The 56,788-nt window shown below is 47.9% G+C and carries 60 protein-coding genes, 1 other RNA gene and 3 other annotated features (2 of these 64 cut by a window edge); of the genes, 10 read left to right on the top strand and 51 right to left on the bottom strand.

The features are described from left to right. Together alaS and K3G25_RS05160 are read right to left on the bottom strand one after the other, a co-directional pair. Positions 1-2,470, bottom strand: partial view of an alanine--tRNA ligase gene (gene alaS, locus K3G25_RS05165; RefSeq protein ID WP_232489614.1) — the 5' portion only. It extends 167 nt beyond the left edge of the window; only the first 2,470 of its 2,637 coding nucleotides appear in the window; its start codon is at positions 2,468-2,470; its stop codon lies beyond the left edge, outside the window. Positions 2,471-2,550: 80 nt separating this feature from the next. Continuing rightward, positions 2,551-2,758: a binding site (T-box leader), on the bottom strand. Positions 2,759-2,801: 43 nt separating this feature from the next. Then, positions 2,802-3,863 carry an AI-2E family transporter gene (locus K3G25_RS05160; protein WP_021494373.1) on the bottom strand — a complete coding sequence of 354 codons (1,062 nt, stop codon included), beginning with the start codon at positions 3,861-3,863 and terminating at the stop codon, positions 2,802-2,804. 220 nt (positions 3,864-4,083) lie between these two features. Between K3G25_RS05160 and K3G25_RS05155 the strand changes: the two genes are divergently transcribed. From K3G25_RS05155 to K3G25_RS05140, 4 genes are read left to right on the top strand one after another with little or no spacing between them, the layout of a single operon-like run. Further along, positions 4,084-4,812, top strand: coding sequence for an amino acid ABC transporter ATP-binding protein (locus K3G25_RS05155; protein ID WP_061862425.1), 729 nt, complete (start codon positions 4,084-4,086; stop codon positions 4,810-4,812). Positions 4,813-4,832: 20 nt separating this feature from the next. Then, positions 4,833-5,660 (top strand): transporter substrate-binding domain-containing protein, encoded by an 828-nt coding sequence (locus K3G25_RS05150; RefSeq protein WP_021494374.1) that lies wholly within the window; start codon positions 4,833-4,835, stop codon positions 5,658-5,660. 56 nt (positions 5,661-5,716) lie between these two features. Further along, a complete protein-coding gene (locus K3G25_RS05145; protein WP_007408207.1) occupies positions 5,717-6,367 on the top strand; it encodes an amino acid ABC transporter permease in 651 nt (216 codons plus the stop codon). Between the two features lie 18 nt (positions 6,368-6,385). Further along, positions 6,386-7,042, top strand: a complete 657-nt coding sequence (locus K3G25_RS05140) for an amino acid ABC transporter permease (protein ID WP_021494375.1) — start codon at positions 6,386-6,388, stop codon at positions 7,040-7,042. A gap of 35 nt (positions 7,043-7,077) precedes the next feature. On the opposite strand, the gene K3G25_RS05135 is transcribed toward K3G25_RS05140, so the two are convergent. From K3G25_RS05135 to cymR, 8 genes are all read right to left on the bottom strand, one after another. Further along, positions 7,078-7,209 carry a YrzQ family protein gene (locus K3G25_RS05135; protein WP_003152741.1) on the bottom strand — a complete coding sequence of 44 codons (132 nt, stop codon included), beginning with the start codon at positions 7,207-7,209 and terminating at the stop codon, positions 7,078-7,080. Positions 7,210-7,230: 21 nt separating this feature from the next. Then, positions 7,231-7,422, bottom strand: coding sequence for a hypothetical protein (locus K3G25_RS05130; protein WP_003152738.1), 192 nt, complete (start codon positions 7,420-7,422; stop codon positions 7,231-7,233). Between the two features lie 12 nt (positions 7,423-7,434). Further along, complete coding sequence (locus K3G25_RS05125; protein WP_021494376.1) at positions 7,435-7,893, bottom strand: PRC-barrel domain-containing protein; 459 nt, start codon at positions 7,891-7,893, stop codon at positions 7,435-7,437. Positions 7,894-8,011: 118 nt separating this feature from the next. After that, the gene (locus K3G25_RS05120; RefSeq protein WP_014418522.1) at positions 8,012-10,390 is read right to left on the bottom strand and encodes an SF1B family DNA helicase RecD2; all 2,379 of its coding nucleotides are present in this window, start codon (positions 10,388-10,390) and stop codon (positions 8,012-8,014) included. Between the two features lie 18 nt (positions 10,391-10,408). Continuing rightward, entirely contained in the window at positions 10,409-11,029 is a 621-nt protein-coding gene (locus K3G25_RS05115; RefSeq protein ID WP_088461189.1) for a tetratricopeptide repeat protein, read from the bottom strand. A gap of 87 nt (positions 11,030-11,116) precedes the next feature. Beyond that, positions 11,117-12,232, bottom strand: a complete 1,116-nt coding sequence (mnmA, locus tag K3G25_RS05110; RefSeq protein ID WP_012118077.1) for a tRNA 2-thiouridine(34) synthase MnmA — start codon at positions 12,230-12,232, stop codon at positions 11,117-11,119. Positions 12,233-12,268: 36 nt separating this feature from the next. Continuing rightward, a complete protein-coding gene (locus tag K3G25_RS05105; RefSeq protein WP_061862428.1) occupies positions 12,269-13,408 on the bottom strand; it encodes a cysteine desulfurase family protein in 1,140 nt (379 codons plus the stop codon). Between the two features lie 18 nt (positions 13,409-13,426). Next, entirely contained in the window at positions 13,427-13,843 is a 417-nt protein-coding gene (gene cymR / locus K3G25_RS05100; RefSeq protein WP_003152730.1) for a cysteine metabolism transcriptional regulator CymR, read from the bottom strand. Between the two features lie 194 nt (positions 13,844-14,037). Between cymR and K3G25_RS05095 the strand changes: the two genes are divergently transcribed. Then, the gene (locus tag K3G25_RS05095; RefSeq protein WP_154817581.1) at positions 14,038-15,306 is read left to right on the top strand and encodes a replication-associated recombination protein A; all 1,269 of its coding nucleotides are present in this window, start codon (positions 14,038-14,040) and stop codon (positions 15,304-15,306) included. Between the two features lie 115 nt (positions 15,307-15,421). Here K3G25_RS05095 and K3G25_RS05090 read toward each other — a convergent pair whose 3' ends face one another. The 5 genes from K3G25_RS05090 to K3G25_RS05070 all read right to left on the bottom strand — a co-directional run bounded on the left by K3G25_RS05090 (position 15,422) and on the right by K3G25_RS05070 (position 20,106). Next, positions 15,422-16,186 (bottom strand): tRNA threonylcarbamoyladenosine dehydratase, encoded by a 765-nt coding sequence (locus K3G25_RS05090; RefSeq protein ID WP_022552891.1) that lies wholly within the window; start codon positions 16,184-16,186, stop codon positions 15,422-15,424. Positions 16,187-16,257: 71 nt separating this feature from the next. After that, a non-coding RNA gene (gene ssrS / locus K3G25_RS05085) (6S RNA) lies at positions 16,258-16,449 on the bottom strand. Between the two features lie 62 nt (positions 16,450-16,511). Beyond that, entirely contained in the window at positions 16,512-18,290 is a 1,779-nt protein-coding gene (aspS, locus tag K3G25_RS05080; protein ID WP_007408199.1) for an aspartate--tRNA ligase, read from the bottom strand. 14 nt (positions 18,291-18,304) lie between these two features. Then, the gene (gene hisS / locus K3G25_RS05075; protein ID WP_007612829.1) at positions 18,305-19,579 is read right to left on the bottom strand and encodes a histidine--tRNA ligase; all 1,275 of its coding nucleotides are present in this window, start codon (positions 19,577-19,579) and stop codon (positions 18,305-18,307) included. 63 nt (positions 19,580-19,642) lie between these two features. After that, positions 19,643-19,875: a binding site (T-box leader), on the bottom strand. Between the two features lie 60 nt (positions 19,876-19,935). After that, a complete protein-coding gene (locus K3G25_RS05070; RefSeq protein WP_003152722.1) occupies positions 19,936-20,106 on the bottom strand; it encodes a YrzK family protein in 171 nt (56 codons plus the stop codon). Positions 20,107-20,236: 130 nt separating this feature from the next. Between K3G25_RS05070 and K3G25_RS05065 the strand changes: the two genes are divergently transcribed. Continuing rightward, complete coding sequence (locus K3G25_RS05065; protein ID WP_109567090.1) at positions 20,237-21,799, top strand: N-acetylmuramoyl-L-alanine amidase family protein; 1,563 nt, start codon at positions 20,237-20,239, stop codon at positions 21,797-21,799. Between the two features lie 26 nt (positions 21,800-21,825). Here the strand turns inward: K3G25_RS05065 and dtd are convergent, their stop codons facing one another. From dtd to K3G25_RS05025, 8 genes are all read right to left on the bottom strand, one after another. Next, entirely contained in the window at positions 21,826-22,269 is a 444-nt protein-coding gene (dtd, locus tag K3G25_RS05060; RefSeq protein WP_007408194.1) for a D-aminoacyl-tRNA deacylase, read from the bottom strand. Between the two features lie 12 nt (positions 22,270-22,281). Then, a complete protein-coding gene (gene relA, locus K3G25_RS05055) occupies positions 22,282-24,486 on the bottom strand; it encodes a GTP diphosphokinase (RefSeq protein WP_003152716.1) in 2,205 nt (734 codons plus the stop codon). Between the two features lie 157 nt (positions 24,487-24,643). Then, positions 24,644-25,156 (bottom strand): adenine phosphoribosyltransferase, encoded by a 513-nt coding sequence (locus K3G25_RS05050; protein WP_003152714.1) that lies wholly within the window; start codon positions 25,154-25,156, stop codon positions 24,644-24,646. A 5-nt stretch (positions 25,157-25,161) separates the two neighbouring features. Next, positions 25,162-27,522: a single-stranded-DNA-specific exonuclease RecJ gene (gene recJ, locus K3G25_RS05045; protein ID WP_232489613.1), complete on the bottom strand. Its 2,361-nt coding sequence runs from the start codon at positions 27,520-27,522 to the stop codon at positions 25,162-25,164. Between the two features lie 55 nt (positions 27,523-27,577). Beyond that, on the bottom strand, positions 27,578-27,904 hold the full coding sequence (locus tag K3G25_RS05040; protein WP_014418528.1) for a LapA family protein: 327 nt from the start codon (positions 27,902-27,904) through the stop codon (positions 27,578-27,580). Between the two features lie 63 nt (positions 27,905-27,967). Further along, positions 27,968-28,465 (bottom strand): cation:proton antiporter regulatory subunit, encoded by a 498-nt coding sequence (locus K3G25_RS05035; protein ID WP_017418232.1) that lies wholly within the window; start codon positions 28,463-28,465, stop codon positions 27,968-27,970. A 131-nt stretch (positions 28,466-28,596) separates the two neighbouring features. Then, the gene (secDF, locus tag K3G25_RS05030) at positions 28,597-30,816 is read right to left on the bottom strand and encodes a protein translocase subunit SecDF (RefSeq protein ID WP_022552888.1); all 2,220 of its coding nucleotides are present in this window, start codon (positions 30,814-30,816) and stop codon (positions 28,597-28,599) included. Between the two features lie 36 nt (positions 30,817-30,852). Further along, a complete protein-coding gene (locus K3G25_RS05025; RefSeq protein WP_014418531.1) occupies positions 30,853-31,149 on the bottom strand; it encodes a post-transcriptional regulator in 297 nt (98 codons plus the stop codon). A 115-nt stretch (positions 31,150-31,264) separates the two neighbouring features. Here K3G25_RS05025 and spoVB point away from each other — a divergent pair, with 115 nt between their 5' ends. Further along, complete coding sequence (gene spoVB / locus K3G25_RS05020; RefSeq protein ID WP_007408188.1) at positions 31,265-32,821, top strand: stage V sporulation protein B; 1,557 nt, start codon at positions 31,265-31,267, stop codon at positions 32,819-32,821. 7 nt (positions 32,822-32,828) lie between these two features. Here the strand turns inward: spoVB and K3G25_RS05015 are convergent, their stop codons facing one another. Next, on the bottom strand, positions 32,829-33,485 hold the full coding sequence (locus K3G25_RS05015; RefSeq protein WP_095061077.1) for a DUF421 domain-containing protein: 657 nt from the start codon (positions 33,483-33,485) through the stop codon (positions 32,829-32,831). A gap of 166 nt (positions 33,486-33,651) precedes the next feature. Between K3G25_RS05015 and K3G25_RS05010 the strand changes: the two genes are divergently transcribed. Next, entirely contained in the window at positions 33,652-34,038 is a 387-nt protein-coding gene (locus tag K3G25_RS05010; protein ID WP_003152697.1) for a TIGR04086 family membrane protein, read from the top strand. A 52-nt stretch (positions 34,039-34,090) separates the two neighbouring features. Here the strand turns inward: K3G25_RS05010 and yajC are convergent, their stop codons facing one another. The 13 genes from yajC to nadB form a co-directional block, all read right to left on the bottom strand. Beyond that, positions 34,091-34,351 (bottom strand): preprotein translocase subunit YajC, encoded by a 261-nt coding sequence (gene yajC / locus K3G25_RS05005; protein ID WP_007408187.1) that lies wholly within the window; start codon positions 34,349-34,351, stop codon positions 34,091-34,093. 30 nt (positions 34,352-34,381) lie between these two features. Continuing rightward, the gene (gene tgt / locus K3G25_RS05000) at positions 34,382-35,527 is read right to left on the bottom strand and encodes a tRNA guanosine(34) transglycosylase Tgt (RefSeq protein ID WP_014305500.1); all 1,146 of its coding nucleotides are present in this window, start codon (positions 35,525-35,527) and stop codon (positions 34,382-34,384) included. 27 nt (positions 35,528-35,554) lie between these two features. After that, positions 35,555-36,583, bottom strand: a complete 1,029-nt coding sequence (gene queA / locus K3G25_RS04995; protein WP_232489737.1) for a tRNA preQ1(34) S-adenosylmethionine ribosyltransferase-isomerase QueA — start codon at positions 36,581-36,583, stop codon at positions 35,555-35,557. A 25-nt stretch (positions 36,584-36,608) separates the two neighbouring features. Continuing rightward, positions 36,609-36,809 carry a DUF2905 domain-containing protein gene (locus K3G25_RS04990; RefSeq protein WP_003152687.1) on the bottom strand — a complete coding sequence of 67 codons (201 nt, stop codon included), beginning with the start codon at positions 36,807-36,809 and terminating at the stop codon, positions 36,609-36,611. Beyond that, entirely contained in the window at positions 36,802-37,806 is a 1,005-nt protein-coding gene (gene ruvB / locus K3G25_RS04985; RefSeq protein WP_007408185.1) for a Holliday junction branch migration DNA helicase RuvB, read from the bottom strand. The genes K3G25_RS04990 and ruvB overlap by 8 nt, the downstream gene beginning before the upstream one ends. Before the next feature lie 10 nt (positions 37,807-37,816). Continuing rightward, positions 37,817-38,422: a Holliday junction branch migration protein RuvA gene (gene ruvA / locus K3G25_RS04980; protein WP_003152683.1), complete on the bottom strand. Its 606-nt coding sequence runs from the start codon at positions 38,420-38,422 to the stop codon at positions 37,817-37,819. A 134-nt stretch (positions 38,423-38,556) separates the two neighbouring features. Further along, entirely contained in the window at positions 38,557-39,066 is a 510-nt protein-coding gene (locus K3G25_RS04975; protein ID WP_012118093.1) for a sporulation cell-cell signaling protein BofC, read from the bottom strand. Between the two features lie 132 nt (positions 39,067-39,198). Then, the gene (locus tag K3G25_RS20855; RefSeq protein ID WP_370531142.1) at positions 39,199-39,318 is read right to left on the bottom strand and encodes a hypothetical protein; all 120 of its coding nucleotides are present in this window, start codon (positions 39,316-39,318) and stop codon (positions 39,199-39,201) included. A 132-nt stretch (positions 39,319-39,450) separates the two neighbouring features. Then, entirely contained in the window at positions 39,451-40,044 is a 594-nt protein-coding gene (locus K3G25_RS04970; protein WP_014721606.1) for a YhcN/YlaJ family sporulation lipoprotein, read from the bottom strand. A gap of 147 nt (positions 40,045-40,191) precedes the next feature. After that, complete coding sequence (gene safA, locus K3G25_RS04965; protein WP_160182896.1) at positions 40,192-41,382, bottom strand: spore coat assembly protein SafA; 1,191 nt, start codon at positions 41,380-41,382, stop codon at positions 40,192-40,194. A gap of 126 nt (positions 41,383-41,508) precedes the next feature. Beyond that, positions 41,509-42,612 carry a quinolinate synthase NadA gene (gene nadA / locus K3G25_RS04960; protein ID WP_232489612.1) on the bottom strand — a complete coding sequence of 368 codons (1,104 nt, stop codon included), beginning with the start codon at positions 42,610-42,612 and terminating at the stop codon, positions 41,509-41,511. A 1-nt stretch (position 42,613) separates the two neighbouring features. Further along, a complete protein-coding gene (gene nadC / locus K3G25_RS04955; RefSeq protein ID WP_128497083.1) occupies positions 42,614-43,462 on the bottom strand; it encodes a carboxylating nicotinate-nucleotide diphosphorylase in 849 nt (282 codons plus the stop codon). Further along, positions 43,444-45,009: an L-aspartate oxidase gene (gene nadB, locus K3G25_RS04950; RefSeq protein WP_128496754.1), complete on the bottom strand. Its 1,566-nt coding sequence runs from the start codon at positions 45,007-45,009 to the stop codon at positions 43,444-43,446. Before nadB ends, nadC begins: the two co-directional genes overlap by 19 nt. A gap of 106 nt (positions 45,010-45,115) precedes the next feature. On the opposite strand from nadB, the gene K3G25_RS04945 reads away from it, so the two are divergent. Both K3G25_RS04945 and K3G25_RS04940 read left to right on the top strand, forming a co-directional pair. After that, on the top strand, positions 45,116-46,267 hold the full coding sequence (locus K3G25_RS04945; protein ID WP_128496755.1) for an IscS subfamily cysteine desulfurase: 1,152 nt from the start codon (positions 45,116-45,118) through the stop codon (positions 46,265-46,267). Continuing rightward, on the top strand, positions 46,264-46,806 hold the full coding sequence (locus K3G25_RS04940; protein ID WP_404977503.1) for a transcription repressor NadR: 543 nt from the start codon (positions 46,264-46,266) through the stop codon (positions 46,804-46,806). Before K3G25_RS04945 ends, K3G25_RS04940 begins: the two co-directional genes overlap by 4 nt. Positions 46,807-46,831: 25 nt before the next feature. Here K3G25_RS04940 and pheA read toward each other — a convergent pair whose 3' ends face one another. The 14 genes from pheA to mreB all read right to left on the bottom strand — a co-directional run. After that, the gene (gene pheA, locus K3G25_RS04935; RefSeq protein WP_232489611.1) at positions 46,832-47,689 is read right to left on the bottom strand and encodes a prephenate dehydratase; all 858 of its coding nucleotides are present in this window, start codon (positions 47,687-47,689) and stop codon (positions 46,832-46,834) included. Positions 47,690-47,702: 13 nt separating this feature from the next. Continuing rightward, positions 47,703-48,146 (bottom strand): transcriptional regulator ThrR, encoded by a 444-nt coding sequence (thrR, locus tag K3G25_RS04930; RefSeq protein ID WP_007408173.1) that lies wholly within the window; start codon positions 48,144-48,146, stop codon positions 47,703-47,705. A 53-nt stretch (positions 48,147-48,199) separates the two neighbouring features. Beyond that, positions 48,200-49,486: a GTPase ObgE gene (gene obgE, locus K3G25_RS04925; protein WP_007408172.1), complete on the bottom strand. Its 1,287-nt coding sequence runs from the start codon at positions 49,484-49,486 to the stop codon at positions 48,200-48,202. Positions 49,487-49,516: 30 nt separating this feature from the next. After that, the gene (locus K3G25_RS04920) at positions 49,517-50,095 is read right to left on the bottom strand and encodes a sporulation initiation phosphotransferase B (protein WP_159354429.1); all 579 of its coding nucleotides are present in this window, start codon (positions 50,093-50,095) and stop codon (positions 49,517-49,519) included. Between the two features lie 317 nt (positions 50,096-50,412). Continuing rightward, the gene (gene rpmA, locus K3G25_RS04915) at positions 50,413-50,697 is read right to left on the bottom strand and encodes a 50S ribosomal protein L27 (protein WP_003152662.1); all 285 of its coding nucleotides are present in this window, start codon (positions 50,695-50,697) and stop codon (positions 50,413-50,415) included. Positions 50,698-50,709: 12 nt separating this feature from the next. Further along, positions 50,710-51,051: a ribosomal-processing cysteine protease Prp gene (locus K3G25_RS04910; protein WP_012118103.1), complete on the bottom strand. Its 342-nt coding sequence runs from the start codon at positions 51,049-51,051 to the stop codon at positions 50,710-50,712. 2 nt (positions 51,052-51,053) lie between these two features. Then, the gene (rplU, locus tag K3G25_RS04905) at positions 51,054-51,362 is read right to left on the bottom strand and encodes a 50S ribosomal protein L21 (RefSeq protein ID WP_003152660.1); all 309 of its coding nucleotides are present in this window, start codon (positions 51,360-51,362) and stop codon (positions 51,054-51,056) included. Positions 51,363-51,375: 13 nt separating this feature from the next. Continuing rightward, positions 51,376-51,449 (bottom strand) — a sequence feature (ribosomal protein L21 leader region). A 58-nt stretch (positions 51,450-51,507) separates the two neighbouring features. Next, the gene (locus tag K3G25_RS04900; protein WP_017418245.1) at positions 51,508-52,374 is read right to left on the bottom strand and encodes a M50 family metallopeptidase; all 867 of its coding nucleotides are present in this window, start codon (positions 52,372-52,374) and stop codon (positions 51,508-51,510) included. Then, positions 52,367-53,170: a M23 family metallopeptidase gene (locus tag K3G25_RS04895; protein WP_017418246.1), complete on the bottom strand. Its 804-nt coding sequence runs from the start codon at positions 53,168-53,170 to the stop codon at positions 52,367-52,369. The genes K3G25_RS04900 and K3G25_RS04895 overlap by 8 nt, the downstream gene beginning before the upstream one ends. A 127-nt stretch (positions 53,171-53,297) precedes the next feature. After that, on the bottom strand, positions 53,298-54,101 hold the full coding sequence (minD, locus tag K3G25_RS04890; protein WP_003152655.1) for a septum site-determining protein MinD: 804 nt from the start codon (positions 54,099-54,101) through the stop codon (positions 53,298-53,300). A 2-nt stretch (positions 54,102-54,103) separates the two neighbouring features. Beyond that, complete coding sequence (gene minC, locus K3G25_RS04885) at positions 54,104-54,784, bottom strand: septum site-determining protein MinC (RefSeq protein ID WP_003152653.1); 681 nt, start codon at positions 54,782-54,784, stop codon at positions 54,104-54,106. A gap of 53 nt (positions 54,785-54,837) precedes the next feature. Next, positions 54,838-55,356, bottom strand: coding sequence for a rod shape-determining protein MreD (gene mreD / locus K3G25_RS04880; RefSeq protein ID WP_003152650.1), 519 nt, complete (start codon positions 55,354-55,356; stop codon positions 54,838-54,840). Beyond that, positions 55,353-56,216 (bottom strand): rod shape-determining protein MreC, encoded by an 864-nt coding sequence (mreC, locus tag K3G25_RS04875; RefSeq protein ID WP_007408166.1) that lies wholly within the window; start codon positions 56,214-56,216, stop codon positions 55,353-55,355. The genes mreD and mreC overlap by 4 nt, the downstream gene beginning before the upstream one ends. A gap of 30 nt (positions 56,217-56,246) precedes the next feature. Beyond that, a protein-coding gene (gene mreB / locus K3G25_RS04870) for a cell shape-determining protein MreB (protein ID WP_003152647.1) crosses the window boundary here: on the bottom strand, positions 56,247-56,788 show its 3' portion. Its footprint extends 472 nt past the window's final position; only the last 542 of its 1,014 coding nucleotides appear in the window; the start codon falls outside the window, past its right edge; it ends in the stop codon at positions 56,247-56,249.

Here is a 56,788-nt window from a genome sequence, read left to right as displayed (position 1 = left end):
GGTCTTTCGTCACGCCTGCTGAAAGGTTGACTTTCTCATTTTGCACGGCGCCGAGAATGATGACCGCAGAACCGAGCTTCGCTTTCAGATCATCCACCATAGTGCGAAGGTGGTTCATGTCTTTCGCATTTACTTTTTCAGCCAGCACTTTTACGCCGCCGATGTCTTTTACTTTAGACAGAATGGCTCCGGCTTCCACATTGCCGAGTTTGCTGAGCAATGATTCATTTTCTCTTTGCGCTTCCTTCAGCTCCGCTTGAAGAGACTGAATTCGCTTCGGTACGTCTTTTACGTTTGATTTCAGCTCGTCCGCAGCGTGCTGCAGAAGGCTGAGCTGGCTGTTCATTTCCTGATAAGCGCCTTTTCCTGTTACGGCTTCGATTCTTCGCGTACCTGCGCCGATCCCTGATTCGGATACGATTTTAAACAGGCCGATTTCAGCCGTATTCGTGACATGGCATCCGCCGCAAAGCTCAAGGCTGTAATCTCCGACTTGTACGACGCGGACGATATCGCCGTATTTCTCGCCGAACAGGGCCATCGCGCCCATTTCTTTTGCTTCATTGATCGGTTTCAAATCAATCGCTACCGGAATGCTCGCCCAGATTTTTTCGTTGACGATTCCTTCAATGCGTTCAAGTTCTTCTTTCGTCACTTGACCGAAATGAGAGAAGTCAAAACGCAGACGGTTTTCGGTAACGAGTGACCCCGCTTGGTTGACATGTGTGCCGAGAACGTCTTTCAGCGCCTGGTGCAGAAGGTGGGTAGCCGTATGGTTTTTCACCACGCCGCTTCTCATTTGATCTTCCACTTCAGCCGTCACGCTTGCGCCTTTTTGAATCGTGCCGCTATCCACCGTGCCTTCGTGTACATGCTGACCGTTCGGAGCTTTTTTCACGTCTTTAATGGTTACGACAGCCTGCTCGCTTCTCAGCACTCCTCTGTCACCGATCTGTCCGCCGCTTTCAGCATAGAAAGGCGTTTTGTCAAGAAGGATTTGGACGGTATCCCCTTCATGCGCCTCGCTGATTAATTGCCCGTCGTGAAGAAGCTCGATCACCTTCGCTTCAGCTTTTACGGCACTGTAGCCGACAAATGTGCTTTCTGCGGTAATGTCGCGCAATGCGCCGCCCTGAACCTGCATGCTTCCTACATCTTGGCGCGCATTTCTCGCCCGTTCACGCTGTTTTTCCATTTCGGCTTCAAAGCCTCTATGGTCAACTTTCATTTGCTCATCTTCCGCGTATTCCTCCGTTAATTCAACCGGGAATCCGTACGTATCGTACAGTTTGAATACGTCTTTTCCGGAGATGATGCCGCTGCCTTTTTCCTTCTCTTTCTTTATCACGTCGGATAAAATGGCCAGACCTTCGTTTAATGTTTCATGGAAGCGCTCTTCCTCCGTTTTGATGACTTTGGCGATAAACTCTTGCTTTTCTTTCACCTCCGGATAGAAAGCGTCCATAATTCCTGCAACAGTCGGTACCAGCTCGTACATAAACGGACGGCTGATACCGATGGTTTTCGCGTATCGCACAGCCCGGCGCAAGAGGCGTCTCAGTACATACCCGCGCCCTTCATTTGACGGCAGAGCTCCGTCGCTTACCGCAAATGCGACCGTTCTGATATGATCGGCAATCACTTTAAAAGCCGTATCCTTCGCTGCGTCCTTTCCGTAAACATCTCCGGAAATGCGCTCTGTCGCTTCAATAATCGGCATAAACAAATCAGTGTCAAAGTTTGTCGGGACGTCCTGAATCACGGAGACCATCCGTTCAAGCCCCATGCCCGTATCAATGTTTTTCTTCGGAAGCGGTGTGTACGTGCCGTCCGGGTTGTGGTTGAACTCTGAGAATACCAGGTTCCACACTTCAAGATAGCGGTCATTTTCGCCGCCCGGATACAATTCAGAATCTGACGGGTCATTGCCGTATTTCTCGCCGCGGTCATAGAAAATTTCCGTATTCGGTCCGCTCGGGCCTTCGCCGATATCCCAGAAGTTCCCTTCCAGACGGATGATTCTTTCTTCCGGAACGCCGATTTTTTCCGCCCATAGCGTATAAGCTTCTTCATCCTCAGGGTGAACCGTTACAGACAGCAGCTCCGGATCAAAGCCGATCCACTTTTCGCTCGTTAAAAACTCCCATGCCCACGTGATGGCTTCTTCTTTAAAATAATCACCGATGGAAAAGTTTCCGAGCATCTCAAAGAACGTGTGGTGGCGCGCCGTTTTCCCCACATTTTCAATATCATTTGTGCGGATTGATTTTTGCGCGTTTACAATTCTCGGATTCTCCGGCACAACGCGGCCGTCAAAGTATTTTTTCAGCGTCGCAACGCCGCTGTTGATCCATAATAAAGACGGATCTTCATGCGGAACCAATGAGGCGCTCGGTTCAACGGCATGGCCTTTTTCTTTAAAGAAATCTAAAAACATTTGACGCACTTCAGCAGAAGTTAAGTGTTTCATCTATATTCCTCCTTATCACTACCCGAAATTCTCTTTTGCGACAGCAAAAAAGCTCTCTCCCTATGCAAACCATGCGTTCACACAGGGACGAGAGCTGTCTCGCGGTACCACCCTGATTACAGGCCGAAAAAGGCCTGTCACCTTTCATCCCGTAACGCAGGACTGCGGCAGCCTTTAACTGCACTCAGGATTAGCTTCGGCCGATCTTCTGCTGAAGCTCCTTTCAGCGTATCGGAGCTTCTCTCTTAAACAGGGCTTCGGCGTACTCATATCCGTCACTCGAGATTCGTATGTATTCTACTCGAAATTATAGACAAGCAGAACCCGAATGTCAATGTTCCGTCCTGATCCGCAAAAAGTGAATGGCCGTCACTTTTAAAACGGCTGCCGCCGGAACAGCGAGAATCATGCCGGGGATGCCCGCGAGCTCTCCTCCGGCAAGGAGCGCCAGCATGATCACGACGGGGTGCATTCTGAGACTGCGCCCGACAATAAGCGGGCTCAAAATGTTTCCTTCTATAAATTGCAGAATAAAAATCGTGACGATTACGATGATCACAGCTTTAGCAGAAATCGCCAGCGAAAGGAGCAGCGCCGGTACAGCGCCGATAAACGGACCGAAATACGGGATGACATTCGTAATCCCGATGGCAAGGCCCAAAATCAGCGGGTAAGGAAGCCCGAACAGCCAAAATGAAACGCCGGCTATTAACCCGAGCAAAAAACAAACGAGAAGCTGACCGCGGATGTAATCACCGAGAGAGTCGTCCACATCCCGCAGAAATTCACTCCCCCTTTTTCTCCAGGACTTCGGCGTCAAATACCAGACTGTCTTTTTCATGACGTCTATATCCTTCACCATATAGAACACGAGAAAAGGAATCGTCGCCGCGATCAGGATATAATCAAGCACGAAACGGATGCTTCTGATCGTGCTTTCAATCGTGCCGGCAAGAAACGTTTCTGTCTGCTGAATCATTTTGTCCATCCGATGGTGCATGCCGTCAGGCCAATGATCCGTGTGATTATGCAGATGCGTCAGCATGCTGTTGTAGTTTTTGGCAAGACCGGGAATGCTCTCAGACAGATCCTGCAGCTGTTCAATTAAAACAGGAACCCCTTTATAAACCCCCCAGCCGATTCCGCCGAAAAACAGGCAATAAATCAGAAGCAGGCTTAAAGTTCTAGGCATCCCTTTTCTATGAAGCCATTCAGTAATCGGAAGTAAAAGATAAGCAATAAATACTGCGATGAATATAGGAATAAAGAGAGATTTTATAACAAGCCAAATGGGAGACCATAACATATCGAGCATGCAAAAGACATACACTGTTAACAAAACGAGCAGACATACAGCCGTCCACATTAAGAGCTGCAGCGGTTTTTGAAGCATGACGTTTCACCTCTTGCTTTATCTTTTGACAGAAAGCCGGAATTATTCCCGTTTCATAAACTCCGCCTTATGACGCAGACCTCTTGACGGAAATAATTATCAGAAATTACGAAATAATCTAAATAATATTCATAAAAATCTGTATAACCATCGTAATGTGTTAAAGGATTTCAAAAACTGTCCAGTCAATATGACTCATGTTTTTTTAAGGAGGATGGCCATGATTTCATTTCAGGATGTAAATAAGCACTACGGACATTTCCACGTGCTGAAAAACATTAATCTGCACATTAAAAAAGGGGAAGTCGTCGTTATCATCGGACCTTCAGGATCGGGAAAAAGCACGCTTCTCCGCTGCATTAATCAGCTGGAAACAGTTGATGGAGGCGCCTTAACGGTAAACGGCGTCTCCATCCAAGACAAGAAAACGGATATAAATAAAGTCCGCCGCAATATCGGCATGGTGTTCCAGCATTTTCATCTGTACCCGCACAAAACCGTTCTGCAAAACATTATGCTCGCACCGATCAAAGTGCTTAAGCAATCAAAAGAAGAAGCAAAAGAAACGGCCTTATACTATTTGAAAAAAGTCGGTATACCGGAAAAAGCGGACGCTTATCCTTCACAGCTTTCCGGCGGCCAGCAGCAGCGTGTCGCCATCGCCAGGGGGCTTGCGATGAAGCCCGAAATTATGCTGTTTGATGAACCCACATCCGCGCTTGATCCGGAAATGATCGGGGAAGTGCTGGATGTCATGAAAACACTCGCAAAAGAAGGCATGACCATGGCAGTCGTCACACATGAAATGGGATTCGCAAAAGAAGTGGCGGACCGCATCGTGTTTATCGACGGCGGAGCCATCTTAGAAGAAGCTGCACCGGCTGAATTTTACGAAAGCCCCCGTGAAGAGAGGGCGCGTTTATTCTTAAGCCGTATTTTAAATCACTGAAAAGAAACGGAGGAGCGCTTATGTCACGCGTAACAAAATGGTTGTCATTCGGATTGATATCACTGCTGGCCGTCTTTATGCTGGCAGCCTGCGGAGGGAAAGATACGTCCGGGGATTCAAAGGGAACGGGAAAAGACACGTTAGCCTCTATTAAAGACAGAGACAAAATCATCTTCGGCGTCAAAACCGACACGAGGTTATTCGGACTGAAAAACCCAAGCTCCGGAGATATTGAAGGCTTCGATATCGATATCTCAAAACAGCTCGCAAAAGATATTCTGGGGGATGAGAAGAAAGCGGAATTTAAAGAAGTGACGTCAAAAACGAGAATTCCGATGCTGCAAAACGGCGATATCGACGCCATCACCGCCACGATGACGATAACGGATGAGCGGAAAAAAGAAGTTGATTTCTCAGATGTTTATTTTGAAGCCGGGCAATCCCTGCTCGTCAAAAAAGGAAGCAGCATCAAAAGCACCGAAGACCTGGGAAAAGGCTCAAAAGTATTGGCGGTAAAAGGCTCTACTTCCTCACAAAACATCAGAGAAAAAGCGCCTGACGCCTCAGTGCTGGAATTTGAAAATTACGCCGAAGCATTCACTGCGCTAAAAGCGGGACAGGGAGATGCGCTCACAACCGATAATGCGATTTTATACGGCATGGCGGATGAAAATAAACAATATCAGCTGACAGGCGAAACCTTCACCGATGAACCTTACGGAATCGCCGTCAAAAAAGGCCAATCCGGACTTATCAAGGAAATCAACGCCTCTTTGAAAAAAATGAAAGCCGACGGCAGGTACGAAAAAATCTATAAAAAATGGATTAAAGAAGAACCGGCAAAATAGAAAGGACCGCGGGATGAGCAGGCATGCTCATCCCCGTTTTATAAGGAGTGACATAGATGAACTTTTCAATCTTAACGGAAAACTTCGATATGTATATGGACGGTTTCCTGCACACATTGCTTGCGAGCTTCATCGCGCTGGCAGGCAGCTTTGCGCTGGGCGTTCTGATCGCAGTCATGAGAATCACGGCTTTCAAACCCCTTCAATGGATCGGCACTGCGTATGTGGAATTTATCCGCAACATCCCGCTTCTCCTCATCACATTCGTTTTTTATTTCGGACTTCCGAACGCCGGGCTGAGACTGGACGGCTTTCAGGCGGGAACGATTGCGCTGACGATATACACGTCGGCCTTTATCGCAGAAGCCATCAGAGCCGGAATTCAGACTGTCTCCAAAGGGCAGATGGAAGCGGCCAGATCGTCAGGCTTCACCTACAGTCAGGCGATGAGATACGTCATTCTTCCTCAGGCCGTAAAAATCGTGATTCCCCCGCTCGGAAACCAATTTCTCAACCTTGTCAAAAACTCGTCAATACTCGGAGTGGTGGCGGGACTCGATTTGATGTATCAGGCGGATCTCGTTTCCTCAAGTACTCTTGTCGTGTTTGATGTCTATATTTTCGTCGCGCTTTTTTATTTGATAGTAACGATCCCGCTCAGCATCGGGGTTCACTATTTGGAAAGACGTCTCGGAAAGAGTTATTAGAGAAGGAGAGTGAAAAACATGGATTTTAGCGGCGCCTATACACCTGACCATCTGCTGTTTTTATGGGACGGCTTTTTGGTCACACTTTATGTTGCGCTGATCTCCATTGTCCTGAGTTTTATTTTCGGGCTTGCCGCCGGCACTTTGCGCTATGCGAAAATTCCTATCGTCTCGGGCATTATAGCGGCCATTGTGGAAACCATCCGCAACCTGCCGCTGTTATTAATCATTTTCTTTACGTTTTTTGCCCTTCCGGAAATCGGGATCAAACTGGAAATTACCGCGGCCGCCATCACGGCGCTGACGATTTTTGAATCGGCCATGCTGTCAGAAATCATCAGAAGCGGTTTGCAATCCGTTGACAAAGGACAGATTGAAGCGGCGCGTTCTTCAGGACTGACATACACGCAGACTCTTTTTCTCGTCGTCATGCCGCAGGCGCTCAGGCGTATGGTTCCTCCGATTGTGAGCCAGTTTATTTCTTTATTAAAGGATACGTCACTTGCGGTCGTCATCGCTCTGCCCGAACTGATTCATAACGCGCAGATTTTAAACGGACAAAGCGCTGACGGAGGGTATTTTTTCCCGATCTTTCTGCTGGCGGCCCTGATGTATTTCGCGGTCAATTACAGCCTGTCTCTTGCAGCCAGACGGCTGGAAGAGAGACAAACGTAAAAAGGATACTTCCGGAGAAGTATCCTTTTTTCTGCTTAAAACATTTTCATGACTCGTCTTCTCATCCGTTTCATACCTTTTTTATTCAGCATATCGGACTGAGAAGCCATACGATACATAACGGCTCCAGCTCCTAAAGCCAACAGAGAGGTCATTGTTCTGCCCATCGCGCGTATCTCCTTTCAACTTTAAAAATTGATACTGCGTTCGTCTTCAGAAAACAAATCATCAAGACTGCTTAACGTGCCGTCTTCCTCTACTTGATGTGTCGCAATTTTGCCTTTGGCCACCGTCAGCTCAATGAAGCAGCCCCAGCAATAGTATTGGTTTACGCCGATTTTGCCGATATCTTTACTTTTGCAGTTCGGACATACAAGCACAGACTACACCTCTTATCCGTTCAGGACGATGCCTTCTTTCCCCGCTTCAATAAGCGTATCGGCGGCGCGGCGCACTTGGCGTCTGCCAGCCAGATCTGAAAAGAAGCCGTCCGAGAGTTCATATGCTACGATTATGCCCCTGTCCAAACAAAAGTATACATCTTCCAGCAAACCGAACATTTCACCATCGGGCGATTTCACCGGCTGCATTTTAATCTGTTCAAAGGTGAAACAGCTCTTCGGCAAAGGCTGCAAATGAGCATGACCGGCAGCTACGGCTTCTTGTTCCATCTCTTTTATATCACTTGCCTCTAAAAAAAGATGGCGGTTGTGAAACAGGCGTTTCTGCTCCAGCACGAAACCGAGAAGCCGGCCGTCCAGAGAGAAACATACATCCGATATCATCCCGAGACTGCGCCCGGTGTTTTCGTCATATACTGTTTGTCCTTCAGCTGCATGGCATGTTCTCAAAGTGTGATCAACCACCTTTTGTTGAACACGTATAGGTTTTGCCAAGAAGCCGGGCAGCATACTTTGAAATGACTTCCACAGGCGAAAACCCGGCGCATGTTTATGCTCCGGGTTTTATTTACGCTTTTTCTTCCATAAAGTCAAACGGCGTGATGCCTTCCATTCCGATGTTCGCATCATATACACTGAACGGCAGCTCTTTTTGCAGGGCGGCCAGTTCTGCATCCATCTCTTCAGTCTGCTCTGTGAGCCTGTTTTTAAGCGACGTCTGTCTGACGGTGGCATCATTGTTTTTGACGCCCCATTCAAGCGCTTCTTCTTCTCCGCAAAGAATCAGAAATTTTTTCGCTCTTGTTATGGCGGTATAAAGCAGATTTCTCCTGAGCATTCGATAGTAGCCTTTGACGACAGGCAGGACGACAATCGGGAATTCGCTTCCCTGCGACTTATGAATGGAACAGCAGTAAGCGTGGGTAAACTGGCTGAAATCCTTTTTCGTAAAGGTGATTTCGTTGCCGTCAAACGAGACGACGACCATGTCTTCTTTTTCCGTATTTTCTTTGGCATAAAAAATGGACACGATTTCGCCGATATCGCCGTTAAACACATTGTTTTCCGGCTGGTTGACAAGCTGTAATATTTTATCGCCCGTCCTGTAGACGACATCACCGAATTTCAGCTCCCGCCTTTTTTCTTTCGGCGGATTCATGATGTCTTGAAGAAGCATATTCAGCTCGTTAATTCCCGCTTTTCCCCTGTACATCGGGGCGAGCACTTGAATATCCCTGGAGGTATACCCCTTTTTTAACGCGTTCGAGACGACCTGATCCACGACTTCTTTCATCTGTGAAGAATTACAGCGGATAAATGAGCGGTCCTTGGTCGGCGCGGTCAGCCCCTTTGGAAGCAGTCCTTTTTTCATATCATGCGCAAGTTCCACAATGGATGATCCTTCAGCCTGACGGTAAATATCTGTCAGACGCACGGTCGGCAGCACCTCAGAAGCCAAAAGGTCTCTGAGCACCTGCCCCGGTCCTACTGAAGGAAGCTGGTCTTCATCACCGACGACAATGAGCTGAATGTGCTTAGGAAGCGCCTTAAACAAATGGCTGGCGAGCCAGATATCGAGCATACTCGCTTCGTCTATAATGATCAGTTTCCCTTCAATCGGCTGATCTTCATTGTAGGTAAAGCCTTCAGCGCCATTCCAGCCGAGCAGCCTGTGAATCGTAACAGCCGGCAGCCCCGTAGATTCGCTCATCCGTTTTGCGGCTCTTCCCGTCGGTGCGGCAAGCAGCACCGGGAACGTCTCGTCTTTTTTATAATCACCGGGGTCAAGCGATACTCCGTGCAGTTCACTGTATAATTCTACGATTCCTTTAATAACGGTCGTTTTCCCCGTCCCGGGTCCTCCGGTCAATAAAAGCATCGGTGAAGACAGCGCTTTTTGAATGGCATCCTTTTGGCTTGGTGCGTATTGAACATTCATCCGTTCTTCCAGTTCACCGAGTGCAAGCAGAAATTCCGATTCAGGAAATTGATCGGCATACTCCGTCTGAGCCGCAATGTCGAGCACGCGTTTTGCGACATTTTGTTCGGCGTAAAACAAGGACGGAAAATAGCAGCGCTCTCCTTCTATGACGATATCCTTACTCTCCCCGAGGGCGATGATGCCGTCAGCCGCATCCATCTCCGTGACGCGGCCGCCTTCAGCTGACTGATTCAGGAGCGTTTGCGTATTGATAATCAGCTGCTTTGTCTCTATGTACGTATGGCCTTCTGAAAGACAGGTCGATTCAATCGTATATAAGATTGCCGCTTTGATCCGCTCCGGGTGGTTTCCTGACAGACCCATTTTTCCGCCCAGCTCGTCAGCTTTCACAAAGCCGATGCCTTCAACGTCTTTTACAAGCTGATAAGGATTTTCCTGAATTTTCTCCAGGGTTTCCGTTTCGTAGGCCTGATATATTTTCATTGATAGCTGGGGCCCGAAACCGTATTGGTTCAGAGAGATCATAATCTGCTCAAGCCCCTGATGCCGCTGCAGCTCTCCGGCAAGCTTATCCGCTTTCTTTTTCGACATTTTCGGCACATCGTAAAGCACCGACGCATCCGTCAGAATTTTATTGAGCGCGCCGTCTCCGAGCTTTTTGACGATTTCTTCCGCCGTTTTTTTTCCGATTCCTTCAAACAGATCACTTGATAAATAGTGAATGATCCCTTCTTTTGTGGTCGGAATTTCTTTTTTAAAGTGTTCAGCCTGAAATTGCAGGCCGAACTTAGGATGCGTGGCGGTTTTTCCGTAAAATGTGTAGGTCTCATCTTCTTGCAGCAGAGGGAAGTAGCCCGTTACGGATACGACCTTGTCTTCGATCGCCTCAGACGTTTCTGCAACTTTGACTTTCAGCACTGTATACAGGTTGGTGTCATTATGATAAATGACCGTATGAATGACGCCTTTTACATACGGCTGTTCTTCGATGTTCAGCTGATCCACGAGCCTTCCCTCCTTTTGTTATGACTGGGTGATAAGCTGTTTCGCATGAAGCGCAAGCATATGATCAGGCTGTATGCCGATTGCGCCTTCGAGCATCTCAAGCGCCTTTTCACGATTTTCTTTGTACGCGTAAGCGACCCCGGCATTATAAAATGCGTCCGCGTGGCTTGGGTCCTGCTCGATCACCGTCTCAAACTGCGCCAGAGCTTCATCCAGCATTTCTTCATTTGCGAGACACATTCCGAACTGGAAGCGTGCTTCCGTGTCATTTTCGTTTAATTCAACGGCACGCTGCAAATACGGCAGTGCAAGCTTCGGCCGCTCTAATTTAACGAGAACGGTCCCCAGCATATAAAACAAATCTCCGTTTTCCATTCCGGAGCGAAGCGCTTTTTCAAACATATCCTTCGCTTCGGAAAACGATTCTTTCATCACGTATACGTTTCCCGCACCGTAATAAGCGGCTGCCGCCGAATTGTCCAATTCGAGCGCTCTGTTATAGAATGCAAGCGCCCGTTCGAGTTCGTTCACAGAAGAAAGCAGATTTGCGAAGTTGATATACGGCACCGGATCTTGGCCGTTTTCCTCAATCGCTTTCGTAAAAGCCTCTGCTGCTTTTTCAAAATCGCCCTCCTGCATGGCGTCAATCCCGATTTTATTATAATCCATTTTTAACTTCCTTTCGCTAAAAAACCCCAACATGCGAGTTGAGGTTTTTTACATGTGTTATACGTACCACAGTTTTGTTCCGTCTTTATAAACGTCATCTATCGTTCCGCCGCCGAGGCACTCTTCTCCGTCATAAAAAACGACGGCTTGTCCCGGCGTAACGGCGCGTACCTGCCCGTCAAAAATGACTTCCGCTTCATCATCACCCGTCATTTTCACCGTTACTTTGTGATCTTCCTGACGGTAGCGGAATTTCGCCGTGCATGTCATTTCGCCGCCGTCCATCAGACCGGGACGCGTCCAGCTGACATTTGTCGCCGTGATCTTATCGGAATACAGAAGCGGATTATGGAATCCTTGATCAACATACAGAATGTTTTTTTCAAGATCTTTACCGACGGCGAACCACGGCTCGCCGCTTCCGCCGATTCCAAGACCGTGGCGCTGTCCGATTGTATAATACATCAGACCGTCATGACGCCCTTTTACTTCTCCGTCCATTGTCATCATATCGCCCGGCTGAGCAGGGAGATATTGGCTGAGAAACGTTTTGAAGTTGCGTTCGCCGATAAAGCAGATTCCCGTGCTGTCTTTTTTCGCAGCTGTCGCAAGTTCCGCTTCTTTGGCGATTTCCCGCACGCGGCTTTTTTGCAGATCACCGATCGGGAACATGACTTTGCTGAGCTGTTCCTGATTGAGCTGATTCAGAAAATAAGTCTGGTCCTTGTTTTCATCCAGACCGCGGAGCATGCGCACTGTACCTGCGCTTCTGTCTACACGGGCGTAATGGCCCGTCGCAAGATAATCCGCGCCGAGTGACAGAGCATGATCCAAGAAAGCCTTAAACTTAATTTCTTTATTGCACATGACATCCGGATTGGGGGTTCTTCCGGCTTTATATTCATCAAGGAAATATTGAAATACCTTTTCCCAATATTGCTTCTCAAAGTTGACGGCATAATACGGAATTCCGATCTGGTTGCAGACCCGGATGACGTCTTCATAATCTTCCGTCGCCGTGCAAAAACCGTTTTCGTCCGTATCATCCCAGTTTTTCATAAAGATTCCGATTACATCGTAGCCCTGCTCCTTCAGCAGAAGGGCCGCCACGGAAGAGTCCACGCCGCCGGACATGCCGACTACGACTCTTGTATCCTCCGGCCGTTTTTCCATTTGCATTCACTCCATTAAAAACGTAAGTCCGCCGTTTTAAGCAAGCCGTTTAACGACGGCGGCAAGCTTTTCGGCGGCTGTTTCGATTTGTTCCGCCGTATTGCCGAGGCCGAAGCTGAGGCGGATTGACGAAGTCAGCCTGCCGCTCTCATTTCCGAACATGGCCGTAAGCACATGGGACGGAAGAACGGATCCTGCCGTACAAGCAGATCCGCTGGAGACGGCAATGCCTTCCATGTCAAGATTGACCAGCAGCGCTTCCACCGGCACACCGGGAAAGTAAAGGTTTAAAATATGAGGCAGGCATTTCTCGGCATCTCCGTTCACCTCCGCTGTAACGCCGGATTTTTCCAGCGTGCTCATGATGATGTTCTTAAACTCCTTATACTTCGCTGTTTTCTCTTCCCTCTCACGGTTTGAAAGGACGACCGCTTCTTTTAAGCCGGCGATGCCCGGTACATTTTCCGTCCCCGCGCGGCGCTTTCGTTCCTGCTCTCCCCCGAGAAGAATCGGTGACAGCTTCACCTCTTGATTTACATATAAAAAGCCTGTCCCTTTAGGCCCGTTAAGCTTGTGACCGGAAACAGACAGCATGTCAATTCTGCTTTTTTTCACGTCAATCGGCATATAACCGAATGCCTGGACGGCATCTGTGTGAAAATAGGCCTGATGCCCGCTTAACAGCTCTCCGATTTCGTCAATCGGCTGAATGGTTCCGACTTCGTTATTGCCATACATGACGGTAACAAGGATTGTATCATCACGGAGCGCTTCTTTCACCTGATTTGCACTGATCCGTCCTGAAGGGCCGGGGATGAGGTATGTCACCTCAAAGCCGTCTTCTTCCAGCTTTTCGCAGGCGTGCAATACAGCATGATGCTCAACAGCGGTCGTAATGATATGCTTTCCTTCATTCTTCCGGGCGGCAGCCGTTCCGAAAATCGCTAAATTATCAGCCTCCGTGCCGCCGCTTGTGAAAATAATTTCCTGTTCTTTCGCACTGATTTCGCGCGCAATGTCCGCTCTCGCTTCATCGACCCATTTCCGGGATTCTCTCCCGAATGAATGAATGCTTGACGGGTTGCCGAAACTGCCGAAGAAATGGGGCTTCATTTCTTCGAGCACACGCTCATCCATCGGGGAAGTCGCGGCATGATCTAAATAAATCCGTTCCATTGTCTGTACACCTCTGGTTTAAATATAGAACATATAAGCTTCCTGCTCGCCGTCCGTGTAGCTCGCAAGGTCTTCTAACGTCGTGCTGTCCAGCACGTCTTTTACAGCGTCGCGGATGCGGATCCATAACTCCCGCTTGGCAGGCTCTTCATCCTCAAGCACTTCTACCGGGCTGATCGGCCCTTCCAGCACTCTGATAATGTCTCCGGCCGTTATCTCTTCAGGCTGGCCCCCGAGCACGTAACCCCCGTAAGCGCCTCTGATGCTTTTTACGAGTCCCGCGTTTCTGAGCGGTGATACAAGCTGTTCCAAGTAATGCTCAGAAAGGCTGTTTGTTTGGGCGATGCTTTTGAGCGACGTCGGACCGTCTCCGTGCTTTTTCGCCAATTCAATCATAATGGTGAGCCCGTATCTTCCCTTTGTCGATATTTTCAATATGAACACCCCAGTCAATTCTAATTGTTAATTTATACAAGTAAATGGATATGAATAATCTGTTTAGTATCTTATAGACCAACTGTTATTATAACATAACTTATCCTAATTTTCATTGAAACACGGGGCCCGCCGCAATTCGCTTTTCTAATCGTCCGTTTTCCGTTACCCTGTATATGTAAGGAGAGATGTTCATGAAACCATTGGCGTATCGGATGCGGCCTGCCAATATCGAAGACATTATCGGCCAGGAACATTTGGTCAAAGAAGATAAAATCATCGGCAGAATGGTGCGTGCAAAGCACTTATCATCCATGATCCTGTACGGACCGCCGGGCATCGGAAAAACGTCCATCGCCACAGCGATCGCAGGATCGACAAGCATCGCATTCAGGAAATTGAATGCCGTCATTCATAATAAAAAAGACATGGAGATTGTCGTACAGGAAGCGAAAATGTCAGGCCAGGTCATTTTAATCCTTGACGAAGTGCACAGGCTTGATAAGGGAAAGCAGGATTTTCTGCTGCCCTATTTAGAAAACGGAATGATTATTTTAATCGGCGCGACGACCGCCAACCCTTATCATGCCATTAACCCGGCCATCAGAAGCCGGACCCAGATATTTGAGCTCGAACCGTTAACACCCGATCTGATCAAGCAGGCATTGAAAAGAGCGCTCACAGATAAACACCGGGGACTCGGTTCCTACAGCGTTTCGGTGGACGACGACGCGATGGATCATTTCGCACAAGGGTGCGGAGGAGACGTCCGCTCCGCTTTGAACGCACTGGAGCTTGCCGTGCTCTCTACAAAGGAATCAAGCGATGGCACGATCCGGATTACACGGGAAACGGCGGAAGAATGTCTGCAGAAAAAAAGCTATACTCATGATAAAAACGGCGATGCGCATTATGACGTCTTATCCGCCTTCCAAAAATCAATCCGAGGCTCGGACGCAAACGCCGCCCTTCATTATCTGGCCCGTCTGATCGAAGCCGGAGACCTTGAAAGCTTATCAAGAAGGCTTCTCGTGATCGCCTATGAAGATATCGGCCTCGCAAGCCCGCAGGCAGGCCCCCGGGTGCTGAGCGCGATTCAGACCGCAGAACGGATCGGCTTTCCGGAAGCGAGAATTCCGCTGGCCAATGCGGTAATCGAATTATGCCTCTCGCCAAAATCAAACTCCGCCATCTCAGCCGTTGATGAGGCGCTCAAAGACATCAGGGCGGGTAAAATCGGCGATGTGCCGAAACATTTAAAAGACGCCCACTATAAAGGGGCCCAAGAGCTCGGACGCGGGATCGGCTATCAATATCCTCACGATTTCGAGAACGGATGGGTCGAACAGCAATATTTGCCCGATCCGTTAAAAAACAAGCAATACTATAAACCGAAACAAACGGGGAAATTTGAAGCCGCCATAAAGCAAGTGTATGAAAAACTGATGAAGCAGAAAAAATAACCGGACAAGGACACCCTATGTGTTCTTGTCTTTTTTGATACCGGCCAAGATCTTTCGCGTGAACCGCGGATTCAAATAAAAAAACAGCCTTTCCTGAAGAAGGCTGTTTTTCTTTTTATTTATCTTTAACCCGTTTAATGTCGATGTCCTTTAAGAGCTCCATGACAACATGTCCGCCCATAATCAGACCGGCCACTGACGGAACCCAGGCGTTGGAAGACGGCGGCATTTGCGCTTTGCGGATTTTCGCTTCATCATTCCCGACTTCTTTTCTGACGTCTTCACGGATGACGATCGGGCTTTCATCAGAAAAAATGACCTGTACGCCTTTTTTAATGCCCTCTTTGCGAAGCCTTGTGCGGACGACTTTGGCAATCGGATCGGTATGGGTTTTTGAAATATCAGCAATCTGAAAGCGTGTCGGGTCTGTTTTATTCGCTGCTCCCATGCTTGAAATCAGCGGAACATTCCGTTTCAGACATTCTTTCATCAGATGAATTTTATAATGAATCGTATCCGACGCGTCAATGACGTAATCAAGCGGATACTCAAAGAACTGCTCATATGTCTCTTCTGTATAAAACATTTTTAAGGCGACGACGTCACAATCCGGATTAATATCCGCGATCCGCTCTTTCATCAAGTCTGTTTTCGGCTGTCCCACCGTCGACAAGAGCGCATGCAGCTGGCGGTTTACGTTTGTAATGTCAACATCATCTTTATCGACAAGCACGATCCGCCCCACTCCGGACCTCGCCAATGCTTCGGCTGCGAATGAACCGACTCCGCCGACGCCGAGAACGGCCACCGTGCTGTTTTTTAACGTGTCCAGCCCTTCTTTTCCAATCGCTAGCTCATTTCTGGAAAACTGATGTAACAAGAACCTCACTCCACATTCTGGTTTTATAAACTCGGCTTGTCAAAAAGCCGCTGGTTTTAGCGCACAAAAAATAAAGTCCCAATTGTGCCGTTGCAGCTTTCCTTCGTTTTGAACCCGCTCTCAGCAGGTGGGTGCCCTTTTTTAAATCTTGTAAGTCCTCTTAACGAATGAAAAGAGGCATGTACGCCATTTAAAAATGCGGGCTCCCAAATCAAAAAAATGTTCGGTCAAAACTAGGTGTACAACTAACACATCAGGACTTTATTTAACTTGTCAAAATCATATCACAGCAGATTTTGATTTTCAAGAAACAAACTGCTGATCTTTACTGTTTCACTTTTCTTTTGACAGAAAGGTGAAGTTCTTCAAGCTGGGCGTCGCTCACTTCGCCGGGCGCTTCCGTAAGAAGGCAGCTTGCGCTTGCCGTTTTCGGGAAAGCGATCGTATCTCTTAAGTTTGTGCGGCCTGCAAGAAGCATAACCAAACGGTCTAAGCCGAGCGCGATTCCGCCGTGCGGGGGGGCGCCGTATTCAAAGGCTTCAAGAAGGTATCCGAACTCCTCCTCCGCTTCTTCTTTTGTAAAGCCGAGAAGCCCGAACATTTTTTCCTGAACGTCTTTTTCAAAAATACGGATTGAGCCTCCGCCGAGTTCATAGCCGTTTAAGACAAGGTCGTAAGCCTGCGCTTTCATATCTTCAGGCGCCGTTTCAATCAGGTCAAGATCTTCACGGACAGGCATTGTAAACGGGTGGTGAGCCGCATAGAAACGGCCTTCTTCCTCGTCATGCTCCAGTAACGGCCAGTCCACAACCCACAGGAAGTTGAAGAGGCTTTCGTCAATCAGGCCGCGTTCTTTGCCGAGCTTTAAGCGAAGCGCGCCGAGGGATTGAGCCACAACCTCAAACTTATCAGCCCCGAACAGGAGCAGATCGCCTTCAGAAGCATCAAGCGCTTCAGCCAGTTTTGCCTGCTTCTCTTCATCAAAGAATTTCGCAATCGGGCCTTTTACGCCGTCAGCTTCAACTTTCACCCAAGCGAGACCTTTCGCGCCGTAATTTCCGGCAAAAACGCCGAGCGCATCGATATCTTTTCTGGAATAGTCGCCGGCAGCGCCTTTGACATTGATCGCTTTTACAACGCCGCCGTTTGCCACGGCTGATGAGAACACCTTAAATTCAGTATCTTTCACTATGTCTGACACGTCCGTCAGCAGCATGCCGAAGCGGGTATCGGGCTTGTCGGAACCGTAGCTGTTCATCGCTTCTTCATATGTCATTCTCGGAAGCGGAAGCGGTACTTCAACACCTTTTGTTTCGAGCATGACTTTCGCCATCATCTCTTCCGCCAGAGCCATGATGTCCTCTTGACTCATAAAGGACATTTCGATATCAATCTGCGTAAATTCCGGCTGGCGGTCGGCACGCAAGTCTTCATCGCGGAAGCAGCGGGCCACTTGATAATACCGTTCAAAGCCCGACACCATCAGAAGCTGTTTAAAAATCTGCGGCGATTGCGGAAGGGCGTAAAATTCTCCTTCATGCACCCGGCTCGGCACTAAGTAATCACGGGCGCCTTCGGGAGAGCTTTTTGTTAAAATCGGTGTTTCAATATCAAGAAATCCGTTTTCATCCAAGAAATGGCGGATGGATTTTGTGACTTGATGGCGCATTTGCAATGTTTGAAACATCGCCGGGCGGCGCAAATCCAAATAGCGGTGTTTTAACCGGACGTCTTCAGAAACGTCAGCCGCCTGGTCACTGATCGGAAACGGAGGCGTTTTCGCCGTGCTGAGCACCGTCACCGCTTCAGCTTTGATTTCAATTTTACCGGTTTTCAGGTTGGGATTCACCGTGCCTTCTTCACGGGCAGAAACCGTGCCTTCGATATCAAGCACATATTCGTTTCTGATTGCTTCCGCTGCGGCAAGGGCTTCCTTCGATACGTCAGGGTTGAACACGACTTGCACAATACCCGAGCGGTCGCGCAAATCAATGAAAATCAAGCCGCCGAGATCGCGCCGTTTCTGCACCCACCCTTTCAGTTTGACGGTTTCGCCAATCGCTTTTTCAGTTATCTCGCCACAATAATATGTTCTTCCAAACATAGCGTTCCTCTCCTTCACTGCTTTTGATCTGCCTTTAACACTTGTATCAGCTCGTCTAACACCACTTCACGCTGCTCTCCTGTTTCCGCATCTTTTACATTGATTTTATTTTGGGCAAGCTCATCTTCCCCTAAAATCGCAATAAAACGTGCGCCGAGGCGGTCAGCCGTTTTGAATTGGCCCTTCATCTTTTTATTTTCATAATCGATTTCACTTGAGATGCCCGCTTCTCTCAGTTTGTACACGAGGGAAACGGAATAATCCTTCGCTTTTTCTCCGAGCGTCACGATGTAGCAGTCAATCCCCTGATTGACGGGAAGCTCTGTTTTCTCAGCGTCAATGGCTGCCAGCAGACGTTCGATGCTCATCGCAAATCCGATACCCGGCGCTTCAGGTCCGCCGATCTGTTCAACAAGCCCGTCATAGCGGCCCCCGCCGGCAAGGGTTGTAATCGCTCCGAATCCTTCGGCATTGCTCATAATTTCAAAAGCGGTATGGTTATAATAATCAAGCCCTCTGACAAGGTTCGGATCTATTTCGAACGGGATGCCGAGATCGTTTAAGTATTGTTTTACTTTCTCAAAATAAGCGGCTGATTCTTCATTTAAGTAATCAAGAATGGACGGAGCCGTTTTCATCAGTTCATGCTCTCTGTCTTTCTTGCAGTCAAGAATTCTGAGCGGGTTTGTGTGCAGACGCGACTGGCAGTCTGAGCAAAATTCTCCGATGCGCGGTTCAAAATGTTTGACGAGCGCTTCCCGGTAGGATTTGCGGCTCTCCTGGTCACCAAGGCTGTTCAGCACAAGCTTGACATGTTTCAAACCGGCTTTACGGTAAATACTCATCGCAAGCGCAATGACTTCTGCATCCACGGCCGGATCTTTGGAGCCGATCGCTTCAATTCCGAATTGATAGAATTGGCGGAAACGTCCTGTCTGCGGACGTTCGTAACGGAACATCGGTCCGACATAATAAAGCTTCGTCGGCTGCACCGGGTTCGCAAATAATTTATTTTCATTGAACGCGCGGACTGCGGCGGCTGTTCCTTCCGGCCGAAGCGTCAGGCTTCTCCCTTTACGGTCTTCAAACGTGTACATTTCTTTCTGCACGATATCTGTAGACTCACCGACGCCTCTTGCGAACAGTTCCGTATGCTCGAAAATCGGCGTGCGGATTTCTTTATATTGATAAGTGCGGCACGTCTCCCTCATAATTTGTTCGACGAACTGCCATCTGTCTGATTCACCCGGCAGTATGTCCTGTGTGCCTCTTGGAATGTGATATGCCATGTTACAGGCCTCCTTAATGTCTTTCTTCAAATAAAAAAACTCCCGCTCCTACTATACATGTATAGTAGGGACGAGAGTTATACCCGTGGTGCCACCCTAGTTGGAATGCCGAAGCATCCCCGCTCTGACCTTTAACGCAGGTTCACGTCCGCTGCCTAATGACTTGCAAAAGCGTTCAGCAGGGAACCTCCGGAGTGTTGTTTCGAGAAAGATGCAGTGCGGATCCGCTTTCAGCCCGGGACGGTTCCTCTCTTCTCCATGCATTCTGACCTACTCTTCTCCATTATCGGTTCAAAATCGTTATCATGACTTATGTACATCAATTTCTATTATAATAATGGGATTGCACTCCCCTGTCAAGTTTTATTCCGTCTGTTTTTCCTTGCGACCGCTTCTTTCGATAAGAGACCGAACTCCGTCGCCGTCTCTTCAAGAAAACCCGCCTTTTCTCTATCGCTCTGATCACTGAAGTGCAGATTTCCTTCCGCATCGTGCAGCGCGCGTCCCATTTTTGGTTGATATTTCATGATTTGCACACCTTTTCGCTGTATTTATGACTAGTATAAACAAACCATTTTATTTTTATTTAACATTCAGCAAGGAAAATACGATATTATACAAGAATGTATTTTAGTTAGTTCAGAAAGGAGGACAGCCATGAAGAAGAGAACTCTTGCTCTTATTTTATGCGGCGTCATCATCACAGCGCTTCTTCCGTCATTCCACACCGCAATCGCCGCAGAGGGAGAAGCGGTCATCGCGACAGACAAGATCAATGTCAGAGGCGGTCCCGGCCTGAGCTATGGAATTAAGGCTGAAGTAAAAAAAGGGGAAAGATACCCGATCGCTAAAGAAGAGGGAGACTGGGTGCAGCTTCAGCTGAGCCCCGGTAAAACCGGATGGGTCGTTTCCTGGCTGATATCAAAAACAGCCGGGGGAGCAGACAATTCATCCGCAACAAGGGGAACAGTCACTTCCACCGATCCTGACCTCCGCATCAGAAAAGGCCCGGGGACATCATATGAAGTCATCGGCAAACTTCCGCAAGGCGCACATGCATCTGTGCTGGACAAGAACAGCGGATGGGTGAACATTTCTTATCAAGGCACAACCGGATGGGTTTCTTCCGAATACGTCACCGCGGACAGCGGCGGATCGGATACGAAAGCAACTTCCGCCCGAAGCGGGTCAAAAAACGGAACGGTCGGCGTTTCTTCATTGAATGTCAGAAGTGCAGCGTCACATGATTCAGCGATTATGACTAAATTATCACGCGGAACAAAGGTTTCCATCTTAAGTGAAGACCACGGCTGGCTGAAAATTGAAGCAAACGGGCAAAAAGGCTGGGCAGCAAGCCACTACATCATAAAGGATTCTGACTCATCGGACAGCGCATCCGGCTCGGGAGACGGTTCTGCGGGCTCAGGCTCCTCGAAAAAAGCGTATATTGTTTACGGCGGCACCAACTTAAGGAGCTCAGCCTCGACTTCCGCTTCTATCGTAAAAAGAGCAGATAAAGGCGCAGCCTACCCGATTGTCGGCTCAAGCGGCAAATGGTATGAAGTCCGGCTTGAAAACGGACAAACCGCATATGTGGCAAACTGGGTCGTACAAACGTCAAAAAGCGGTGAGGAAACAGGCGAAGCACCTTCTCCCAACACGTCAGGCGGCAGCGGCTCACTTAAAAACAAAACGATCGTCGTTGATCCCGGACACGGAGGAAAAGACAGCGGAACGATCGGCTACTCCGGAAAGTTTGAAAAAAACGTAACGATTAAAACCGCTAAGCTGCTGGCCCAAAAATTGCGGGCATCCGGTGCAAACGTGTATATCACCAGACAGGATGATACTTTTATCAGCCTGCAGGCCAGGGTTTCAACCTCTCATTACCGGAATGCGGATGCCTTTATCAGCATTCACTATGACAGCTATGCCGATACGTCAACACGGGGAAGCACGGCTTATTATTACAGTCCGTCTAAGGATCGCCAGCTTGCCTCAGACGTCCATTCTGAAGTAGTGAAGCGTTCCCCTATCCCGGATCGCGGCGTTCTGTTTGGCGATTATTACGTCCTGAGGGAAAATAAACGGCCTGCCATGCTGTATGAGCTCGGCTATCTCAGTCAACCGCAAGAAGAAACAATCATACATAGCGGCTCTTATCAGGAAAAAGTGACAGACGGAATTGAAAGCGGATTGGAACATTATTTTCAATCATAAAAAAAGCTGCCGAACGGCAGCTTTTTTTATTGTTTAGAATCCATAATCAATGTAATCGGCCCGGAATTCGTCAGCTGAACATCCATCATGGCTCCGAATATTCCGGTTTCCACTTTGACTCCTTTTTCCCGAAGGAGTTCGTTCCACTTTTCATAAAGGAGCACAGCCTGATCCGGTTTAGCCGCATTCATAAAATTCGGGCGTCTCCCTTTCTTCGTTTCGCCGTAAAGCGTAAACTGGGAAACGGATAAGATCTCCCCGCCCGTATCCAAAAGCGATAAATTCATCTTGCCGCTTTCATCATCAAAAATCCGAAGATTCACGATTTTATCCGCCAAGTAAGCGGCATCTTCTTCTGTATCTTCATGAGTGATGCCGACAAGCGCCATAATGCCGGGTCCGATCCGGCCGGCGACAGCGCCGTCAACCGTCACACTTGCTTCTGTTACACGCTGAACAACTAATTTCATAGCAAGCTCCTTTTAGTTCATTACCCGCCGGACTGAATAGATGTCTCTGATCTGCTTAATCCGCTCGACCACTTTATGCAGATGGTTGATGTTTTGAATAAAAATCGCCATATGAATCGTAGCGACTTTATTGCGGTCGGATTTGCCGGAGACAGAGGAGATGTTGGTTTTCGTTTCATTTACGGCTTGGAGCACCTCATTTAAAAGCCCGAGACGGTCATACCCCAAAATCTCAATCTCAACGTTATATTCTTTGCGTCTTTGAACCTGTGATTCATGCTCCCATTCAACGGGGATCAGACGTTCCTGCGCTTCATTCGTTTTGACGTTCGGACAGTCATCCCGGTGAACGGATACACCGCGCCCTTTTGTAATAAAACCGACGATATGGTCGCCCGGCACCGGGTTGCAGCATTTCGACAAGCGGACGAGAAGGTTGTCAATGCCTTTTACGCGCACACCCGCTTCCCGTTTTCTCCCTTGCGGATAATGTTTCGGCTCGGAAGTGACTTCCTGAACGATTTTTTCCTGCTCTTCCTGGTCACGCAGCTTCCGCTCTTTTTCGGTGAGCCTGTTGGCCACCTGAAGAGCGGTAATGCCGTTATACCCGACCGCCGCGTACATATCCTCTTCATTTGAGAAATTGAACTTGTCGGCAACTTTTTGAAGATTTTCGAGTGTTAAAACATCTTTCACTTCAAAATCAAGATTTTTAATTTCTTTCTCGACAAGCTCACGGCCCTTTTCGACGTTTTCTTCACGGCGCTGTTTCTTAAAGAATTGACGGATTTTGTGTTTCGCCTGGGACGTCTGCGCCAGTTTGACCCAGTCTTGGCTCGGGCCGTATGAATGCTTGGACGTCAGAATCTCGACGATGTCGCCCGTCCGGAGCTTATGGTCAAGCGTCACCATTTTTCCGTTCACTTTCGCCCCGATTGTTTTGTTGCCGATCTCCGAGTGTATCCTGTAGGAAAAATCAATCGGCACAGAGCCTGACGGCAGTTCAATGACATCGCCTTTTGGCGTAAATACGTATACCATGTCAGAAAACAGATCGATTTTCAGCGATTCCATAAATTCTTCCGCATCCGTAGACTCGTTTTGGAATTCCAGAATTTCACGGAACCAGGACAGTTTTTTCTCAAATGTCGCTTCTTCGTTTGCAGCCTTGCCTTCTTTATATGCCCAGTGTGCGGCCACCCCGTATTCAGCGATCTCATGCATCTCAAACGTTCTGATCTGCACTTCCAGCGGATCGCCTTTAGGCCCGATTACGGTCGTATGCAGCGACTGATACATATTCGGCTTAGGCATCGCAATATAATCTTTGAATCTGCCCGGCATCGGCTTCCAGCACGTATGAATAATGCCGAGTACGGCGTAGCAGTCTTTAATGCTTCCGACAAGAATACGGACGGCGAGCAGATCATATATTTCATTGAACTGTTTATTTTGCAGCGCCATCTTGCGGTAAATGCTGTAGATGTGCTTCGGGCGTCCTGAAAAGTCCGCTTTGATATTCACTTCTTCGACCCGTTTTTTCACTTCATTGACAACCTCTTCGACATAAAGTTCGCGTTCCGCGCGCTTTTTCTTCATGAGGTTGACGATTCTGTAATACTGCTGAGGATTCAAATAACGGAGAGCGGTGTCTTCAAGCTCCCATTTGATTTTAGAAATCCCGAGCCGATGGGCCAGCGGAGCGAAAATCTCCAGCGTCTCATTTGAAATTCTCCGCTGCTTTTCCTGCGGAAGATGCTTTAACGTCCGCATATTGTGAAGGCGATCCGCCAGCTTGATCAATATGACTCTGATATCCTGAGCCATAGCGACAAACATTTTTCGATGGTTTTCCGCCTGCTGCTCCTCTTGAGATTTATACTTAATTTTACCGAGCTTCGTCACGCCGTCGACAAGCATCGCCACTTCTTCAGAAAATGCTTCCTTCAGGTCGTCGAGGGTGACATCCGTGTCCTCTACCACGTCATGCAGAAATCCGCCCGCAATTGTGGAAGGGTCCATTTCCAGATCGACGAGAATCCCCGCCACCTGAATCGGATGAATGATGTACGGCTCACCTGATTTGCGGTACTGTTCGCGATGCGCGTTTTGCGCATACAGGTAAGCTTTCTCAACAAACGCAATCTGCTCCTCCGGCAGATAAGTGCGCGCTTTATCTATTACTTGCTCGGCAGTCAATACTTGTTCGTTCGCCATGGAATCACCTTTTTTAAATGTAAACTGTATTAGTTTATTATCAAGAAAAAAACGAGAGATGTAAAGGGCAGAAGTTCAAAACACCTAAAGAATCTGTCAGGATGATGAAATAATAGGAAAAAAGCACCCTGACACGAGTGCTTTTTTCCATATGCGGTTAATATTTCATTAATGTTAAAATATCGTAATCGTCAAGCTTGTCTCTGCCGTCAAGGTAAGAAAGCTCGATTAAGAACGCAATACCGGCTACGACGCCGCCCAGTTCTTCGACTAGCTTAATCGTTGCTTCGATCGTGCCGCCTGTTGCAAGCAAGTCATCAGTAATCAGCACGCGCTGTCCCGGCAGAATCGCATCTTTATGAATCGTCAGTACGTCTTTTCCGTACTCCAAACCGTAATCGACTTTAATGACCTCACGCGGAAGTTTTCCTTCTTTCCGAACCGGCGCAAAGCCGACTCCGAGAGCGTATGCAACCGGACAGCCGATAATAAAGCCGCGCGCTTCAGGCCCGACAACTAAATCAATTTCTTTTTCTTTTGCATATTCAACAATTTGGTCAGTAGCGTAACGGTATACGTCGCCTTTGTCCATCAATGTCGTAATATCTTTAAATTGTACGCCTTCTTTCGGGTAATCGGGCACAATTGTTACGTATTTTTTAAGATCCATCTGTTCTATGTCCTCCTCGTACTTTCATAAGCTTCTGAACCTTGGTTCATCAGCTTATTCAGCCATTCCTTCAGCTCATGGGCTGCGGAATAATTGAGCTTCTGGTCTAATTCCATCAGCTGCTGTTTTACCTGATAGGTTTGCGAATCTGCCAGGTCGCGTTTTTTCGCGCCGCTCACGACAGACAGCACACCATCTTCTATTTTAACAAAACCGAGATCAAAAAACACCTTTGTCATGAAATTGATTGTGTCAATTGACCATCCTCTGTGTCTCGCAAGCTCTGAACCATGCTTGCCGAAGTCAAAAGCGCCCCTTTTTAAGAGAAATGCGTAAAACCACTTGAAATCATTCCGCGATGGAAATGAGGACAGGAAATGTTCTTCATGATTGATAAAAACAAAATAAATCCGTTCCGGCTTCTTTCCGTCAAGCAAATGCTGCAGGCGATCCGCTGACGGCGGAACATCCAGAAAAACGGCATATTTTCCGTCAAGCTGGAGAGCTTCCGCCTCGGATTCCGATGTGATCCCGGCCAGCTCGCCCGACAGCTCTTTTGCACGGAGCTTCTGAGCGGTTTTTTCGTTAAAGCTGATGAGCACCCGTTTTTCCTTCGGCAGCGCGGTGACCGTGTCTTCCCACGTCCGCTTGCCCCTGATATCAAAAAGCTGCCATTCCGGCACCGCAGCATCTTTAATCATCAGCTGTGGTTTCTTTCTGTTGTTCCATTCATTAATGGACATCTCGCCGACAATGGAAATCGTTGATCCGGGGACAACTCCGGCTTCAAGCTCTCCTTTATTAAAGCCGACGCAGTCAAGGACGGCGGAATCACTTTTCACCGTCATTTTCACGTGATTTTTATTCGCTCCGATCAGGCGCACATCATCAAGCACGGCATTTTTCACCATCACATGCGGTTTAGGGTTAAGCATGCCGAACGGCGACAGCATATTCAATTCTGTAATGCTTTCAACGGTTATGTCTTCAACGCCGCAGACAAGATCAACCTCCTGAACGGGAATAAAATCCTCTTCCGTAAGGGTTTCTTCAGCCATTTGATTCAGCCTGTCCCTTAATTCCGCCACATCTTCAGCCTTCAACGTCATTCCTGCCGCCATCGGATGCCCGCCGAAATGAGGAAGAATGTCTCTGCACTGTGAAAGGCTCGTAAAAAGGTTGAAGCCTCTGATGCTTCGCGCCGACCCTTTAGCGATGCCCTGCTCCTCATCTATCCCAAGCACAACAGCGGGCCGGTAAAAACGTTCAGCCAGCTTCGATGCGACAATACCGACGACTCCCGGATTCCAGCCGGCTTTTGCCACTACAATGGCAGACGGGTTTCCGCCTTGCTGCTGAACCATTTCAACAGCCTCTTCGGTCATGGTTTTCACCATTTTCTGCCGCTCTTTATTCAGCAGGTCAATATCCGAAGCCAGTTCCTCCGCTTCAAACTGATCTTCGGTCATCAGCAGATGCACGGCGGGATCGGCCTGTTCTATTCTTCCGACGGCATTGAGCCTCGGCGCGACCTGAAATCCGATCGTTTCCTCATCAGCTTGTCCGATATCTCCGCCGGAAAGCTTAATCAGAGCTTTGAGGCCCGGCCGATTTGTCGTTCGAAGCCTTTCGATCCCAAGTGACGCAATTAATCTGTTTTCATCATGAAGAGGCACCAGATCTGCAACCGTACCGATTGCCGCCAAGTCCAGCATAGCTTCCGGCAAAGAACCCGTAAGCGCATGGGCAAGCTTAAACGCCACACCGACGCCGGCCAATTCTTTAAACGGATAGCCGCAGCCCGGCTGCTTCGGGTGGATGATCGCAAATACGTCAGGAAGCTCGGGTCCCGGCTCATGGTGGTCGGTAATAATGACGTCTAAGCCCAGCTCTTTTGCGACTTCAGCTTCATGGACGGCGGCGATTCCCGTATCCACTGTAATGATCAGCGAAAATCCCCGCTCTTTTATGGAACGGAAAGCTTGTTCATTCGGGCCGTAGCCTTCTGTGAAACGGTCGGGAATATAAAAGTCAACGTCCGCCGACAGCTGTCTGAGTGCCGTCAGCATCACTGACGTGCTTGTAACGCCGTCTGCATCGTAATCTCCGTAAATCATAATCGGTTCCCCTTGAGAAACCGCCAGTTTTATCCGATCAACTGCTTCCCGCATTCCCTTTAATTCATACGGGTCATAAAAGTCTGCATCCTTTGTATGTAAAAACAGCCTTGCGCTTTCGGCAGTATCAAAACCTCTTTTTACAAGCAGTGATGCCACAAGAGGTGTTATGTCCAATTGTTCTGTGAGTGATTTGACTTTTTCCTGATCCGGCTGCTGGATTTCCCAGCGCATTTTTGACGCTAACATAAATTCACCCCTCAACCACCCTATTATACTAGAGCGGACTGAGGGGTTTCAAATGTTATTCTGATCCTTTTTTCTCTTCAAGCATTTCTTCCGGCGGCGCGGCTGTTTTTTGGCCGTCCGAATCAGCCGTCAATTCACCTGCGGATCTGTTTTCTTTCCGCAGCATTTTAATTTCGCGCTTCAGCTTCATCACTTGAAATATGCCGGCCGAAAACACGATCAGCGCTCCCATTAACACAGAACCTAAAATGACTAAAATCAGCGGCCATTCAGCGGTTCCGAACAGATAATCAACCTCAACCGCCCGCACGTTAATGACAGCAAAAATGGCGACAATCAGAGTAAATAGTAATGCGAATATAATAGTCCATTGTTTATTCATGCGTCTGCCCCCAATCGTTCACTCTTATCTTTTCCCCCATTTTCCCGGGAGTAAACCCCGGTCTCAGGAAATCCGGGCCGTTAACTGCTCGCGGACCAGCTTTTTCAGTCCGCTTCTTTCTCCCGATATGACGAGGGTGTCCCCTTCTTCAATTACGGTATCAATGCCGGGGCTCAGCTGTTTTTGCCGATTTTTCTTTACGATCGCAATAATCTGGACGTTGTAATGTTTCTTGATCTCCAAATCTCCGATTGTACGGCTGACAGCCGGTGCGTGAGATTCGGCTTTAAACCACTCAATGACGAGGCCATCAAGCGCGACTTCCACAGATTCCAGCGCTTTCGGCTTATACGTCATCCCGCCTAAAATAGCGGAAATCTGCCTCGCCTCTTCGTCGTTAAATTCAACGGATGCCAAGCATTCGTCATGATCATTCTCATCGAAGTAATAGAGCTCTTTTCTGCCGTCATCATGAAGAATAATACTGATTTTATCGTGATTTTTCGTAATGACTTCTACTTTCTGGCCGATGCCCGGAAGCTCCGACTCACGAACGTTCATAAGAACCCTCCTACATGTTTTTACAATGATGATTGATTATGTAAGCGTATGTCATTATAGCAAATGCAGGTTTTAAGTTCAATGCGGCCTGAAAAAACAGGCTGCCTTCTGCAAGACAGCCTGTTCCCATTTTACTCTTCGATTGATTTTTTCCCTTTAAATTCTTTTCCTTTCCATACAAGCCACAGCTGCGCGGCGATGTAAAGAGAGGAATAAACACCCGTCAATAAACCGACCAATAAAGCGACGGAGAAGTTTGTAATTGACGATGAGCCCAAAATGAGCAGCACGACGACAACAATCACAACGGTCAAGACCGTATTGATCGAACGTGTAAAGGTTTGCTGCAAGCTCAGATTCACGATATGTTCCAGATCGGCAAATGACTTCGGCTTACGTTTTTTCATCTGCTCACGTATCCGGTCAAATGTAACGATCGTATCATTTATCGAGTAACCGATTATGGTGAGTACAGCGGCGATAAAGGTGACATCGACCTCCAGCCTGGTAATGCTGAAAAACGCGACGATAAAGAAAGCGTCATACAGCAGGGATACAATTGCGGCGATTGCCATTCTGTACTCGAAACGGATTGACACGTAAATAATGATGCCGATTGATGCAATGGCGACAGCATATAAAGCATTACGGGCCAGTTCTTTTCCGACTGTCGGCGATACCGTGCTGACGTTCGGTTCAGATCCGTATTTGTCCTTAAAGTACGTTTTGATTTCAGCGATTTTTTCTTTAGACGGCTCTCCGACAAACCGGGCCGCGGCAACATGGTTCTCTTTACCAGAAAGCACGATGTTTTCCGGCTCCATGCCGAGAGAATCAAAATCTTTTTCAACCTGCTGCGCCGTCAAAGAATGATTGCTCTGCACGTCAATCCGCGCGCCGCTTGCAAAATCGATTCCCAGGTTGAGCTTAAAGACCAGTAAGATGATAATTCCCGCAATGGTTACAGCGCTTGAGAAAATAAAGAAATATTTTCGCTTGCTCGTGAAATCCCATTTTTGGAATGCCGTATGCGGTTCAGTATTTTCATCCGTTTTTTGAATGTCCATAATATGTTTTTTCTTGACGCCGAACCAGCCTTTTTTCCGGTCAAGCCATCTGCTTTCCACGAGAAGAGAGAGCAGGAATCTTGAAAGGAAGACAGCTGTAATAAAGCTTGTCAGAATTGACAAAATCAGCATCGTCGCAAACCCTTTTACAGAGCTTGTCCCGAAAATAAAGAGTACGACCGCTGCGATGATCGTTGTGATGTTCGCATCGAAAATCGTCGCGAATGACCGTCTGTTCCCTGAACGGAAAGCTGAGCGGACGGATTTGCCGAGTTTCAGTTCTTCTTTTATCCGTTCATAGGTGATGATGTTGGCGTCAACCGCCATCCCGACACCCAAAATGAGCGCCGCAATACCCGGAAGCGTCAGCACCGCCTGCATCCAGTCAAACACTTGAAGCGTAATATACACGTATACAGAAAGCGTAATTACCGCTATGAGTCCAGGCAGTCTGTAATAAAGCAGCATAAATAAGAAAACAATTGCAATACCGATGATGCCGGCCTCTACCGTATCATGCAAAGCCTGCTGTCCGAATTGCGCCCCTACGGAAGTAGAGTATTTTTCGGTCAGTTTCACAGGCAGCGCGCCCGCGTTTAAAATATTGGCCAAGTCCTTCGCTTTTTGAACGGTGAACTGGCCTTCAATCGTGACATCCTTTGTATTTAGTTCCTGGCTCACATTCGGAGCGGATACATATTTCGGATGTTTTTTGCCGACTTCTTTTTTAAATGAATCGCCTTTTTGGTAATCAAGCCAGATCACAAGCTGATTATTAGGCGCCATTTTCTTGACTTTTTTCGTCACTTCTCCGAACTTATCCGCATCCTTCAGCTTAACGCTGACAATCGGTTCGTTCGTCGTCGGATCAAAGGTTTGCTTCGCGCCGTTTTCCACGAGATCAGAGCCGTTTAACAGCTCTTTATCATTCGTATCCCTGAACGAGAGCTGCGCTTCCGTTGACAGAATTTCGCGCGCCCTGTTCTGATTCGTGACGCCCGCCAGCTGTACGCGGATGCGGTTATTTCCTTCAATCTGAATGTTCGGCTCGCTTACGCCGAGAACGTTAGCCCGGCGGTTCAGCGCCTGCACCGTGCTGACGAGCACGTCTTTTGTGATTTTATCGCCTTTTTTGACGGGCTGCACATCGTACAGAACTTCAAACCCGCCGCGTAAATCCAATCCTAACGTAATATTATTGGCAGCCGGTTTTGTAAAATACCCCAGCCCTGTGCCGATCAATAATACGATCAGGAAAAACGCAATCAAGCGTCCTTTTTTCATTATGTATTTCCTCCTTAAACCTATGCCGTCAAATCATTATCTCAGCAGTTCATCTAAAGCTTCCTGACCCTCATCGCTTTCCAGCCAATTAGACGACTTAAAAGCTTCAACGGTTGCATAGTTCATAAAATCGCCAATTTTAACTGATAAAATATGACCGGCCAATTCATGCAGCGGCAGTTCCTTTTTCTGTTTCCACTTTTTATGTATTAAGTATGACCATAAACTCTCGTGCTCAACATCATCGTATCCGAGGATTTTGAACTCTTCAAGTTTACTGTACAAAAAAGGCCGCAAATGATCTTTGTATATTTCGGCGGGATGTTTCTCCACTGGGCGCTCGCTCCTTTTTCCATTTTTCTCGAAGACTTGTCATGCTCGGACGACATCGGCGCATATCTTTATTGTATATGATTCCAGGTAGTTTGAGAAGGCAGGGGTTTATAAAATGGCAAAACAGACTTTTTTAAGAGGCACTCTTATTCTCATCGCAGCCGGGATGATTACGAGAATGCTCGGCTTTGTCAACCGGGTGGTTATCGCCCGGTTTATCGGTGAAGAAGGGGTCGGTTTATACATGATGGCTGCCCCGACATTTTTTTTGGCCACCACTTTGACTCAATTCGGCCTCCCCGTTGCCATCAGCAAACTTGTCGCTGAAGCAAGCGCGCGGGGGGACCGGCAGAAAATGAAACACATTTTAGTGATGTCGCTTACCGTCACCGGGATATTAAGTCTCATCTTCACGCCGCTGTTTTTATGCTTTGCGCCGATTATGTCCGAAACGATGCTGACGGATCAGCGCACGGTTTACCCGCTTCTGGCGATTACGCCCGTCGTGCCGATTATCGCAATCTCCAGCGTGCTGCGCGGTTACTTTCAGGGCAGGCAGAATATGAACCCGCTGGCGTTTTCCCAAGTGCTTGAGCAGATCGTGCGGATTTCACTTGTCGCAGTCTGCACGACGGTGTTTCTGCCGTACGGGATTGAATATGCCGCAGCCGGAGCTATGATTTCGTCTGTCATCGGGGAGCTTGCCTCTCTTATTTATTTATTCATTTGTTTTAAAGCAAATAAAACAATCAGAATCAGAAAACAATTTTTCAAGTCGATTGCAAATGGAAAAGAAACCTTCCGCCAGCTGATGAGCGTGTCGCTCCCGACAACCGGAAGCCGCTTCATCGGAAATTTATCTTGGTTTTTTGAACCTATTGTCGTCGCGCAGAGCCTTGCGATTGCAGGAGTGGCCACCGCTGCCGCCACCAGCCAGTACGGGGAGCTGACCGGATTTGCCATGACGGTTTTGACGCTGCCCAGCTTTATAACCTATTCTCTGTCTACGGCGCTTGTTCCTGCGATCAGTGAAGGAATGGAGCAAAAAAAGCTGCAAGTTGTCGAATACCGTCTGGAACAGGCGATGAGGCTGTGTCTTTTAAGCGGAGGCATTTCGGTGGTTATTTTATTCTCTTTCGCTGATGAACTGATGTCCGTCATGTACGGATCAACTAATGCGGCGGTATTTGTTAAAGTGATGGCGCCGTTTTTTCTGCTTTACTATTTTCAGGGGCCCCTTCAGGCGGTGCTGCAGGCTCTCAATTTAGCCGGGGCCGCCATGATGAACAGTTTTATCGGCGCCGCTGTCAAAACCGGCCTGATTTTTGTTTTGGCGACCAGGCCTTCATTGGGCATCATGGGCGCCGCACTTGCGATTGTAACGGGGATGGTCCTTGTCACCCTGCTGCATGCGGCCACCGTAAGCAAGGTGCTTCCGATCAGCATTAAAATAAAAGAATACGCGCTCTGTTTTGCCGTCATATTCATTTGCGGTTATGTCAGCCGCATCATCAAGCACGCCGTTCATTTTTCAGGGTCAGAGGCTGTTAATCTCACAGGCTGGATTGCAATGACCGCGATTTTGTACATTGCGCTTCTTCTGTTATTCAGGCTGATTAAAAGGGAAGAGCTGATCCGGATTCCGGTCATCGGCAAGTTCGTGACGCGGTAAAACCCATTTATGGCTCCCCTTTTTCATCTTTAAGATCAATAAAAAAAGCGCCGTCCGTAAACGTGCAGAATGATATAACCGAAAGATCGCGATATCCTCTTTTTGCTAAATTTTTTTCGAGCCAGTGTTTGTCTTTCCCGATTCTGTCCAGATGCTCGTTCTGAATGACCCCGTCAACGATAAGGGATGTTTCCATCTGCTTATCCTTATTAGTTTTCTTTTTGACGATCGACAGTTTGCCTGAAGACTCCAAAATGGCGTATGACACGTCAGAGATTCTATCGATGTTATTCTCCCTCAGCTGCATAAGAAGATCGTCAAAATTGTAGCGCTGCGATCTCATCGCCCGTTCATCAATTTTTCCCTGTTTTATAATAATGGTGGGTTTTCCGTCAAGCAGCTGCCGTATTTTTTGGCTTTTGAGCGAAATAAAAGCAAGGCTTACTTGAATAATCATTAAAACGACAATCGGCACAATTGTATGCAAAAGCTTATCTTTTACATTTTCAATTGCCAATACGGCAATCTCGGCAATCATAATGGAGACGACAAGGTCTAAAATGCTCAGTTCTCCGATTTCCCGTTTTCCCATCAGTCTGAAAATCACAAGAATGATAAAATAAAGCACAATCGTACGAAACGTAATAATGAAAATATCTTCCATATCGCACCTCCAACGGTCATAGCATTTGCCACCGGCTCTGAATTATGTAAGAAAAGGGCTGAACATCATTCATTTACGTCTAATTCGAACATTCAGAGAATACATTTAGAAAAAGACGGGCTCCGGCTTGTCATATATCAGGCCGCAGGGCGGAGAGGAGATAAAAATGGAAGAAACGAAACAAGTGGGAAGAGGCGTCTTGTACGGCTTAGTGGCTATCTTTGCGGTGATGCTTCTTACGAGTTTGGCGATTTCGCTTTTACTGACGGTTACCTCAATGGAAGAATCATCTTTCAGCTGGCTGATCACCGCGCTTTCCTTTCTTTCTTTATTTGCGGGCGGTTTTATATCGGGCGGCAAAGCGAAGGAAAAAGGCTGGATGATCGGAGCGTTAACCGCCGTCTGTTTTTCATTAATCATCTTGCTGTTTCAATATTTAGGGTTCGGAAAAACGTTTACATCCGGTCAGCTTTTGTTTCATCTCGGCTTTTTGGGAGTCAGCATGCTCGGCGGCATTTTCGGAGTGAATTTGAAAGGAAGCAGATCAGCGTAATAAAAAAAGAGCGGATTCTCCGCTCTTTTTTTTGTATGTATGAGCTTCGCTGTTATTCAGCGGAAGCTTCTCTGATGGCGCGGCGGTCAAATGTTAAACGGGTGTTATCACCTGTTTTAATGACGACCTTGCTTTCATCAATTGAATCAACAGTGCCGTGCAATCCTCCGATTGTCACCACTGTATCCCCTTTTTTCAGCTCTTCCTGCATCTGGCGTACGGCCTTCTGCTGCTTTTGCTGCGGACGGATGAGCAGGAAATAAAGCACTGCAAACATTAAAATAATAGGAACGATTGTGCCTAAAGTACCCATCTGTTTCCCTCCTTTCAAGAATGGTTTTATTTAGAAGCTTTTCGCATTTGGCTTATTATAGCCGTAACGCTCAAAGAACTCTTCTCGGAAATCACCAAGACGATCCTCCCGGATGGCTTGTCTGACCTGCTCCATTAAGTGTAACAGAAAATGAAGGTTATGGTAAGTTGTTAATCGAATTCCAAACGTTTCATTACAGCGGATCAAATGTCTGATGTAAGCGCGGGAGTAATTTTGGCATGTATGGCAGCTGCACTCTTCGTCAATCGGACGGAAATCACGCTCATATTTGGCGTTTTTCATATTCAGACGCCCTTCATTCGTAAACACCGTGCCGTTTCGGGCAATCCGGGTCGGCAGTACGCAGTCAAACATATCCACGCCGCGGATGGCGCCGTCAATTAAGGCATCCGGTGAACCCACACCCATTAAATATCTCGGCTTGTCCTTCGGTAAAAGCGGAGTTGTAAACTCAAGCACTCGGTTCATGACGTGCTTCGGCTCGCCGACAGATAATCCGCCTATGGCGTAACCCGGAAAATCAAGCGAAACCAAGTCTTTTGCACTTTGTGTCCGCAGATCTTCGTATTCTCCGCCCTGTACGATTCCGAACAGCCCCTGCTCATCTGAGCGCCCGTGCGCCTCCAGGCAGCGTTCCGCCCAGCGGCTGGTCCGTTCCACAGAGCGTTTCATGTAATCATACTCTGCCGGATACGGCGGACACTCATCAAACGCCATCATGATATCAGAGCCGAGGGCGTTTTGAATTTCCATCGCTTTTTCCGGAGATAAAAACAGTTTGTCTCCATTTAAGTGATTGCGGAAATGAACGCCTTCTTCTTCTATATTACGAAACTTGCTCAATGAAAAGACCTGAAAACCGCCGGAATCCGTTAAAATCGCGCGGTCCCAGTTCATAAACTTATGAAGCCCGCCCGCTTCTTTTACAATATCGTGTCCCGGACGGAGCCATAAATGGTACGTATTGCTTAAAATAATGCCCGCATCCATAGATTTCAGCTCGTCCGGAGACATCGTCTTTACCGTAGCAAGCGTGCCGACCGGCATAAATACAGGCGTCTCAAAGGAGCCGTGGGGCGTATGAACTCTGCCCAGGCGCGCTCCCGTTTGTTTGCATTCCTTTATAAATTCATAACGTATCGGTTGTTCAGCCACTTTGTATGAGGCCTCCTGTCATTCAAATTAGATAATCAGCATGGCGTCGCCAAAGCTGAAGAAACGATATTCCTCTTCTACCGCATGACGGTAGGCGGAAAGAACATGCTCTCTGCCGGCAAGCGCAGAAACGAGCATGATAAGCGAAGATTTCGGCAGATGAAAATTGGTGATCATGCCGTCAATCGCTTTAAATTCATATCCCGGATAAATGAAGATGGACGTCCAGCCGCTTGAAGCGGTAAATACGCCGTCATGCTCGCCGGCAATGGTTTCCAGGGTGCGCGTTGATGTCGTCCCGACCGACACGATGCGCCCTCCCGCCTTTCTGACCTCGTTTAAAGAGGCGGCGGTTTCTTCCGTCATTTCATAAAATTCCGCGTGCATGTTATGCTCTTCCACATCATCCGCACTGACCGGGCGGAATGTGCCGAGTCCCACATGAAGTGTGATAAATTCAATCCGCACACCCTTTTGCTTCAGCTCGTCCAGAATCTCTTCCGTAAAATGAAGTCCGGCCGTCGGAGCTGCGGCAGATCCAATTTCTTTTGAAAAGACGGTCTGATACCGTTCTTTATCATCAAGCTGCTCTTTAATATAAGGAGGCAGCGGCATTTCACCGAGTGATTCAAGCACTTCGTAAAAAATCCCGTCATACCGGAATTCTATTTTTCTGCCTCCGTGATCAAGCTCCTCCGTGCAGACCGCTGTCAGCCGGCCGTCGCCGAATGTCAGGACCGTTCCTTTTTTTACGCGTTTCGCCGGCTTTACGAGCGTTTCCCATGTATCATTTTCTTCCTGTTTTAATAACAGAAGCTCCACTTTCGCCCCCGTATCTTCTTTTGTGCCGAATAATCTTGCAGGCAGCACACGGGTATTGTTCAAGACGAGGCAATCCCCTTCATTAAAAAAGCTTACAATCTCTTTAAATGAACTGTCCGTCAGCCCGCCCGTCTGTTTGTTGAGCACCATCAGCCGCGATGCGTCACGCTCTCTCAGCGGCACTTGGGCAATGAGGCGTTCAGGCAGTTCAAAATCAAATAAATCGACTTTCATCATTTCACCTTTATTCTGTCTATTGTTATTTCATTCTGCCGAAAAAATTAAGCAGAATGGATAGTATCACACTGATCACAATACAAGTGACAACGGGAAAGAAAAATGTAACATTTCCCTTCTTAACGAAAATATCTCCGGGCAGCCTTCCGACAAAGTGCCAGACTGCGCCGGCAATAAGCAAAACGGCACCGAGAACCATGAGAACCTTCGGAAAGTCAGTCACGGGCGGGCGCCTCCAATCGAAAATGTTCATACACAGCCGGAGTCACGACCCGTCCCCTCGGCGTCCTCTGGAGAAATCCGATCTGCAGCAGATACGGTTCGTACACATCCTCTATTGTATGCGGTTCTTCGCCGATTGTCGCGGAAATCGTATCAAGGCCGACGGGACCGCCGCTGAATTTTTCGATCATGCCCATCAGCAGCTTATGGTCGATATGGTCAAGGCCGAGCGCATCGACTTGAAGACGTTCGAGCGCGTCGTGAGCGATTTCTTCCGTGATGCGGCTGTCGCCGAGCACCTGGGCAAAATCCCTCACCCTTCTGAGAAGCCGGTTTGCAACCCGCGGCGTTCCCCTTGACCGTCTGGCGATTTCCAGAGCCGGGGCTTTTTCGATATCCACTTCAAAAACGTCAGCCGTTCTTGACACGATATCTGTCAGCTCTTCCTGCGTATAGTATTCAAGGCGCGACAGCACCCCGAACCGGTCTCTGAGCGGTGCAGTCAATAATCCGACCCTTGTCGTCGCTCCTACAAGCGTAAAAGGGGGAAGGTCGAGACGGACGGAGCGGGCGGACGGGCCTTTTCCAATGACGATATCAAGGCAGAAATCCTCCATCGCCGGGTACAGCACTTCCTCAATTGAGCGGTTCAGCCTGTGAATTTCGTCTATAAACAGCACATCCCCTGGTTCGAGCGCCGTCAAAATGGCTGCCAAATCTCCCGGTCTTTCGATGGCGGGACCTGACGTCGTCCGCATCTCCACACCCATCTCATTGGCCACGATAGACGCAAGCGTTGTTTTCCCGAGACCCGGAGGCCCGTATAAAAGAACGTGGTCCAGCGTTTCCTGCCTCATTTTCGCCGCATCGATAAACACGCGCAGATTTTCTTTCACCTTCTTTTGGCCGATATACTGGGCGAGATTCTGCGGCCTGAGGCTTTGCTCGATTATTGATTCATGGCTGTCTGCTTCACTTGAAACGAGCCGTTCATCCATGAACATCACCTTACTTTAATAATTTTTGCAATGCTTTTTTCACATATTGATCTGTTGAAAGCGCCGTTTCCTCTTTTAAGTGAGGAAGCACTTTTTTAATTTCTTTTTCGGCGTAGCCGAGAACCCGGAGCGCTTCAAGCGCCTCGTCAAGCGCCGTTTCAGCCTCTTGTTTTTCAATGCGCGCTTCATGATTGAACAGGTTGTCAATCATTTCAGGCACGACGTCGGCCAGTTTGCCTTTCAAATCAAGAATAATCTGCCGCGCCGTTTTTTTGCCCACACCCGGAAATTTCACCAAAAAGGCTTCGTCTTCCTGTTCGATCGCTTCGATGACGGCTCCGGGATCACCGGAACCGAGGATGGCGAGCGCCCCTTTAGGCCCGATGCCGGTGACGTTCAGCAGCTTTGTGAAAAGCGCTTTTTCTTCCCGGGTTGAAAAACCGTACAAAGAAAAGGCGTCTTCTTTTATATGATGATACGTAAAAATGGTCTCTTGATTGCTTACCTTATAAATAAACGGATTCGGAGTGAAGACCTGATAGCCGATTCCGCCGTTTTCAATCACGATGTATTGGGGAGATACGTAATCAATCGTCCCCTTCACGAATTCAATCACACCTATTCACCTCTTTGACTGCTTATCATTGTAACACAAAAACAGCCAAAGTCTTATAGAAAAGTTAACGTATGTTCGCTTTGACACCTTCCATTCAGAAAAAAAAGACATGTGTCACATGTCTTGCGTCAAAGTCAGCCGCTGTAAGTCTTAATATGATCGATCACGCTCTCAAACTCCGCTTTTGTCCTGTACGGTATGCCGTGTTCCAAATGCTTTTGCAATCGGCTTTCCAGCCTTTCTATATCAATCTGGAAGAAAGACTGAATCGGCTCGGCCAGCGATCCGGGACGGCCGTGAAAAGTGGAGATGACGCCTCCGTCCGTGACGCCGATATAACCGTTAACCTTACTGAGCGGAGAAATATCATCAACATGCTTACGGAAAAGGACGAAGCCTTTTTTCTGCTCAACGAGCGTCCAGCCGGCATATGCGGCCCAAAAATCCTCCATCGCTAAAACGGTTTCATCCGTATGTTCAATGCCGACATCACCGTCAAGATAGACCTTTTCCAGCTGGACATGCACCCGAAGCGGCCCGTAATGCTCGACCTCCGCCCCGTATGCGCCTTTTCCTCCGCAAATCAGGACTGCAGCCGATAAGATAAGCATAAACAATAGACGAGCACCGCAAATTCGTTTCACCAATAACACCTCTTTATTCAATCAAACTCTTGATGCTAGTTTGACCAAAGATGCCGGTGCTTAATCGTTTTCTTTCATTTGTCTGTTTCAGCCGAAAAAAAGCAGCTCTCTAAATGAGGGCTGCCCCGATGATTATGCCCGGCCGGCTGAAATCAGTTTCATTTGTCCGGGCGTCAGTTTGAGCCGGTATCCCCTTACGGTCAGATACACAGTTTTTGTTCCGCGGCTTTTGTCATGCTCCGTTTTTTTCATCCCGGCCCCTCCGTTACGTTTTATTACTTTTATGTTAACACCGCAATATAAAGAGCGTTTTAAGAATATGTAAAGAAATGATGAAGATTTATCCATAAAAATACTGCCGGATGAAATCATCCGGCAGTCCGTTTAACGGCTGTTTCTGTTCATGTCTTGCAGCTTTGTAAAAGTAGCGTTGTCGGTAAACACTTGAATTGTACGGCCGTCCGCGAATTTTTTGGCCGCATGTTTGACATGTTTATCATCATTTTTCGTAAAAGGATGATTTGTTCTGACGGCAATGACGACTCTCGTGTCAGTCACGATGACCTGACTATCCTGTACGCCTTTTACTTTTTTCACGCGGTTTGCTACTTTTGCCGCCAACCTGATGTTTTCGGCGTTGTCATACCCATTATAAGACATTGCTGCCGGCGGCGTATTGACATTTCGGCCGTTATATGTGCCGTCCGTCGTTAACGGAACCCCGTCATTAGGGGCGTACTGGTCGGACACGTTTGTCGTATTATGACGGCCGTTTCGGTTTTCCATCATTTCAGAAACGGGTCCTTGATGGTCCATTCCGTACTGGCCTCTGCCGTTACCATTATCATTCGAATAATATCCGACCGGACGTGTTGACTGATTGTAGCGTCCGTCATTCATGGCATTATTTGCTCCGCATGCCGTTAAGCTTGCCGTCACGGCTAAAACGCCCGCGATCGTCATCAGTTTTTTACCCAATGGAAAAACCCCCCGTGGATTCATCGCTGTTTGAGCGTTTTCCGCTCATGTTTAGGATGTGCGGCGGGCGGCGGGTTTAAGCTTGTCAGTTATGTCCATTCCTCAGTTGGACATAAAAAAAGGAACGACATACATCGTCCCGAAACATTAATCTTCTTCTTCCTCCGGCCGTCCGAATACTTGATTTGGACTCGGCTGATTCGGCGCGACATTGGGATTTGCTCCGCCGTAAGGCATAAAATATCCGGCATTTGCGCCCATATTCGGATATGGCTGCACAGGCATATTTGCGTGATGATGATGTGAACCGTGGTGGTGATGGTGGTGGTGATGTGAATCATGGCAGCCGCAATCATCATCCTTATATTTTCCATCATGATGAGGGGCGTGTGCGTAATGTGACGAATATCCGCCGTAATACGGCATTTGACCGTAAGGAGCACCGCCGAAACCAGATGCAGAACCATCATAATGCTCTGCATTTTCATGGGCCTGATTTTCATATTCACCGTAACCCGCATGCGGCCCAAATCCCGGATGATGGAATCCGTACGGTAACGGCATCGGCATGACCGGAAAGCCTCCGAAACCTCCTCCAAAACCGCCGAAACCTCCGCCTACCGGGAAGCACGGATGGCATAATCCAGAACCCGGCAGCATCGGTGTCACCGGAACCGGACAAGGACAAGGCATGCACGGCATCGGGTAATGCATAAAAGGCGGTTCAACGGCCGGCATATTCGGAAACGGGACATTCGGAATGTTTGGCATGTTCGGCAGATGATAAGCGGCGTTTTCTTCTTCCATCTTTCCGGCTTCAGGCGCCTTTGGCATATTCGGGTAATTCGCGTTTTCCATGTTGATCATTTCCTCCTGTTGTGGAATGTTATTGTCATGCTCTTTTTCTTTCGGCTCGACAAAATGTGTCACCGGTTCCTCCGGCTTAGGAGGCGACCACGGCTGAAACAGCTGATTGGACGGGTAATATTGGTTCATATCAGCTTCCGGCAGCACATTTTCATGCTTTTCAGGGATTGGCGGCACATATGGAATCGACGGCTTTGGTTCTTCCGGTATGGTGTCTTCAATGTCCACAACTGATTTCGGTTTTTCTTTGGCATATGGATGCTCATGCTTATGCGCAGACGTTCCGAAGCCGGCCTTAGGTTCTTTTCTGACCGGAACGGCTTCTGAAGGCACCTTTATCTTCATTCCAGGCATAATTAAGTCTGGATTGCTAAGCTGATGATTCAGTTTTTTTAACTCTTCAAGATCAACTCCGTATTTTTCAGCTATTTTCCAGAGCGAATCGCCTTTTTGAACGATATGAATTTTCAACGTTTTCCCCTCCTATGCACAAAACGTGAACGGTACATTTGTCATTACAATACGTTTCTTCACACTATATGCCGATGGACTGGGCATGATGATAAAAAATTTGGGAAGGAGGGGAAATTTTTATAACTACGTATGACTCAGCATTCTGTTCAAAGCACGAAGCGCTTCTGTCCGAACCGCTTCCGGAACTTTAATGACACCCTTCGGCTCGCCTTTTTCAAGCTGCTCAAGCGACCACAATAAATGCGGCAGGTCGATTCTGTTCATTGTCAGACACGGACACATATCGGGATTCAATGATTCAATCTGTTTATCCGGATGCGATTGAATGAGGCGCTGAACAAGATTCATTTCCGTGCCGATCGCCCACTTGCTTCCCGGTTCAGCCTGTTCAATCGTATCAATAATGTATTTGGTAGACCCGCTGTCGTCACTGAGCGAGACCACTTCCCGCGAACATTCCGGATGAACGATAATGCGGATGCCGGAATCCCGCTGCCGCAGCTGAGAAATATTTTCCGCTGTAAACTTTTCGTGTACGGAGCAATGCCCTTTCCAAAGGATGACTTTAATGTTTTCCGGATGGTCAGTAAGCAATCGGTTCTGCCCCGGGTCCCATACAGCCATTTCTGTCAGCGGAATGCCGAGGTCATAGGCTGTATTTCTGCCTAAATGCTGATCCGGCAAAAATAAAATTCTTTCTTTTTGTTTAAAAGCCCATTTCAGCACACTCCGGGCATTCGAAGAGGTGACGGTCGCTCCTCCGTGCCGTCCGACGAATGCTTTAATTTCCGCCGTCGAGTTAACATATGTTAACGGAATGATGGTGTTACCGTACAGTTCTTGAAGCTCTTGCCATGCTTTGTCCGTCTGCTGAATATCTGCCATATCAGCCATCGAGCATCCGGCGCGCATGTCGGGCAAAATGACGGTTTGGTTATCATCAGTCAGCATATCAGCGGTTTCCGCCATAAAATGCACACCGCAAAACACAATATATTCCGCCTCTTTATTTTTTTCTGCCACTTGAGCAAGCTGCAGGGAGTCACCTGCCGTATCGGCGAATTGTATTACTTCGTCTTTTTGATAGTGATGCCCCGGAATGAACAGGCGCTTTCCGAAATCCCGTTTAATGGCGGCGACCCGCTTCTCCATTTCTCCGGTGCTCATGTCTTTATAATAGCTCGGCATCATTTCGGCTGATGCAGTTAACACGTCAAAAATAGACATCTTAAAAATCCCCCTGTTCCGCAGCCTCAACATCCATGCTGATGTCGGCGCTTTTTACTGAATGAGTCAGAAATCCGAGTGAAATATATTGGACGCCCGTTCCTTTATAAGCGGGCAATGTGTCGAGCGTTATGCCTCCGGATGCTTCCGTTTTGATATGGCCCGGTGTCATGCCTGCAAAACGCCGGACGGACTCAGGCGGACAGTTGTCAAACATAATAACATCTGCGCCCGCTTCTATTGCCTCGAGCAGCTGCTGTTCCGATTCGATTTCGACTTCCACCGCAAGCATCTGTCCCGCCGTTTTTCTTGCGCGCTCCACGGCCGCTTTTATCGATCCGCAGGCGGCAATATGATTATCTTTTATCAAGATGCCGTCATATAAGCCGAAGCGATGATTAAAGCCGCCTCCGACCCGAACGGCGTATTTTTCCAGCATTCTGAGCCCGGGTGTCGTTTTTCTCGTATCACAAATCTTAATGGACGGATCATCAAGACGCCTTTTGGCCTCATCCGTCATTGTCGCAATGCCTGACATTCTTTGTAAGAGATTCAGAATGACCCGCTCCCCCGTAAGAAGAGCCGCCGCCTGGCCTTCCATTTCAGCGAGCACGTCTCCTTTTTTCATCCGTTCTCCGTCTTTTTTCAGGGAGCGGATGCGGATATCATCGTGTAAAAGCTTCCATCCTTCACGGATAACGGCTTCTCCGGCAAACACGCCATCTGTTTTTGCGATGATTCGCGCTTTACATTGCTGATCAGCAAAAATCGCTTGTGACGTCGCATCACCCGTTCCGATATCTTCCTGAAAAAAATGAGTCAGCATTTGTTTCAGCTGCAGAATGTCCATAGTTCCCCAATCCTTTCGTTTTTTCTGATAACTGTTCCAGATGTTGAATGAATGATTTGTTTTCCGTGCCACTCTTTCTCCGTCCCGGGAAAATCAGCGCGAAAATGAGCGCCCCTGCTTTCTTCCCGAATAAGGGCTGAGGTCACAACAAGTTGCGCAGTCTTCCATAGGCAGGATAGCTCGGCTTGTTCTATTGTGATATCCTTCACATTTATATGACGCACAGATACGTTGTTAAGCCAGGATGCCAGCGCCTGCATGTTTTCTTTTTCCCTGACGATGCCCGCTCCGGTTGTCATTTTGGCTTGGAGCACATGAAGCGTTGTGTCCGGCACTTCTAAGATGACGTCAAATTTCTTCGGGGTTTTTTTATATCTTCCGTTTAACGGTGTTTGAATGATATGTTCAGCACATCGTTGCCCGCTTGCCAGCGCTTCCAGCAGTGAGTTGCTCGCAAGGCGGTTCGCCCCGTGCAAGCCTGTGCAGGCGGTCTCGCCTATAGCGTACAAATCAGGCACGGACGTTTTCCCCCATGTATCGGCTTTTACTCCGCCCATTAAAAAATGCATTCCGGGTGCTACGGGAATTCCGCTTTCAAGATCAACACCGGCTGTTTGACAAATTTCTGTTATGGTCGGAAAACGTTTCTTAAAATCGGCTATTCGGCTGCAATTTATAAAAACAGGATTTTCTTTCATCATTTCTTCATAAATCGCCCGTGAAACCACATCCCGGGGCGCCAAATCTTCTAGTGCGTGTCTGCCAGCCATGATCCTGCGCCCGAAGCGATCCGCTAAATATCCGCCTTCTCCTCTCACTGCTTCAGAAATCAGACCGTACACAGTCCCGTTTTTCACAAGGAGGGTCGGGTGGAACTGGGTGAACTCCATATCCGTGATCTCAGCTCCAGCGCGGTAGGCAAGAGCGATGCCGTCTCCCGTTATGGCGGAATCATTTGTGTGATATTGGTACAGACTGCCGCATCCGCCTGATGCAAGCACTACACAATCCGCTCTTCTGTAAGAAACGGCGCCTGAAGCATCCTTTACGGCAACGCCTGCGCATCGCCCGTGTTCAATCAGCAGATCAACAACCGTCTCGTGTTCAATGATCCGAATGCCGTCCCTCAGCTGCTGAACCAGAAACTCAACCAACATCCGTCCGGTCGCATCTCCCCCGGCGTGCAGAATCCTCCTTTTGGAATGAGCGCCTTCCCTGCCGAGACAAAACGTTCCGTCCGACTTCGTATCAAAAGGGAAATGGCCTTCTATCAGCCTGTTTATCATGCTCTGTCCGCTTTTCAGCAAATGCCGCACGGCTGTCACGTCATTGTGTCCGCATCCCGCATACAGTGTATCGTTCACATGGGATTCTAAAGAGTCATCTTTTGCGTATGAAACAGCAATCCCGCCTTGAGCATAATGCGAATTGCTGTTCGTTACGTTTCTCTTTGTGATGACGGTCACTTGGTATGACGGAGGAAATGAGGAAGCACAGGCAAGGGCCGCCGTCCCCGAACCAATGACGATAATTGTTTTTTCAGACATACATCACCCTCCTGTTATATTTACACCTGTCTTGACACCTATATTTACACAACGATAAAATAAACTCAAGCTTTTTTTTAACATAAACGGATAGGAGACGGGCTGTATGATTTATCTTGATTACGCGGCGGGAGCGCCTTTAAGCAAAGAAGCCGCGAAAGTCTTTCAGCATCTCAGCACAGAGGTATACGGCAATGCAAGCAGCCTTCATGACGCCGGAGGAAGAGCGGCGGACGTGCTGGAATATTGCAGACATTCTGCAGGAAAATTGATCGGCGGAGCGGCAGACGGCATTTACTTTACAAGCGGCGGAACGGAAGCGAACATCCTGGCCGTCCAATCATTGCTGCTCGGCCTGCCCGACCACAAAAAACATTTTATTACGACCGCAATGGAACACCATTCGATCCATAATGCCGCGGCGTTTTTAGCTGATCGGGGAATTGATGTCACCATCATATATCCCGACGAAAACGGCCTTATAACCGAGGACATACTGGCGGCTCATATCCGTCCTGACACGGGGCTCGTTTCCATACAGCACGCCAATTCAGAAACCGGCCTCATCCAGCCTGTGAATCGTCTGGCCGCTTTTCTTCACCAGAGAAACATTTTGCTTCATTGCGATTGTGTTCAAAGTTTCGGCAAACTGCCGATTGATGCGGATCAGGCGGGAATCGACGCCCTTTCCGTCTCCGGTCATAAAGTATACGGCCCGAAAGGCACCGGGGCTGTTTACATTCGGCCCGGTGTCAGCTGGAACCCGGTTTATCCGCATACCGTGCATGAAAACGGGTTCAGGCCCGGTACGGTGAATGTGCCGGCCATCGGCGCTTTTACCGCTGCTGCGGAGTATGCAGTGAATCATATGGAGGAACACCGTGAGCATGCTGACAGGCTGAGGAATTATTTGTATAACCAAATTCGGCGTCAAGGCCTCCCCATTTCATTTTCAGAGGAAGAAACCGGCGGTGAATGCCTGCCCCACATTGTCGGGTGTTTTTTTCACTCCTTTGAAGGACAATATATTATGTTAGAATGTAATCGTAACGATATTTGCATCTCAACCGGGAGCGCATGTTCCGCCGGCAGCCACGGCCCTTCTTCAGCTATGAAGGCGCTGAGAAAAACCGAACGGGAAGCGCGGCAGTTTTTCCGGATCTCATTCGGAAACGAAACAACATGTGAACAGCTCGATATGCTGATACATACATTTACGGCGCTATGGGAGCAAAAGAAAGGAGAATCAGCAATTTGACAGAAGGAACGAAGCTTACTGGGGAGAAAAGACGCGGCATGCTGCTTCATTGGCTGAAAGAAGCCGGCTCGCCATTAACAGGAGGCGAATTGGCCAAAAAAGCAAATGTTTCAAGACAGGTGATCGTGCAGGACATATCACTCTTGAAAGCAAAAAACGAGCCGATCATCGCGACGAGCCAAGGCTACTTATACATCAGCATGAATGCCGGCGGCGAAAAAAATGCCGAACGGATTGTCGCCTGTCTGCACGGCCCGGAGCGGACGGAAGAAGAGCTTGAACTCATTGTCGATGAAGGCGTCACCATAAAGGACGTCATTATTGAACACCCCGTATACGGCGATTTAACCGCCGCCATAAGAGTCAGCACACGGAAAGAAGTCAAACAATTCATGGATCACATTAACTCGACAAATGCCGCTTACCTTTCACAGCTGACCGGAGGCGTGCACCTCCATACGTTAAGCGCCCCGACAAAAGAGCGGATTGACCAAGCCTGCCAAGCGCTGGACGACGCGGGTATTTTAATAAAAGATTAAAAAAAAGCCCCCTGAAGGGCTTTTTTTATATCGAATAGGATTGATATGTTCCCAGAAGCTTGACCCGGCAGCCGAGGGCTTCCATCTCTTGAACGGCACCGGGAATGAGAACCTGATCCATCGCCTGTTCAATATCAATAATAAAGAAATAGTTGCCGAGACCCGTTTTTGTCGGGCGCGATTCGATCTTTGATAAATTCAGGTTTCTCCATGAAAAAGCGGACAGCACCCTGTGCAGCGCACCTGATTGGTCATCTTGAGGAAGCGTTACCATCATCGTCGTTTTCGGCCGTGAAGACAGTTTCGCATTCACTTCGAATGAGACGTCTTTTTCAGGCGAAAGAATGACAAATCTCGTGTGGTTGTCCTGATAATCCTGAATATCCCGCTTCACGATGCTCAATCCGTATGTAGCGGCGGCCATTTCATTTGCAATCACGCCGATCGGAAGGTCCGAATGCTCACTGACATACTTGGCAGCCGCACCTGTTGACTTCGCATACTCATAAGGAACGGACGAAAAATGCCGGTGAAGAAATTTGTGGCATTGCGCAATCGCATGGGAATGAGAATAAATTTTCTCAAGCTTTTTCCACTCATTTTCTCTCGAAGGGTGAACGAGCAGATGCTGGTGAATCGGCAGCGTCATTTCCCCCACGATCGTAAGAGGCTGCTCATGAATCAAGTAGTCAATCGTTAAGTTAACCGAGCCCTCCAGCGCGTTTTCCAAAGGAACAAATGCAAGATCAACTTCTCCCGCAACCGCCGCATCCATGCATGCCGGTATTGTTTGATAAGGTGCTTGTGTCACGCTGTTTTGAAAGCAGGAACTGACTGCTAGATGTGTAAATGTGGCTTCTGGCCCTAAATAACCGACTTTCATGTCTCTTCTCTCCTTACGCGCCTGACCCTAAGATCTCAACTTTTTCTATAAAATCAAATTTTCTCAGTTTATTCATTAACGTATGAATGTTTTCTTCCATTGCGGACGTACTGATTGAGAGCGTGACATTCGCCCTGCCCTGAAGCGGAATCGTCTGGTGAATGGAAAGCACGTTGCTTCCTGAGTCAGCCACCGCCTGCAAAAGCTGAGATAACGCGCCTGACCGATCCTCCAAATGAAAGAAAAGTGTGATTATTTGTTCTTTAACCATCGTGTAAAAAGGGAAAACCGCATCTCGGTATTTGTAAAAAGCACTTCTGCTTAAATCAACTTTCTGCACGGCATCTGCAACCGATTCAGCCTTTTTTCTGTCCAGCAGCTTTTTGACTTCAAGGGTTTTCCGCATCGCATCAGGCAGAACGTCTTCACGCACTAAATAAAATGTCTCTTCTTTCACCTGCACCCCTCCCTTTTACATCAGAGAGCCTGCAATGCAAGCTCTCCGTTTTTTTAATCAATAAATTCAAATTCAAATTCCAGAAGCCGGATGATATCGCCGTCTTTCGCACCGCGTTCTCTGAGCGCTTCATCAACGCCCATACCGCGCATCTGTCTTGCAAAACGCTTGACGGATTCGTCACGGGAGAAGTCAGTCATTTTAAAGAGGCGTTCCAGGCTGTCACCTGAAAGCACAAACGCACCGTCCGGATCACGGGTAATGTTAAATGGAATTTCTTCGTCTTCCATCGTGTACATTACGCGGTTTTCCGCCAGTTCTTCTTCATCATACAGCGGGAATTCAGGCGTTGTTTCCAGCTGGTTGGCGACTTCAAACAGAAGATCGCGGAGCCCTTCTCTCGTCACCGCGCTGATCGGGAAGACAGGATGGTCATCCTGAAGCTTTTCTTTAAACGCTTTAAGATTTTCAGCCGCCTCGGGCATGTCCATTTTATTCGCAACGATAATTTGCGGACGCTCCGTCAGCCGCAGATTATATTCACTGAGCTCCTGATTAATGGTCACATAATCCTCATACGGATCACGGCCTTCCATCGCTGACATGTCAATGACGTGAACGATGACGCGCGTCCGTTCGATATGGCGGAGAAATTGGTGGCCTAAGCCGACTCCTTCGTGCGCTCCTTCAATCAAACCGGGCAGATCCGCCATGACGAAGCTTCTTCCGTCATCCGTTTCCACCATGCCCAGATTCGGAACAAGCGTTGTAAAATGATAATCGGCGATTTTCGGCTTTGCCGATGAAACGACAGACAGAAGCGTAGATTTTCCGACGCTCGGGAAGCCGACGAGACCTACGTCTGCAAGCACTTTCAGTTCAAGCACGATATAGCGCTCTTTTCCGGGCTCTCCGTGCTCTGACAGCTGCGGTGCCGGGTTGGCCGGTGTCGCAAAGCGGGTATTCCCGCGTCCGCCGCGTCCGCCTTTTGCGATGACGGCGCGCTGCCCGTGCTCAGTCAGATCGGCAATGACCTGTTTTGTATCGTCATCCGTTACGACTGTGCCGGGCGGAACTTTAACAACCATATCGTCCGCATTTCTGCCGTGCTGGTTTTTAGACATGCCGTGTTCGCCGCGTATCGCTTTGAAATGCCGCTGGTACCGGAAGTCCATGAGCGTGCGCAGTCCTTCATCAACCTCAAAAACGACGTCGCCTCCATTACCTCCGTCACCGCCGGCAGGCCCGCCTTTCGGCACATATTTTTCACGGCGGAACGCAACCATTCCGTTACCGCCGTCGCCGCCTTTTACATATACTTTCACCTGATCTACAAACATAATATCCTCCGTTCTAAACCGTAAAAACCGCTAGTTCATTCCAATTTCGGCCACACATTCATGGCAGGTCAGCTCAAATTGCATGACATCAAAGTCCTCATACCGGGATTTGCGAAATTCATCAAACACATCTGCATTTGCAATCGTTCCATGAAAATCGAGATATACAATAAGCTGTCTGTCAGGGTGATCCGTCTGCAGCGATACGGTCAGATGATTTTCACTTTCATTGTTTACCGCCAGACCGAACAGATGAAACAGTTTTCTCATCAGGTTCGACAGCTTTTGATCATATGCCGATAAATCTTTAATTTCTCCGAGCACTTCGTATTCGAGCCTCATATAACGGGACTTCCAATTAAATGTAAGGAAGTCAAACGCCAAGTGCGGGGTTTTCAGGTTTGAGAGCTTTGATTCGTGCTTTGCATCTATGACCATTTCGTCAATAATTTCAACGACCCTGTCATACTTCTGCAAACTTAAGTTTCCTTTTATCAGCTGCAGCTTATTCATCCAATCATGACGGAAATGGCCCATTAATTGGATCAGCTCATTGATCAGAGCTGCATCGCTTACAGGTTCTTCTTGTTTCTTCGATACATCCTTCATTTTCGCACTCCCAATCGTTTAATTTCTTTTTAGGAGTCTTGATAAGTGTGTACTATGAATTATAACAGAGAAGGCTTTGTTAAAAAAACACTTGTTTTTCCTGGTTCATCATGTTCCTTTTTCGGATCGCATACTATGCGGATGCCAGGCAGAAACATTTTTGGTATCACTGCTTGGGGAACATATCCAGTGGGTATGGGAAGCTGATGTCCTCATTCAAGGCGGGGTTCACTCACGCATCCTCTGCTTTTCATTCTTGATGTTACTCCGCTTACTGCAAAAAAAACTCCAGTCAACGACCGGAGTTTTTTGTGTCATTATTGAGCTACAGGATATACGCTCACTTTTTTGCGGTCACGGCCGAAACGTTCGAATTTAACAGTTCCGTCGATTTTAGCAAAAAGAGTGTCATCTCCTCCGCGGCCCACGTTTTCACCTGGGTAGATTTTCGTTCCGCGTTGACGGTAAAGGATAGATCCGCCTGTTACGAATTGACCGTCTGCACGTTTAGCGCCTAAACGTTTAGATTCAGAGTCACGTCCGTTCTTTGTAGAACCTACACCTTTTTTAGAAGCGAAAAACTGAAGATCTAATCTAAGCATGTAACTCACCTCCTATATTTGGTTTGCAGTCAACCGTAAGTGTTCACTGTAATCCCGCTCGATCGTTTCAAGAGAAACAATCATGCCTTCAATCAGCAGCTGCGCTTTTTGCAAAGCTTCCTGATCAGCGGCTTCAGGGAATTCAAAGTAGAAATAACCCCCGTCCTCGCCTATATCAAGAATCGGTTCGAGAGGAGCCAGCGCGATAACCGCATTGACCGCTCCGAAAACGACAGCCGTGACCCCGGCGCATACGAGATCTCGTCCATGTTCAGCAAAATCGGCATGTCCCGTCATTTCAAAGGACAAAATGCCCCCGTCATTCCGGGATCTTCGAATTGTTGCCTCAATCATGCTTACGCGTTGATTTTTTCGATTGTCAATTTAGTATAAGGCTGACGATGACCTTGTTTTTTATGAACATTTTTCTTTGGCTTGTAACGGAAAACAGTGATTTTTTTCGCACGGCCTTGTTTTTCAACTTTAGCTGTAACTGTCGCGCCTGCAACTGTTGGGTTGCCGACTTTCACGCTGTCTCCGCCAACAAACAATACGTCTTCAAACGTCACTGTTTCACCTGCTTCAGCAGCAAGTTTTTCGATGTAAACAGTTTGACCTTCTTCAACTTTGATTTGTTTTCCGCCTGTTTTAATGATTGCGTACATTCTCTGCACCTCCTATTAGACTAAGACTCGCCAGCAACAGGGGGCTTTAAAGCTCTTATCACCTGTCCCGAGCGGTTGTAGCATTGGTGCTACATCCATAACATTAAAAAATATATCAGAACCAAAAGGATATGTCAATCTATTTCTAGTAAGGCAGCAGCAGGTCTTCCATAGAGGAATCTGTCCGTTTATCGGCAAAATACGCATGAAGCACTTCATTTTCATCGAGCTGGCTGAGCTTTTCTCCGGCTTTTTCAACGATGATGGGGTGCTTGCATCCCCGTTTGAATTCGGCCATGACATGTTTCACTTTGGCATCGGCCGCGACCGTCAAAGGATGCAGCATGGCGACATCGCGGTTTTTGCCGTAGTATCTCTCCAAAAGAAACCTCAGCTGAATATAATGCCGCTTCCGGTATTCATCCCATAAAGAAGCGGCGAGAAAGACGAACAGCACCCATGCGCTGACCTGAAGGGGGACGGCCAGCACAATCCAGCAGCAGAGCAAAAGCGCGGAAACGGCCGATGTCTGCAGGCTGAGGAGATGCGCTTTTTGAAAAGCCATTTGTTTGGAGAAGTATAAAAACACAAACTTTCCGCCGTCAAGCGGCCAGATCGGCAAAAGATTGATGAAAAGAATAGAGAGATTATAAAAGGTAAACATCTCAAATGTCTGCTCACTTGCAAAACCTGACATGAAAAAGAGCCAGGCTGCCGCCTGAAGCCACACATGCTGAAGCGGGCCTGCCAGGATGACCGCGAATTCCTCTTTAAGCGGCCGGTTTCCGTGCTCCTCCACCTCAACCGTCCCGCCGAAAGGGAGCAGAAAGATTCGTTTTATGCGCCACGAAAAAAACACAGCCAGAGCAGCATGCCCCAGCTCATGAACGGATACGACCAGCAAAAGACACAGCAGCGCTTTGATGTGCCCCGTCATAAGACCAAGCCCCATGATAATCCAAAGAAAAGGATGGACATGAACTTTGAAAAGGAGGCTGAGCCATTTATTCATCAAAAGTGATCACCTGGATCGGATCTATGAATTTATCGCCATCCTGGATCGCGAAATAGTACTGGCCTTTACTTTTATCGTTAAGCTTGATCGAACCGATCTTTTTCCCTTTATCGACAAAGTCGTACAATGAAACGTTAACATCTTTTAGCCGGCCGTAAATGCTGCTTGTATTGTCGGCGTGCTGCACCTTCACCGTCAGCCCTGTTTTTTTATCTTTGCTCACTTCCATAATGTAGCCTTCTTTTACGCTGTCAATGGCTTCGCTGGCGGTTTCGACGACGACGCCCTCTCCGTTATTTTGAAAGTCCTGCTGGATTTTCCCCGCGGCAGGAACGGCCATATCCTGACTGACCGCCACCTGACCGTCCTTCTTTTTCGTTCCCGGCGTAAGAAAAGCGAGCGGGTTTCCGAAGGAAGATACGAACCAATTGCTTACGGCAGCAAACTGAAATTCCTTTTGAAAGGTTTGTGCGATCGCCGGTTTGATCTGACTCAACGGCTGTTTGTCAGTTTTATAGGCAATAGCGGAGATCAGTACGAGACAGGCGGCCAGCAGGCATTTTAAAATAATAGAATGAGCGCTGATCAATGGATGCCGTCCGTTAAATTCGGGCGGGTGTTCCGTTTGATATTCGTAGTCCGGTAGAAGCTTGTGCTTTTCCTGCTCCTTGACCGTCTGCCACGCGGGAAAATCCTGAGTTCGGGCGTTTTGAACGAAAGTCCGTTTTGATTCAGGCCGCTGTTTTCTTCTTTTGGCCAGTCTTTTTCTAATTTCATCAGCTCTGTGACTCATCGCCATCATCCTTTGCAATCGTTGGGTTTGTACATCCTATGTCTTGTCCATTGCAAATATGCGCTCTTGAAAAACAAAAAAGACCTGATAAGCTGGGCTTCATCAGATCTTTGTATTCTGGTATATATTATGAACGCACGCCGAAAAATGACTTGATTTTCGCCATCATCCCTTTTTGCTGCTCTTCAAGCACCTGCAAAGGAACGGATTCTCCTAAAATGCGCCGGGCGATATTGCGGTACGCAATGCTGGCGCGGTTTTTGGAATTCATGGCAATCGGTTCGCCGATATTTGAAGCCCTGATCACTTCATCATCGTCAGCAACGATTCCGAGGAGATCAATAGACAGATGATGAACAACTTCATCCACATCCATCGTGTCACCGTTTTTCACCAGGTGATTTCTGATGCGGTTCACGATAAGGCGCGGCGGTTCAATATCTTCCTGCTCCAAAAGTCCGATAATGCGGTCAGCGTCCCGCACCGCTGATATTTCCGGCGTCGTCACAACAATCGCCTTATCAGCTCCGGAGACGGCATTTTTATAGCCTTGTTCAATTCCGGCCGGACAATCAATAATGACATAATCAAATTCCTGCTTAAGCTCCTGCACAAGCGATTTGATCTGCTCAGGGACAACAGCCGTCTTGTCGCTTGTCTGGGCAGCCGGCATTAAATGAAGCAGATCATCAAAACGTTTGTCTTTGACAAGCGCTTGATGCGTCTTGCATCTGCCTTCAATTACATCTACTAAGTCGTAAATAATTCTGTTTTCAAGACCCATTACGACATCAAGGTTGCGCAGTCCGATATCTGTGTCTACCAAACAGACGCGCTTCCCTAAAATGGCTAAGGCGGTACCGAGGTTTGCAGATGTTGTTGTTTTACCTACTCCGCCTTTTCCCGAAGTTATTACGATAGCCTCACCCAATTTCACATTCCTCCCTCAAGCCTTGTTAGATCAGGTCTTAAATGAGCCAATTGCTGAAGGCGTTCAATGACCATATTTCCGTCAGTATCTAAATAAGCACATTCCATGTCGTTCCCTTTTTGAATGTGGTCTGGGGAGCGATTTAACACGTGATTGATCCTCAATTGTGTCGGCATCATTTCGGATGCGGCGATCACAGCCCGGTTATTTCCGTTATAACCCGCGTGGGCAATCCCTTTTAATGAACCGAGAACAAATATATTTCCTCCGGCTCTGATCGTACCGCCGGGATTCACATCTCCGATTAAAAGCAAATCTCCCGTCACGTGAAGCACCTGGCCCGAACGGACGATTTTGGAAACAGAAACAATTTCCTGCTCCTCTTTCATCCGCTGCGCTTCTTCTTTGGCGATGACTTCACTGTCAATTGAATGCACGACTAAATCTTTCTTTGACGCGATCAGATCAGTCAGCTGCTCTGCCTGTTCCTGATACAGATACCGATGCCCGAGTTTAATATGAACACTGATTTTTTGGCCTTTGCCATCAGTATATTGTTCAATCGACAGCATGTTTTGAAGACCATCGAGAAGCTCATCAAAAGAACACGCATCATCCAGATGCAATGTTAAGCCGTTTTTTGTTCCTTTTATTGTTACATATTGCTGCTTTTTGGTCTTCATCAATGTTCACCTCAACAACATACTCTTTTCGTCAAAAAAAGATAAAATCCTTTTTACTCATCTCTTAATTCTTTCTTCAGACTTATATAAAACAGCCTGAAGGGCAGGACTAATATAACGGCCCCCGCAATATTCAGCAAAGCGGTCGGCAAGAACCGCTGAATGACAAAATCGTTAAACGTCATTGTGCCGCTGCGGATTAACGTCTGAATGCCGTAGACGTAAAATTCAAGCACACATACGCTCAGCACCGCGACCAGAATGACCATCAGGGCGTTTGTCTGCAGCACTTTAAACGCTTTGGCCGCCAGATAGCATAAACCGGCAAAACCAAACATATAAACGCCTAAAACACCCGTATAATTGATGTCATAAAGAAATCCGAAAATGAAACCGTAGATCACCGCATGCTTTTGGTTGATATAAGCGGACATAAAAATCAGCGCAAGCAAAAGAAAATGCGGAACGACCTGCTGCTCGACGGAAACGAAAGGAAAACGCACCAGATCGGTATAGATGCTTTCCGCACAAAAGACCAAAATCATAATCAAAGGGAGAAGGAAACGTTTCACGATCCTTCCTCCCCTGTTGCTACGCTTCGGTTCACGACGATGACATGGTCAAGATCGTACAGGTCGGCAGCCGGTTTCACGTAAGCGATTTTCGTCAGGCCGTAAGCATCTGATTCTACATCGGTCACTTCCCCGACCGTAAGCCCTTGAGGAAATACGCCGCCCGTTCCGGATGTCTCCACGAGGTCGCCTTTTTTCACTTCACGTTTTTCATCCGGCTCAAGGATAGTCATTTTCAGGGTCTGTTTCTTTTTATCGTACCCTTCAATTAAACCGTAGCCTTTGCTTCCCTTTTTGCCGGAGATTTTGGTGGCCACTCTGTTATTGCGGTCAACATCGCTCAGCAGCTGAACGGCGGATGTGAAACTGTTGAGTCCGCTGCTTTTGATCTTCCCGACCAGCGCACCCTTTTCGTTCGTGACAGCCATGTCTTTGGCCACTTTCTGCTTCGTTCCCTTATTGATCATGATCTGCTTGTACCATTGATCAGGGTTTCTGGCGATAACGGTCGCTAAAATCGGATCATAGTCGGAAATTGATTTGACATGCCCGAGTTCATCACGCAGCTTCTTGTTTTCATCTTTGAGTTCTTGGAGCTTCGCTTCATATTGTGTCTGTCCGTCCAGCTTTTGTCTTAAGCGTTCGTTTTCCTTGTACGTGTTTTTCAGGTCTTTTATGTCCCCGAAGAACCCTGCAAAATATTCGGCAGGCGTGTGAAAAATGTTTTGAAATACTCCCGTCGTATCACCGATCAGCTTTTCAGGCCAGGTGGTATTACGGCCGTTCTTCAGCGAGAATCCAATCATAGCCACCAATATGATAATACACAGAAGTAATAGCATTAACCGTTTGTTCGGCATCGTGATACACCTCTTCTATTTAACTCCTGATTATCTTGTTTTTCCTTTGAAAAGATGGATGTGCTCCAGTGCTTTTCCAGTGCCGATCGCAACACAATCCAGCGGATCTTCAGCGATAAGAACAGGCATTTTCGTTTCGTCGCTGATGACTTTGTCGAGATTGCGGAGCAGGGCGCCTCCCCCTGTTAATACAATACCTCTGTCCATAATGTCAGCGGCCAGCTCAGGCGGTGTTTTTTCAAGCGTGCTCTTCACCGCGTCAACGATTGAGAGAACTGTATCACGCAGTGCATTTGCAATTTCCGTTCCCGTGATTTCGATCGTTTTCGGCAGACCTGTCAGAAGATCGCGGCCGCGGATTTCCATTGACGCATTTTCTTCACCGGTTTCTGCTGAACCGATTTCCATTTTAATAGCTTCCGCCGTACGGTCACCGATCATCAGATTATATGTTTTTCTGATATAGCTGATGATTGAGTCGTCCATTTCGTCACCGGCTACGCGGATTGACTGAGACGTAACAATGCCGCCTAAAGAAATGATCGCCACTTCAGTTGTTCCGCCGCCGATAT

It is taken from the genome of Bacillus sp. FCW2 (assembly GCF_021228595.1).
Classification (GTDB): Bacteria; Bacillota; Bacilli; order Bacillales; family Bacillaceae; genus Bacillus; species Bacillus velezensis.
Note: the sequence above shows the minus strand (reverse complement) of the source record. Positions and strands in the feature narration are given on the sequence as shown.

Excerpts from the sequence above, each read along its gene's own strand:
- rplU (WP_003152660.1), bottom strand. The coding sequence starts at position 51,362 with ATGTACGCAATCATTAAAACAGGCGGAAAACAAATCAAAGTTGAAGAA.
- spoVB (WP_007408188.1), top strand. The coding sequence starts at position 31,265 with ATGGCAAAACAGACTTTTTTAAGAGGCACTCTTATTCTCATCGCAGCC.
- K3G25_RS05160 (WP_021494373.1), bottom strand. The coding sequence starts at position 3,863 with ATGCTTCAAAAACCGCTGCAGCTCTTAATGTGGACGGCTGTATGTCTG.
- K3G25_RS05010 (WP_003152697.1), top strand. The coding sequence starts at position 33,652 with ATGGAAGAAACGAAACAAGTGGGAAGAGGCGTCTTGTACGGCTTAGTG.
- K3G25_RS05035 (WP_017418232.1), bottom strand. The coding sequence starts at position 28,465 with ATGAACGTTCGTGAGTCGGAGCTTCCGGGCATCGGCCAGAAAGTAGAA.
- rpmA (WP_003152662.1), bottom strand. The coding sequence starts at position 50,697 with ATGCTTAGATTAGATCTTCAGTTTTTCGCTTCTAAAAAAGGTGTAGGT.
- queA (WP_232489737.1), bottom strand. The coding sequence starts at position 36,583 with ATGAAAGTCGATTTATTTGATTTTGAACTGCCTGAACGCCTCATTGCC.
- K3G25_RS04910 (WP_012118103.1), bottom strand. The coding sequence starts at position 51,051 with ATGATTGAGGCAACAATTCGAAGATCCCGGAATGACGGGGGCATTTTG.
- mnmA (WP_012118077.1), bottom strand. The coding sequence starts at position 12,232 with ATGGAAAAACGGCCGGAGGATACAAGAGTCGTAGTCGGCATGTCCGGC.
- K3G25_RS04945 (WP_128496755.1), top strand. The coding sequence starts at position 45,116 with ATGATTTATCTTGATTACGCGGCGGGAGCGCCTTTAAGCAAAGAAGCC.
- K3G25_RS04920 (WP_159354429.1), bottom strand. The coding sequence starts at position 50,095 with ATGAAGGATGTATCGAAGAAACAAGAAGAACCTGTAAGCGATGCAGCT.
- nadB (WP_128496754.1), bottom strand. The coding sequence starts at position 45,009 with ATGTCTGAAAAAACAATTATCGTCATTGGTTCGGGGACGGCGGCCCTT.
- recJ (WP_232489613.1), bottom strand. The coding sequence starts at position 27,522 with ATGTTAGCGTCAAAAATGCGCTGGGAAATCCAGCAGCCGGATCAGGAA.
- nadC (WP_128497083.1), bottom strand. The coding sequence starts at position 43,462 with ATGGACATTCTGCAGCTGAAACAAATGCTGACTCATTTTTTTCAGGAA.
- K3G25_RS04900 (WP_017418245.1), bottom strand. The coding sequence starts at position 52,374 with ATGAATAAATGGCTCAGCCTCCTTTTCAAAGTTCATGTCCATCCTTTT.
- K3G25_RS20855 (WP_370531142.1), bottom strand. The coding sequence starts at position 39,318 with ATGAAAAAAACGGAGCATGACAAAAGCCGCGGAACAAAAACTGTGTAT.
- pheA (WP_232489611.1), bottom strand. The coding sequence starts at position 47,689 with ATGAAAGTCGGTTATTTAGGGCCAGAAGCCACATTTACACATCTAGCA.
- K3G25_RS05140 (WP_021494375.1), top strand. The coding sequence starts at position 6,386 with ATGGATTTTAGCGGCGCCTATACACCTGACCATCTGCTGTTTTTATGG.
- K3G25_RS04895 (WP_017418246.1), bottom strand. The coding sequence starts at position 53,170 with ATGAGTCACAGAGCTGATGAAATTAGAAAAAGACTGGCCAAAAGAAGA.
- K3G25_RS05050 (WP_003152714.1), bottom strand. The coding sequence starts at position 25,156 with ATGGATCTTAAAAAATACGTAACAATTGTGCCCGATTACCCGAAAGAA.
- dtd (WP_007408194.1), bottom strand. The coding sequence starts at position 22,269 with ATGAAATTAGTTGTTCAGCGTGTAACAGAAGCAAGTGTGACGGTTGAC.
- mreC (WP_007408166.1), bottom strand. The coding sequence starts at position 56,216 with ATGCCGAACAAACGGTTAATGCTATTACTTCTGTGTATTATCATATTG.
- K3G25_RS05135 (WP_003152741.1), bottom strand. The coding sequence starts at position 7,209 with ATGGGCAGAACAATGACCTCTCTGTTGGCTTTAGGAGCTGGAGCCGTT.
- K3G25_RS05145 (WP_007408207.1), top strand. The coding sequence starts at position 5,717 with ATGAACTTTTCAATCTTAACGGAAAACTTCGATATGTATATGGACGGT.
- K3G25_RS05115 (WP_088461189.1), bottom strand. The coding sequence starts at position 11,029 with ATGCAGGAGGGCGATTTTGAAAAAGCAGCAGAGGCTTTTACGAAAGCG.
- K3G25_RS05095 (WP_154817581.1), top strand. The coding sequence starts at position 14,038 with ATGAAACCATTGGCGTATCGGATGCGGCCTGCCAATATCGAAGACATT.
- K3G25_RS05155 (WP_061862425.1), top strand. The coding sequence starts at position 4,084 with ATGATTTCATTTCAGGATGTAAATAAGCACTACGGACATTTCCACGTG.
- relA (WP_003152716.1), bottom strand. The coding sequence starts at position 24,486 with ATGGCGAACGAACAAGTATTGACTGCCGAGCAAGTAATAGATAAAGCG.
- aspS (WP_007408199.1), bottom strand. The coding sequence starts at position 18,290 with ATGTTTGGAAGAACATATTATTGTGGCGAGATAACTGAAAAAGCGATT.
- nadA (WP_232489612.1), bottom strand. The coding sequence starts at position 42,612 with ATGTCTATTTTTGACGTGTTAACTGCATCAGCCGAAATGATGCCGAGC.
- hisS (WP_007612829.1), bottom strand. The coding sequence starts at position 19,579 with ATGGCATATCACATTCCAAGAGGCACACAGGACATACTGCCGGGTGAA.
- K3G25_RS05015 (WP_095061077.1), bottom strand. The coding sequence starts at position 33,485 with ATGGAAGATATTTTCATTATTACGTTTCGTACGATTGTGCTTTATTTT.
- ruvB (WP_007408185.1), bottom strand. The coding sequence starts at position 37,806 with ATGGATGAACGGCTCGTTTCAAGTGAAGCAGACAGCCATGAATCAATA.
- secDF (WP_022552888.1), bottom strand. The coding sequence starts at position 30,816 with ATGAAAAAAGGACGCTTGATTGCGTTTTTCCTGATCGTATTATTGATC.
- obgE (WP_007408172.1), bottom strand. The coding sequence starts at position 49,486 with ATGTTTGTAGATCAGGTGAAAGTATATGTAAAAGGCGGCGACGGCGGT.
- K3G25_RS05070 (WP_003152722.1), bottom strand. The coding sequence starts at position 20,106 with ATGAAATATCAACCAAAAATGGGACGCGCGCTGCACGATGCGGAAGGA.
- K3G25_RS05040 (WP_014418528.1), bottom strand. The coding sequence starts at position 27,904 with ATGAATAAACAATGGACTATTATATTCGCATTACTATTTACTCTGATT.
- K3G25_RS05105 (WP_061862428.1), bottom strand. The coding sequence starts at position 13,408 with ATGGAACGGATTTATTTAGATCATGCCGCGACTTCCCCGATGGATGAG.
- K3G25_RS05150 (WP_021494374.1), top strand. The coding sequence starts at position 4,833 with ATGTCACGCGTAACAAAATGGTTGTCATTCGGATTGATATCACTGCTG.
- yajC (WP_007408187.1), bottom strand. The coding sequence starts at position 34,351 with ATGGGTACTTTAGGCACAATCGTTCCTATTATTTTAATGTTTGCAGTG.
- minC (WP_003152653.1), bottom strand. The coding sequence starts at position 54,784 with ATGAAGACCAAAAAGCAGCAATATGTAACAATAAAAGGAACAAAAAAC.
- K3G25_RS05065 (WP_109567090.1), top strand. The coding sequence starts at position 20,237 with ATGAAGAAGAGAACTCTTGCTCTTATTTTATGCGGCGTCATCATCACA.